This is a genomic window from Nostoc sp. S13, from assembly GCF_029379315.1.
In the GTDB taxonomy this organism is placed as follows: domain Bacteria; phylum Cyanobacteriota; class Cyanobacteriia; order Cyanobacteriales; family Nostocaceae; genus Nostoc.
Genome location: NZ_JAQYWQ010000027.1, coordinates 1 through 57,671, shown reverse-complemented (window position 1 = coordinate 57,671; position 57,671 = coordinate 1). Strand labels below are relative to the sequence as shown.

At 42.5% G+C, this 57,671-nt stretch carries 38 protein-coding genes and 1 pseudogene; 33 read left to right on the top strand and 6 right to left on the bottom strand.

Annotated features, from left to right (window positions below):
* The first annotated feature begins 54 nt into the window (after positions 1-54).
* The 19 genes and pseudogenes from PUQ00_RS11520 (at position 55) to PUQ00_RS11430 (ending at position 35,470) form a co-directional block, all read left to right on the top strand.
* Positions 55-5,715, top strand: coding sequence for a PAS domain S-box protein (locus PUQ00_RS11520; protein WP_300416209.1), 5,661 nt, complete (start codon positions 55-57; stop codon positions 5,713-5,715).
* A 3,141-nt stretch (positions 5,716-8,856) separates the two neighbouring features.
* Positions 8,857-10,713, top strand: a complete 1,857-nt coding sequence (locus PUQ00_RS11515; RefSeq protein WP_300416207.1) for a fatty acyl-AMP ligase — start codon at positions 8,857-8,859, stop codon at positions 10,711-10,713.
* Positions 10,714-11,048: 335 nt separating this feature from the next.
* Positions 11,049-11,354 (top strand): acyl carrier protein, encoded by a 306-nt coding sequence (locus PUQ00_RS11510; protein ID WP_300416205.1) that lies wholly within the window; start codon positions 11,049-11,051, stop codon positions 11,352-11,354.
* A 41-nt stretch (positions 11,355-11,395) separates the two neighbouring features.
* Positions 11,396-12,793 carry a hypothetical protein gene (locus tag PUQ00_RS11505; RefSeq protein WP_300416203.1) on the top strand — a complete coding sequence of 466 codons (1,398 nt, stop codon included), beginning with the start codon at positions 11,396-11,398 and terminating at the stop codon, positions 12,791-12,793.
* A 226-nt stretch (positions 12,794-13,019) separates the two neighbouring features.
* Complete coding sequence (locus tag PUQ00_RS11500; RefSeq protein WP_335029489.1) at positions 13,020-17,762, top strand: type I polyketide synthase; 4,743 nt, start codon at positions 13,020-13,022, stop codon at positions 17,760-17,762.
* A gap of 4 nt (positions 17,763-17,766) precedes the next feature.
* Positions 17,767-20,661 (top strand): beta-ketoacyl synthase N-terminal-like domain-containing protein, encoded by a 2,895-nt coding sequence (locus PUQ00_RS11495; protein WP_300416199.1) that lies wholly within the window; start codon positions 17,767-17,769, stop codon positions 20,659-20,661.
* A gap of 113 nt (positions 20,662-20,774) precedes the next feature.
* Positions 20,775-22,637: a hypothetical protein gene (locus PUQ00_RS11490; protein ID WP_300416215.1), complete on the top strand. Its 1,863-nt coding sequence runs from the start codon at positions 20,775-20,777 to the stop codon at positions 22,635-22,637.
* Between the two features lie 38 nt (positions 22,638-22,675).
* On the top strand, positions 22,676-23,572 hold the full coding sequence (locus PUQ00_RS11485) for an SDR family NAD(P)-dependent oxidoreductase (protein WP_300416197.1): 897 nt from the start codon (positions 22,676-22,678) through the stop codon (positions 23,570-23,572).
* Positions 23,573-23,632: 60 nt separating this feature from the next.
* Complete coding sequence (locus PUQ00_RS11480; RefSeq protein ID WP_300416195.1) at positions 23,633-24,808, top strand: glycosyltransferase; 1,176 nt, start codon at positions 23,633-23,635, stop codon at positions 24,806-24,808.
* A 187-nt stretch (positions 24,809-24,995) separates the two neighbouring features.
* Complete coding sequence (gene glf / locus PUQ00_RS11475) at positions 24,996-26,123, top strand: UDP-galactopyranose mutase (RefSeq protein ID WP_300416193.1); 1,128 nt, start codon at positions 24,996-24,998, stop codon at positions 26,121-26,123.
* Between the two features lie 106 nt (positions 26,124-26,229).
* Positions 26,230-27,156, top strand: coding sequence for a class I SAM-dependent methyltransferase (locus PUQ00_RS11470; protein WP_300416191.1), 927 nt, complete (start codon positions 26,230-26,232; stop codon positions 27,154-27,156).
* 115 nt (positions 27,157-27,271) lie between these two features.
* Positions 27,272-28,486, top strand: a complete 1,215-nt coding sequence (locus PUQ00_RS11465; RefSeq protein WP_300416189.1) for a glycosyltransferase — start codon at positions 27,272-27,274, stop codon at positions 28,484-28,486.
* A gap of 8 nt (positions 28,487-28,494) precedes the next feature.
* Entirely contained in the window at positions 28,495-30,063 is a 1,569-nt protein-coding gene (locus PUQ00_RS11460; protein ID WP_300416187.1) for an MFS transporter, read from the top strand.
* Positions 30,064-30,793: 730 nt separating this feature from the next.
* Complete coding sequence (locus PUQ00_RS11455) at positions 30,794-33,010, top strand: SBBP repeat-containing protein (RefSeq protein ID WP_300416185.1); 2,217 nt, start codon at positions 30,794-30,796, stop codon at positions 33,008-33,010.
* A gap of 702 nt (positions 33,011-33,712) precedes the next feature.
* Entirely contained in the window at positions 33,713-33,988 is a 276-nt protein-coding gene (locus PUQ00_RS11450; RefSeq protein ID WP_300416184.1) for a hypothetical protein, read from the top strand.
* The gene (locus PUQ00_RS11445) at positions 33,978-34,214 is read left to right on the top strand and encodes a hypothetical protein (RefSeq protein WP_300416182.1); all 237 of its coding nucleotides are present in this window, start codon (positions 33,978-33,980) and stop codon (positions 34,212-34,214) included. The genes PUQ00_RS11450 and PUQ00_RS11445 overlap by 11 nt, the downstream gene beginning before the upstream one ends.
* Positions 34,215-34,236: 22 nt before the next feature.
* Positions 34,237-34,590 (top strand): annotated as a pseudogene (locus tag PUQ00_RS11440) (type II toxin-antitoxin system PemK/MazF family toxin).
* Between the two features lie 74 nt (positions 34,591-34,664).
* A complete protein-coding gene (locus tag PUQ00_RS11435; protein ID WP_300416180.1) occupies positions 34,665-34,790 on the top strand; it encodes a hypothetical protein in 126 nt (41 codons plus the stop codon).
* 332 nt (positions 34,791-35,122) lie between these two features.
* Complete coding sequence (locus tag PUQ00_RS11430) at positions 35,123-35,470, top strand: hypothetical protein (RefSeq protein ID WP_300416178.1); 348 nt, start codon at positions 35,123-35,125, stop codon at positions 35,468-35,470.
* A 35-nt stretch (positions 35,471-35,505) separates the two neighbouring features.
* Here the strand turns inward: PUQ00_RS11430 and PUQ00_RS11425 are convergent, their stop codons facing one another.
* The 3 genes from PUQ00_RS11425 to PUQ00_RS11415 are packed head-to-tail and all read right to left on the bottom strand — an operon-like array spanning position 35,506 to position 38,400.
* A complete protein-coding gene (locus tag PUQ00_RS11425) occupies positions 35,506-36,912 on the bottom strand; it encodes an NAD(P)(+) transhydrogenase (Re/Si-specific) subunit beta (protein ID WP_300416175.1) in 1,407 nt (468 codons plus the stop codon).
* Entirely contained in the window at positions 36,909-37,202 is a 294-nt protein-coding gene (locus PUQ00_RS11420; RefSeq protein ID WP_229547018.1) for an NAD(P) transhydrogenase subunit alpha, read from the bottom strand. Before PUQ00_RS11420 ends, PUQ00_RS11425 begins: the two co-directional genes overlap by 4 nt.
* Positions 37,203-37,233: 31 nt before the next feature.
* Positions 37,234-38,400 (bottom strand): Re/Si-specific NAD(P)(+) transhydrogenase subunit alpha, encoded by a 1,167-nt coding sequence (locus PUQ00_RS11415; protein WP_300416173.1) that lies wholly within the window; start codon positions 38,398-38,400, stop codon positions 37,234-37,236.
* Positions 38,401-39,211: 811 nt separating this feature from the next.
* Between PUQ00_RS11415 and PUQ00_RS11410 the strand changes: the two genes are divergently transcribed.
* The 10 genes from PUQ00_RS11410 (at position 39,212) to PUQ00_RS11365 (ending at position 47,001) form a co-directional block, all read left to right on the top strand.
* Positions 39,212-39,724 carry a DUF2808 domain-containing protein gene (locus PUQ00_RS11410; RefSeq protein ID WP_300416171.1) on the top strand — a complete coding sequence of 171 codons (513 nt, stop codon included), beginning with the start codon at positions 39,212-39,214 and terminating at the stop codon, positions 39,722-39,724.
* 432 nt (positions 39,725-40,156) lie between these two features.
* Complete coding sequence (gene rpmH, locus PUQ00_RS11405; protein ID WP_094327629.1) at positions 40,157-40,291, top strand: 50S ribosomal protein L34; 135 nt, start codon at positions 40,157-40,159, stop codon at positions 40,289-40,291.
* Positions 40,292-40,316: 25 nt separating this feature from the next.
* Positions 40,317-40,739 carry a ribonuclease P protein component gene (rnpA, locus tag PUQ00_RS11400; protein WP_300416169.1) on the top strand — a complete coding sequence of 141 codons (423 nt, stop codon included), beginning with the start codon at positions 40,317-40,319 and terminating at the stop codon, positions 40,737-40,739.
* Entirely contained in the window at positions 40,726-41,118 is a 393-nt protein-coding gene (locus PUQ00_RS11395) for a PH domain-containing protein (RefSeq protein ID WP_300416168.1), read from the top strand. Before rnpA ends, PUQ00_RS11395 begins: the two co-directional genes overlap by 14 nt.
* A gap of 250 nt (positions 41,119-41,368) precedes the next feature.
* The gene (gene yidC / locus PUQ00_RS11390) at positions 41,369-42,520 is read left to right on the top strand and encodes a membrane protein insertase YidC (protein ID WP_300416166.1); all 1,152 of its coding nucleotides are present in this window, start codon (positions 41,369-41,371) and stop codon (positions 42,518-42,520) included.
* Positions 42,517-43,044, top strand: coding sequence for a R3H domain-containing nucleic acid-binding protein (locus PUQ00_RS11385; RefSeq protein WP_300416164.1), 528 nt, complete (start codon positions 42,517-42,519; stop codon positions 43,042-43,044). Before yidC ends, PUQ00_RS11385 begins: the two co-directional genes overlap by 4 nt.
* A 202-nt stretch (positions 43,045-43,246) precedes the next feature.
* The gene (locus PUQ00_RS11380) at positions 43,247-43,765 is read left to right on the top strand and encodes a YceD family protein (RefSeq protein WP_300416162.1); all 519 of its coding nucleotides are present in this window, start codon (positions 43,247-43,249) and stop codon (positions 43,763-43,765) included.
* Between the two features lie 427 nt (positions 43,766-44,192).
* Entirely contained in the window at positions 44,193-44,684 is a 492-nt protein-coding gene (locus PUQ00_RS11375; protein ID WP_300416160.1) for a hypothetical protein, read from the top strand.
* A 189-nt stretch (positions 44,685-44,873) separates the two neighbouring features.
* A complete protein-coding gene (locus tag PUQ00_RS11370) occupies positions 44,874-46,385 on the top strand; it encodes an AAA family ATPase (protein ID WP_300416158.1) in 1,512 nt (503 codons plus the stop codon).
* A gap of 112 nt (positions 46,386-46,497) precedes the next feature.
* Positions 46,498-47,001 carry an SH3 domain-containing protein gene (locus tag PUQ00_RS11365; RefSeq protein ID WP_300416156.1) on the top strand — a complete coding sequence of 168 codons (504 nt, stop codon included), beginning with the start codon at positions 46,498-46,500 and terminating at the stop codon, positions 46,999-47,001.
* A gap of 121 nt (positions 47,002-47,122) precedes the next feature.
* Here the strand turns inward: PUQ00_RS11365 and PUQ00_RS11360 are convergent, their stop codons facing one another.
* Both PUQ00_RS11360 and PUQ00_RS11355 read right to left on the bottom strand, forming a co-directional pair.
* A complete protein-coding gene (locus tag PUQ00_RS11360) occupies positions 47,123-48,040 on the bottom strand; it encodes an ATP-binding protein (RefSeq protein ID WP_300416154.1) in 918 nt (305 codons plus the stop codon).
* Positions 48,041-48,043: 3 nt separating this feature from the next.
* Positions 48,044-48,871: an MHYT domain-containing protein gene (locus tag PUQ00_RS11355; RefSeq protein ID WP_300416152.1), complete on the bottom strand. Its 828-nt coding sequence runs from the start codon at positions 48,869-48,871 to the stop codon at positions 48,044-48,046.
* Positions 48,872-49,129: 258 nt separating this feature from the next.
* On the opposite strand from PUQ00_RS11355, the gene PUQ00_RS11350 reads away from it, so the two are divergent.
* Both PUQ00_RS11350 and PUQ00_RS11345 read left to right on the top strand, forming a co-directional pair.
* On the top strand, positions 49,130-50,578 hold the full coding sequence (locus PUQ00_RS11350; RefSeq protein WP_300416150.1) for a peptidoglycan-binding protein: 1,449 nt from the start codon (positions 49,130-49,132) through the stop codon (positions 50,576-50,578).
* A gap of 122 nt (positions 50,579-50,700) precedes the next feature.
* A complete protein-coding gene (locus tag PUQ00_RS11345) occupies positions 50,701-51,609 on the top strand; it encodes a GTPase (RefSeq protein WP_300416148.1) in 909 nt (302 codons plus the stop codon).
* Between the two features lie 24 nt (positions 51,610-51,633).
* Here the strand turns inward: PUQ00_RS11345 and PUQ00_RS11340 are convergent, their stop codons facing one another.
* A complete protein-coding gene (locus PUQ00_RS11340; protein ID WP_300416146.1) occupies positions 51,634-54,660 on the bottom strand; it encodes an SMC family ATPase in 3,027 nt (1,008 codons plus the stop codon).
* Between the two features lie 1,055 nt (positions 54,661-55,715).
* Here PUQ00_RS11340 and PUQ00_RS11335 point away from each other — a divergent pair.
* Together PUQ00_RS11335 and PUQ00_RS11330 are read left to right on the top strand one after the other, a co-directional pair.
* Positions 55,716-56,150, top strand: a complete 435-nt coding sequence (locus PUQ00_RS11335) for a hypothetical protein (RefSeq protein WP_300416144.1) — start codon at positions 55,716-55,718, stop codon at positions 56,148-56,150.
* 38 nt (positions 56,151-56,188) lie between these two features.
* A partial coding sequence (locus PUQ00_RS11330; RefSeq protein ID WP_300416142.1) for an NB-ARC domain-containing protein occupies positions 56,189-57,671 on the top strand: 1,483 nt, incomplete at its 3' end.

Genomic DNA, 57,671 nt, shown 5'->3' with positions numbered 1-57,671 from the left:
TGATTTCATGTTCAGTTTGATTCAATAATTTATTCCTATAACTTAGAAACTGATATGAATGCTCAACAAATAAAAATTTTATTAGTTAATAATCAGCTAGAGAATTTTAATTTTTTATCAGACATCCTTCAACACCAAGGTTATCAGGTGCAAAGTGCCATTTCTGGACAATTAGCTATCAATATGGCGCTGGCTTCTCCCCCTGATTTGATTTTGCTAGACGTTCTCATGTCAAAGATGGATGGTTATGAAGTTTGTCAACATTTGAAAGCTAACCAGAAAACTCAAGAGATTCCGATAATCTTTTTCGGTGTTTTAGATGAATTATCTGAAAAAACAAACGTCTTTGATTTAGGCGATATTGACTATATTACTCAACCATTCCAAACTAAAGAAGTTTTATTACGCATCCAAAATCAACTCACTCTCCAAAGGTTAAAAAAACAGCTAAAAGAACAAAATGCCCAACTGCAAGAGGAGATTAAAGAGCGTCAACGGGTTGCTGTGGAGTTAAATATTTGCAACAAACAATTAGAAGAAATTTTCCCAGAAATTCCTGTTAGCATTGGCAAAGGCTCTTGTAGAGAAGTTTTCCAAAGCAATGGCTGCGCCAAAGCCGCACTGAAAAAAAGTGAAAGTCAATATCGCCAGTTAGTGGAAACATCCCAGGATATGATCTGGTCGGTGGATATTGATGGACTAATTACCTTTGTCAACCCGGCAGTCAAGCAGATTTATGGCTACGAACCCCAGGAAATGATTGGGCGTACCTTGACTGATTTCATCTCGCCGACACAAGTTGCTGAAGATACAGTAGCGTTTGAGCGTGTTTTTCAGGGAAAGCCGATCTTTCAGCATGAAACTACCTGTGTCGCTAAAGATGGTACTTTACTTTATCTAATGTTTAATGCGATCGCCTTACGCAACGAAGAGGCTCTGGTTATAGGTATGACAGGCACTGCTAGTAATATTACACAGCGTTGGGGTGTAGAAAAATTACTCCAAGAAAGCGCGATTAAGCTCCGCAATCATAACCTAGTCTTAACCCAACTGGCACAAAATCAGACGCTTTATCAGGGTGACTTGAAAGCAGCTTTGAGTAAAATCACAGAAACAGCTGTCAAAAATATTGGAGTAGAACGAACTGGTATCTGGCTGTATGACGAAACAAGCATGAAAATCGAGTGTTTTGACTTATTTGAGGCCAGTCGCAATCAACATAGCCAAGGACTTTCCTTATCAGCAGCAGACTATCCAGCTTATTTTGCAGCTTTGCAGCAAGACCAACCAATCGCCGCAGATGATGCCCATACCGATCCCAGAACTAGAGAATTTTCGGCATTTTACTCAAGATTAAACATTACTTCCAGACTCGATACACCTATTAGGCTGGAGGGTAAGACTGTAGGAGTTTTATGTCTGGAGGCAGTGGGAATTACTCATCATTGGACGTTAGAAGACCAAAATTTTGCTCGCTCTCTGGGTAATTTAGTATCCTTGGTGTTGGAGGCAAAAGAACGCCAACGCGCAGAAGCAGCACGACGGGCTTCTGAAGAAAAGTTAGCATCAGCTTTTCGGTCATCTCCTGATCCAATAGCCTTAATTACTGTTCGCAACAAACGCTACATCGAAGTTAACGACAGCTTTTGTCGGTTTTTTGGTTATTCTCGTTCTCAGGTGATTGATCACACCGATCAAGAATTGAATATTTGGGCGAATCTAAAAGAATATAATTTCCTCGCCCACACGCTGCAACAAACTAAAGCCATCCGTAACTATGAGGTTGACGTTTGCACTTCAACAGGAGAAATTAGAACGACACTGTTTAGTGCGGAAATGATCGAGATTGATCAGCAATGGTACGTACTGGGCACAGCAAAAGATATTACTGAACGCAAGCAAGCAGAAAATGAAAGCCGTTTGCTACTGTTGACAACCCAAGCGATCGCTCGCGCTCGTGATGTCAACAGCGCTTTAGCAGTGGTCTTGCGCTTAATTTGTCACACTATTGGTTGGGACTTTGGTGAAGCATGGATACCTAATAAAGATGGTACTATTTTAGAACACTGTCTGGGCTGGTACGGTGAGCAGAGCAGTTTAGCAGAATTCTGCCGCCAAAGCCAAACTATGAAATTTACTCTGGGATTGGGACTACAAGGAAGAGTTTGGCAAAGCCAGGAACCAGAATGGATAGAAGATGTTTCTCAAGTTACACAACCAGTTTTTTTGCGATCGCGACAAGCCACAAAGGTAGGATTAAAAGCTAGTTTTGGTGTTCCCATATTGGCTGGAAACCAAGTATTAGCTGTTTTAGTGTTTTTTAAACGTAGCTCAGGATTGGTAGATAGACGTTTGCTTTTACTAGTCAGTGCTGTTGCTGCTCAGTTAGGTGGATTAATTGAGCGCAAAACCCTAGAACAAGAACTAGCACTCAGAGAAGCTCGCCTCAATGCCTTTTTTAGCAGTGCTCCCGTCGGCATGAATATTGTAGATAACCAGCTGCGCTTTGTGCAAATCAACCAATTGCTGGCGGAGATTAATGGACTACCTCAGCAAGATCATATTGGCCAGACTATCCATGAAGTCTTACCCCACATCGCCCCTCTAGTGGAACCAATCTATCAACAGGTTCTGTTGACTGGTCAACCCATTCTCAATCAAGAATTAAGCGCTGCATCAATTAAACAACCAGATATTATCCGCCACTTCTTAGCTTCTTATTTTCCGATTCCTGGTGAGGACGATCGCCCCTCTGGTATCGGCACTGTTTTAGTAGAAATTAGCGAACTGCAAGCAGCGCTACGCGAACGCAAACGTGTCGAACAAGAACTGCGTTTAGCCAACGAACGCCTACAATATCTGCTCACCTCTAGCCCTGTAGTAATTTATAGCAGCAAAACATCAGAAGATTTTAGCACTACCTTTATCAGTGAAAACATTAAAGCAATGGTGGGCTACGAAGCGCGGGAATTTATCGAGGATTCCAGTTTCTGGCTCCAGCACGTCCATCCCCAAGATATTGAACTGATCTCAGAAAAATTTAACCAGCTTGTTGAGCAGGAGTACATCTCCTATGAATACCGATGGTTACACGCTGACGGAACTTATCACTGGTTCTACGAAAAGATGAGGTTAATCCATGACGAAGCTGATTACCCTATAGAATGCGTTGGTTATTGGGCAGACATTAACGATCGCAAATTGGCAGAATTAGCTTTGCAGTCAGGTCAACAGCGATATCAACTTCTAGCAGAAGCCTCACCAGCTTGTATATTTCACGCAGATATAGATGGCAATGTCTTATATTTTAATCAACGCTGGAGTGAGATTACTGGATGCAGTTTAGAAGAGTCTCTGGGAAAAGGTTGGGTAAATGCCGTACATCCAGACGACCGCGAGCAGCTCTTGTTGGCATGGGATCAAGTAAGTGCCGCTAAAAAAATGTATAAGCACGAACATCGTTTCTTGCGTGATGATAGTACAGTCGTCTGGGTAATTTGTCAGGCTTTGCCCGAAATTGGGGATCATGGAGAAATTCAAGGCTACATCGGTACAATTACAGACATTACCGAGAGAAAATTGGCAGAAGAAGCTTTGCGCGAGAGTGCAGAACGGGAAAGAGCGATCGCCCAAGTGATTCAAAGGATGCGCCAAACACTCGATTTAGAGACGATATTTGCGGCTACAACCCAAGAATTACGGCAAGTACTCAACTGCGATCGGGTTGTTGTCTATCGTTTCAATCCTCACTGGAGTGGCGAATTTCTCTCCGAGTCGGTAGGTGATGGTTGGATTTCTCTGATTGAAGAACACAACAATAACCCTGATCTCACAGAAGGTGTTTTCCAAGACGGCCGTTGCCTAGCAAAAATTTTGGCTGGCGCGGATAATCAGGTGCAAGATCCTGATCTGCAAGTAACCCCAGGTGCAAGTTTCCTCTGTGTCCCAGACATTTACAACGCTGGGTTTCATCCTTGTTATGTCAACCTCTTAGAGCGCTTTCAGGCTAAAGCCTACATTATTGTCCCCATTTTATATGGTAGTCAGCTTTGGGGATTACTAGCGAGTTATCAAAATTCCGCTCCCCGTCAATGGAAAACAGAAGAAGTCAACATCGTAGTTCAAATTGGTAATCAGTTGGGTGTTGCTTTTGGGCAAGCACAATTGCTGGCGCAAACCCAAACGCAGTCACAAGCATTGCAAGAAGCTGTGATCATTGCTGATGCTGCCAACCGCGCCAAAAGCGAATTTCTTGCCAACATGAGCCACGAATTACGTACCCCACTCAACGCCATCCTCGGTTTTACCCAAGTTATGAGCCATGATCATGCTTTATCTACTGAACATCAGCAAAATCTAGCAATCATCAATCGTGCTGGCGAACATCTCCTCAACTTGATTAACGACATTTTAGAAATGTCTAAAATCGAAGCTGGGAGAATAACATTAAATCTCAACAGTTTTGACTTAATTCGCCTCTTGGAAAACCTCGAAGAGATGTTGCGCTTCCGCGCCACCTCCAAAGGATTAGAATTGGTCTTTGAATATAAATCTTACCTCCCCCAATACGTCCAAGCTGACGAAAGTAAACTGCGTCAAGTCTTGCTTAACCTCTTGGGAAATGCAATCAAATTTACCGATACTGGCAGGGTGACGCTGTATGTAGGTATGGGGCATGGCGAAGAAGCAGAAGAGCAAAGGGAGAAACTTCTCCCTCATCTCTTCTTTGAGGTACAAGACACTGGTCGCGGTATTGCCCCACAAGAAATTGATTTGCTGTTTGAAGCTTTTGGGCAAACGGAAACCGGAAGGAAATCGCAACAGGGAACAGGACTAGGTTTAGCAATTAGTCGCAAATACGTGCAACTAATGGGGGGAAATATTAGCGTCTCCAGCACTATTCGCGAGGGAAGTAAATTTAGTTTTGATATTCAAATTGGTCTAGCCGCAGCCAGCGAAATCCAGATCAAACAAACTAGACACCAAGTTATGAGTTTAGCGCCCGCTCAAAGCGAATACCGCATTTTGGTGGTTGATGACTCCACAGACAGCCGTTTAGTGCTAGTCAAAATTCTGACATCTATCGGCTTTGTAGTGCAGGAAGCAACAAATGGCACTGAAGCGATCGCACTTTGGCAGAAATGGCAACCACACCTAATCTTAATGGATATGCGGATGCCGATTATGGACGGCTATGAAGCCACAAAAATTATTAAAGCTAGAGAAGAAACCTCAATTCTAAATCTCAGTTACACTTCCACCGCACCAAAGGTGCTACCCCAAATCCCAAATCGTAAGACCATTATCATCGCCTTAACTGCTAATGCTTTTGAGGAACAGCGAGAGGCAATGATCAAGGCAGGTTGTGATGATTATATTAACAAGCCTTTCCGCGAGGAACTATTACTAGAAAAATTGAGCGAATATTTAGGAGTTCAATATATTTATCAAGAAGAAAGCTATCAGATAGCAGATGCAAGGCAACAGGAAATAGAATCAATGTTGACGCTTACCGATTTAGTGACTCTATTATCTGAAATGTCGCCTGAATGGGTAAAACAGGTGTACACTGCCGCAGCCCAATGTAGTGATGACCTGATTTTAGAATTGATTGAGCAAATCCCTTCTGAAAACACTGTATTGCGAAATTTTATCAAAAATTTCGCTCATGATTTTCAGTTTGAGAAAATTATGGAATTGACTAGCAAGTGTTGAGGGGATAAAAACTCACAGAGTTAGCGTATGTCAAACTTTATTGACATAATGTTTAGCTCAAAACAGGTATTTTACCCCCAATACACATACTTCAGTTTTTGTCAACACATATTAGTGGACTGGCTCTCTAAAACACTTTAAACAACAGGTTTGCTTCAATCCACATAGCGGAGCTTCTGTCAATGCGTAAATCCTACTTAATTAACTTTTTTTTACCAAGTAAGTGGGTAAGAATAAATTAAACTATGTTATATAATGTAAAAATAGTTGGATTGCTTCCTAGCAAGGGCTTCAGGCTTTAAAATCGGGCTAAAGCCCCTGACTACAAACCTTAAATTATTCACGCCCACTTACTTATCCAGAGTTAAAAAAGTCGGAAGTTAAGTTTTGTGTTGGGATTAAATCTCCAACACAAAACTTGCTGCTTGATAGAAGCTCAAGCAACTTACAACCCACCGAATTTGTTAAAAAATAAAAAAATATGTGTTTTAGTGTAAAGAAAGCAGAAAGCAGGTATGCTAAAAATACAAGGATGCAAATAAACGTGTGGACTTGTGACCCACACTAATTGATAGCCCAAATCAAAGATTTTGGTGGGGGCCTAAATTATTCGCTCCTTTTAGTACTCGCAATTCTTGTGTTCCCCTCTTGTGTTCCCCTCTTGTGTTCCCCCATTCCGACGAAGAGATAAATCTCTTCCATCCTCTGCCTTTCTGGCTAGAATAGAAAGCTGAGTTTTTTCAAACTACGTAATTTAACTTAAGAAAATGTTGCATTAATCATCAAATCAGTGTATTGTTTAAGTTGGCTTGTCTAAATACCATTAAAAATACACATGTAAATAGCAAAAAGAGGAAATTGCTGTGATGAATTCATGATGGGTATTAATCTGCCCTTTCCAGAGTTAACCTTTGCAAGTAACTACTTCATAGGTATTTCTGAATTCTGCCGTGCTCGCATTTCTCAAACAGATTTTATGGGTTGGTAATTACCGTCTAACCCTAATTAGACTTGAGAATATTTGCGTTCCGGGATTTCAATTAATTTCATTCACGGATATTATTCTGAAATAGGAAGGCTGTGATGTTTATTTGGAATAGCAGATTTACTTCAAAAATCAACTAAGAGCCATATAAAACTTGGATTTACGTTTTGACATCCAAAATGTTACTAAGTAAAACCTAAGTTATTACTTAAACCGGGAGTTAAACCCCCTAGTCTCCGAAAATGCCAGAGGGCTTATCCCAGTTTTAGTTGTTTATCTGGCTGCTAACAAGTTAACCTTTGTGGGCTAGCTTGCTGTAAATTTTCTGCAAAATCTCGGGCAAGAGAAATTTCAGAATTATCTGCTGCACTTTTGTGCGGCTCTTCACCATAAATAGACAACTTCTGCTAATTATGACACGGACTCTACGTGAAAATCAAGGTGTTATAGCGCAACCTTTTGTCAGCTGTAAGGCTTGTAACACTTATTTTTTAGACAATCCACCGCTACAGGCAAAATTTTGGCTAAATAACCAAAATTTTGGCTAAATAAATTTGTTTCTCTGTTTAGTAGAAAGTTCTCAATTAGTCACAAAATTGGCAGCATAAAATCTTTAAAATCCTACAAATAACCAAATTTGGGATTTGAATACACAAAATCTGCCAATTTAGATTTTTATCTGGCAACATAATTTTGCTAAAGGTGCCAAATTCCGCAACTAGCAAATTTGGTTAGCTAATCTGAGGACTCTACAAATTAATTATTGATCATCTATGTATCTCTATCAAAAGGAATAGACAGATATGGGAATTGATTATTCAGCATTGATTATTTATTTCGAGTCAAAGCAGGATAGTTACATTCAAAGCAACATAGGTGCGTAGAAAACAGAGATCGAAATTTGTAATTCTGTAGCGCGTTCTTGAAGATGAGCAAGTAGGACTGTTTCATTCGATAAGGTGATGATTTTATCAAGAGTACTCGCTGTGAAATTTAGGAAAGTGGGAAAAAGAAAAATTACCACTTCAACGGATAAATTTAACTGCGTACACTAAAAGGGTTGCCCAAGCTACGCGCAGCATATCGCAGACAAGCCTCTCGCAGAGAAGGCATCGCTATTTTCTTGTGCAATCAGATTTTTTAGTCACCTGATTTTTTTGCTTGAAACACTTGTAAATCAGCGCCTTTTAGGGAATGAAACAGCCTTGGGTAAGCAGTTGCTATCTATATTTTCCTAGTATCAATATATTTGCGATCGCTTATTTCGCGCTGAACTTTGGGATTTATTGATGGCTTCTTGTGGTAATTCGCGCCAGCGAATTGTACCAGGCGTTCTTTAATTATCATCTTCATTTCAGCAGCGTGATCCCCAAATGAGTTTTTCATTCTCAGAACTTTACTAAAATAGCCAACACTTTAACATTAGGCAGAATGGACATTGTTCACAAACTTGGATCAAACATCCACTACTATTGTTTACTTGCAAATCTACCATAGGGGACTTGCAACCACTACAATAACTCAGCATTTGTAACTAATTATTAATTAGGTTACAAATATACAAATGGTAATTTACCTATGCTCTAATTTTCATCAAACAATATTTGATTGAGGAAAAATATATTTTGTAAACAGCGAAATAGTTTTTAATTTATTATTTGCAGCATAAATACGCAGGAAAATACTAGGACAGATTCGGAGCGTCTTGATGCCAAATACCAAAAATGAAACAAGCTTGAGTCCTGGGTCTTATGCTTGAACTGTTTAGACTTGATTAAGTTTAAATAAACTAGAAATTACATTTAAACTAAACATAAAAATCTCAATTGGTTATTATGTTGAAATTTTTCTATGCTTTTTTAACTATAGATTAATCAAGTAATTAAAAGCCAATACTATCAAATATATTGATTGATGTTTTTAGAAAACATGTTGACTTATAGGTAAAATTGCTATAGAGTAAGCGTAGTAAAAATAATAAATTTTGTAAATAATACCTAACAAAAAATCAACTGGTGAGGGAATATTTATTATTTATCGAAATAATTAATTTTTTAATAAATATTGAGAAAGATACTAGTGTTTTAATTGTTTGATACCAGTTAAATGTTGTATCTACCTAAAAAAATAACTGTAATTGAATAGAGGCACATTGAATGAGTTTTTATTCCAATAGCTCCATAACTCCCGCTCATTTTTCAACATTAGTTGAATTGCTGAGTTACAGAGCAAAAAATCAGCCTGAACAGAAAGCTTATACTTTTTTACAAAGTATAGAAAAAGAAGCAGAATCATTGACTTATGAAGAATTACATCTGGAAGCACAAGCGATCGCAGCTAGTCTCCAGTCTCTAAATATTGTCGGTGAACGTGCTTTGCTCCTATATCAACCGGGTCTAGATTTTATTGCTGCTTTCTTCGGATGTTTATATGCTGGCGTTATTGCTGTTCCGGCATATCCACCCAGGCGAAATCAAAAGTTGTCCAGGTTGCAGGCAATGACAGCAGATGCCCAAGCCAAGATTGTACTTACTTCTAAATCTCTTTTGGATAACCTCCAGACTAGCTTCAATCAAGAGGATTTGGAAATTTCTGGATTGCATTGGCTAGCTACCGATGAGTTGAGTAACGATCTCGCCCAAGCATGGCAACCGCAGGAACTGGACGGTAATACCTTAGCTTTCCTTCAATACACATCTGGCTCTACAGGGACACCTAAGGGCGTGATGATTACTCATGGAAATCTGCTGCATAACGAGCAGATGATCGAGAAAGCCTTCGGACATACAAACAAAACTATTGTTGTTGGTTGGTTGCCTGTTTTCCATGACATGGGACTGATTGGAAATGTCTTGCAGCCCTTATATTTAGGGGTTCCTTGCATTCTGATGTCTCCAGTAGAGTTTCTCCAAAAACCAATTCGCTGGTTGCAGGCAATATCCCACTACAAAGCTACAACTAGTGGCGGCCCAAATTTTGCTTATGATCTTTGCATTCGCAAGGTGACACCCGAACAGCTAACGACTCTTGATCTCAGCAGTTGGGAGGTTGCTTTTACTGGTGCTGAACCTATCCGTGCTGAGACTTTGGAGCAGTTTGCTTCTACTTTTGCGCCTTGTGGCTTCCGCAAAGAAGCATTTTATCCCTGCTACGGGATGGCAGAAACCACTCTAATAGTAAGCGGGGGTGAGAAAACAGCCTTACCAATCACTTGCAACGTAGAAAAAGCAGCATTAGAGCAAAACCGAATTGTGAAGCAGCACAAGAGTCACGGAGATACCCTGACGATAGTAGGTTGTGGGCAAAGTCCTGCTGATCAGAAGGTGGTCATTGTCGATCCCCAATCCTTAACGATGTGTGCTTCTGAGCAAGTGGGGGAAATCTGGGTAGCAGGACCGAGTGTTGCTCAAGGTTATTGGAATCAACCTGAGGAGACAGAGAAAACTTTTCATGCATATTTAGCAGATACAGGTGTTGACGATAGTGCAACCTCAGTCTCATTTTTCCGCACTGGAGACTTAGGATTTTTGCAAGACGGGGAGTTGTTTATCACAGGGAGACTCAAAGATGTAATTATCATCAGAGGGCAAAATCATTATCCACAAGATATTGAACTGACTGTTGAGAAGAGTCATCCCGCCCTGAGACCTGGTTCAGGAGCAGTATTTTCCGTTGATTTCAAGAATTCTGAACGACTAGTTATTGTTCAGGAGGTAGAGCGGAGTTACTTACGGAAGTTAAACGTTCAAGAAATTGTCGGAAATGTCAGACAAGCAGTGATTGCACAGCATGGACTGGATATATTCGCTACGGTACTCATCAAGACTGGAAGTATTCCTAAAACCTCTAGTGGCAAAATTCGCCGTCAAGCTTGTCGAAGTGCATTTCTTGCCGGCAGCTTAGATGTCATGGAGGATTGGAGTGAGAATCCTCAGGACAAAGCTAAGTTTAAGGATCTAGAAGCAGAGGTTGATTCTGTTCTAAAGCAGTTAACACCTACTAACCCGCTATGAACAGCAATCGGATTCTCCAAGAAAGATTCATACCGATCCGACTAGATAGCAGATATCCAAAAGAAGTTTTTGATTAAATCACATTAGAGGCAGAAGAGAGCGATCCTAAATGAATACCTGCAAACTCTCTATAGGCAATTAGACTGACAACTATCATGCTTTTCCAACAGCTGAGTTGCAGTGGTGGCAGATAGCTCCAGATACGGGGATCATTTATCTTCTAGAGTTTTTGGGCTGGCATGGGAATGTAAATATTCCGAAGACAGGTATAGTTGCAGTGCAAAAATTAAACGCATTTGATTGTTGAAATATCTACATCGAGAAGGACTTAAACCATGACAACGCAAAATATTGAGTTGAATCCCACATCTACAGTTGCACCCAAGCAGATCCCAACAGCAGCAGAGATTCAAACATGGATAATCTCTTATTTAGCTGACTTGTTGGAAGTGGATTCAGAGGAAATCGAAGTCACAATCCCTTTTGACCGCTATGGTTTAGATTCTTCAGCAGCAGTTGGTTTGACTGGTGACTTAGAAGAGTGGTTGGGGTGTGAACTCGATCCAACCCTACTCTACGATTATCCGACTGTCGAGGCTCTAGTTCAGCATTTGAACTCAGAGTTAAAAGCTAAAAACTAATCTCAATTCTCTTCATATTTAGTGCCATTCAGGAGAAAATCATGGTAACTGTAAACAAGACTCTCGAACCGTTAGGAGTGCAGGAGTCAACCCACTTCCACCGCATTGAAAAAACTTACCAAAATAATCAAGACTCAGATTATACTGAGAAACTAAAAGAACTGGGTAACGAATTCAATTATGCCAAAAACAGCAATTATTATTGGAGTAAACCTGACCTTTCGCTTCTCTATGGGACTCCTCTTTACAATGCTGCTTCTGACACCCAAAAACTAGCGCTTAATCATCTTTATTGGGTTGGAAATTATAACCATACTGCTGTTAGCGAAGCCAGTACAAGTATTTACAACATGGTCACGTCTGGTGTTTTTCGGGCCGTTGGTGGTTACGAAACACTTTGTGATGAACTGGACTTTGAAACCGATCAGGAAAGCTACCACATTCGCGCCTTTCAAAAGATTGGTTACAAAACCAAAATGGGTATTGTCGGTAAAACTATATTGGGTAATTCCCTCTATAGCAAAACAGAAAAAGACAATAATAGTTGGCTTAATCTTTTGATTCCTCAATCTGTGCGGGGATATTTCACCTCTAATCAAGGAAGTTCTCCCTTTTCGATACAGCGAGACAATACCTTAAGCGCGATCGCTAAGACAATGTTGAGCGATAAAAAACAGTATTATTCCCCGTATTTGACAGATTTAGAAGAAAAAGGTCAGCCGATTCCCGCACCAGCAGATGGACTAGCAGGGCGAATCGCACCCCGCTACTGGTTACGCTTTTTTACTGTTCACTGGGGCATGTCGCCGTTTATGGCGTGTCAGTACTATTCCTTGCGCTACACGGCTAATGCGATTCTCAAGAATCAAGAATATCCCTATGTCAGGTATTACCGAGAGTTAGAGCAAAAAGGCGAGTATATTCCGACCCCAACAGCTGTATCTTATTACCACTTATTAGACGAGGCTTTCCATACCACGATCTCTCAAACCATTGCCAGAGATATGTATAAGGATTTCCCGAAGCCAACTGCTTACGAGAAGTTTATATCTGGTTTGATAGTCTATCAAATCCAACGCAACCTTTTGAGCGGACTTTCTGGAGTCTTACCTGGTCGTTGTGTTTACGATGACCAGATGTTAATGCTCTTTTACTACAAGCTCTTAAAGTCTCCTTTATTTAAGATGGAAACCAAAGAAGCACTCGATTGGATGGAAAAATGTTTCTGTCAAGAACACGAAGGTTTCCAAACCGCGCTTAAATATCATCACAGTCTTTTGGAATTGATGCGGAGATTATTTAGTCGCTTAGACTATCAATGGTCTGTCAATCGGGAGATGGGGATCATGGCTGCTGGAGCCTCAATCGACAAAGCAATTCAAAAGAATATTCCGGTCTTTAAAGAGTTCTCCAAATCGATTCTGGCTCAAGAGAGTTAAAGCAATTCCGAAGGGACTTCCAAATAAAAAAATATCCCAAAAACTCTCTGTTCCTTATTCCTGTGTGTTCTCTGTGTTCTCGGCGTTTCTGTGCTAGCCTGCGGTAAACTGCTCCGTGTCTACGTTTATTTGGGTAATTTATTTCTTGGAAATCCCTAATTCGCAATTCGTAATTGAATTCTTAACTACGAATTAGTAATTAGTTAAAAAGAGGCATAATATTTTGATGGAAGCCATAGCAATTGTTGGCATTGGTTGCCGTTTTCCCAAAGCGAAAAATCCTGAATCCTTTTGGCATCTATTGCGTGATGGAGTCGATGCGATCGCCCAAGTACCACCAGAACGATGGGATATAGACGCCTTTTATGAGTCTAAGCCAGCGACACCAGGAAAAATGAACTCCCGATGGGCCGGTTTTTTGGATCAGGTAGATATGTTTGATCCCAGCTTTTTTGGAATTTCTGCCCGCGAGGCAGAACACATAGACCCCCAGCAAAGATTAGTGTTGGAGGTAGCTTGGGAAGCTTTAGAAAATACTGGACTTTTGCCAAAAACTCTCGCAGGTAGCCAAACGGGTGTCTTCATTGGGATCACCAACGCTGACTACCACAAAATGATCTACAAAGACTCATCCCAAATCGGTGCATACAGTGCTACGGGTACCACTCCTTGTATTGCCGCCAATCGTCTATCTTACTTGCTGAATCTGCGCGGCCCCAGTATGGCCATAGATACAGCTTGTTCTTCGTCATTAGTGGCAATTCATTTAGCTTGCCAGAGTTTGCGGAACGGAGAGTCCAATCTCTGCCTAGCTGGAGGAGTTAACTTGATGTTGGCTCCAGAGCCGGCAATCTCTTGCTCCCAAGCTCAGATGATGGCTCCTGACGGTCGCTGTAAGACCTTTGACGCTAGTGCTGATGGTTATACCAGAGGAGAAGGTTGCGGGATCATCGTACTTAAGCGTCTAGAAGATGCCCTCCGTGATGGAGACAACATTTTGGCGCTGATCAGAGGCTCGGCAGTCAATCAAGATGGTACGAGTAATGGACTGACAGCCCCTAATGGGCCTTCCCAGCAAGCAGTAATTCGCCAAGCCCTAGAACAGGCTGGAGTGGCTCCAGCGCAAATTAGCTATGTGGAAGCTCACGGTACTGGCACTTCTTTGGGAGACCCAATTGAGGTCAAATCCCTCAAAGCCGTACTGATGGAAGGTCGTTCCTCAGACCAACCCTGTTGGATTGGCTCAGTCAAGACCAACATTGGTCATTTGGAAGGTGCTGCTGGCATGAGTGGCCTAATCAAGGTGGTCTTACAACTGCAACAACGGGAAATTGCCCCCCATTTGCACCTCAAGCAGCTCAATCCTTATATTTCTCTGGAAGGGACACCCCTTGCCATCCCTGTTGAGCGTCAGCCTTGGTCTTACCCTGGAAGTCGCTTGGCGGGGGTCAGTGCTTTTAGTTTTGGTGGCACCAATTGCCACATAATTTTAGAAGAAGCTCCGCTCCCAACCCCAGTCACGAGTGAACCCGAACGCCCCAAGCAGATTCTAACCCTATCGGCAAAAACGGCTCCGGCTCTAACGGAACTAGCACAACAGTATCAAGATTTTTTCGCGGCTCATCCAGAAGTATCTTTGGCGGATGTCTGCTTCAGTGCCAATACGGGGCGATCGCATTTTGAGCATCGCCTCGCTGTTGTTAGTGAATCTGCTGTACAGATGTGTCAACAATTGAGTGCTTTTGGCGCTGGAGAAGACACTTCCGGTCTCAGAAGTGGGCAAGTAACGAAAAAGAAGTTACCGAAGCTAGCATTTTTATTCACCGGTCAGGGATCACAGTATGTCGGTATGGGTCGCCAACTCTACGATACTCAACCGATTTTTCGGCAAGCTATTGACCAATGCGCGGCAATTCTGCATCCTTATCTTAACCAGCCTTTACTTGAGATTCTCTATCCCGAAGCAGGCAAATCTTCGCCTTTAGATGAAACTGCCTACACTCAACCAGCCTTGTTTGCTGTGGAATATGCTCTGTTTCGGTTATGGGAATCCTGGGGGATCAAGCCAGACGCAGTTATGGGGCATAGCGTAGGTGAATATACGGCTGCTTGCGTCGCGGGGATATTTAGTTTAGAAGATGGTCTGAAGCTGATTGCCGAACGCGCTCGTCTGATGCAGGCTTTGCCCCAAGATGGTGAGATGGTGGCAGTAATTGCGTCGGAAGCTTTAGTAACCTCAATTATTCAACCTTATGACCAAGTGACCATTGCTGCTATTAATGGCCCTAAGAATATAGTAATTTCTGGCGATCGCCACATTATAGAAATAGTCACCAACATTTTCCGGGCACAAGGAATCACGACGAAAAAGTTACAAGTTTCTCATGCTTTCCACTCTCCCTTAATGGAACCAATGCTAGCTGAGTTTGAGCAAGTAGCCAAAAATGTTACCTACTCTTCACCTAAAATTAGCCTAATTTCCAATCTCAGTGGTCAACCAATTACAGATGAAATCGCTACCCCTGAATATTGGTGTCATCATGTGCGGCAGCCAGTCCGATTTGCAGCCAGTATGGAGGCGCTGTATCAGAGGGGCTACAAGATATTTGTAGAGATTGGCCCCAAGCCAATATTAATGGGAATGGGTCGTTATTGCTTACCAGAGGGAGAGGGAGTTTGGCTGCCTAGTTTGCGTCCTGGGCGTGAAGATTGGCAACAACTTCTTGAGAGCTTGGCGGCATTATATATCAGTGGCGCGATAGTAGACTGGAATGGCTTTGATCGAGACTATGCCCGTCGTCGAGTGGTGTTACCGAATTATCCATTTCAACGCCAGCGCTATTGGTTTGAAGTAGTTAATAATGGGCATTCAAAAATAGAGTCTTTATCCCCAGATCATATCCCGACTCAAATCTTCAATCTCTTGCATCAAGGAGAGACTGAACAACTAGCCCAATACTTACAAACTACGGCAGAATTCTCCCAAGAAGAAGTTAAAGTACTGCCTAAACTGTTAGAAGTATTAGTCAAGCAACATCAACAACAAATAACAGCAGCATCCTTCAAAGATTGGCTCTACAAAGTCAGCTGGCAGCCTCAGCCGCGTCAGTTGACACAAATCAGCGCTCAAGAACCTGGTAGCTGGCTGATTTTGGCTGACAACTGGGGTCTTGGACAAGCCCTAGCCGATCTTTTAGAAAAGCGGGGTCAAACTTGTTTTCTAGTCTATGCTGGGGACAGCTATGAAGTTAAACAGCCTGGAACTTGGAGTGTTAATCCATCAAATCCAGGCGATTTTGAGCGGCTTTTCCAAGAGGTAGTCGGAACTAACAACTTACCGTTAAGGGGAGTTGTTCACCTCTGGAGTTTAGAACCAGGATTGACTTCAGAATTAACCATCCCTTTGCTAGAAAAGATTCAGGTTCTTGGTTGTGCCAGTACCCTGCATCTAATACAAGCTCTGGCCTCGCGCCTCGACTCATCTCGTTTGTGGTTAGTAACCAGGGGAGCGGTACCAGCAGTATCCTCATTACTAGCACCAGCCCAGGCTTCTTTGTGGGGATTGGGTAAAGTTATTGCTTTGGAGCATCCCAAGTTGTGGGGAGGACTACTAGATTTGGCTGCCGATGCTTCCACAGATGAAGCAGTAAATCTTTTGGCAGAGATTTGGGATTCTCAAGGGGAAGACCAAATTGCCTTCCGAGAAGGACAGCGTTATGTGGCTCGCCTCATCCGTAGCGAAGTTCCAGAAGCTCGTTCAGTGCGGCTACAATCGGATAGCACATATCTAATTACTGGCGGATTGGGGGCGTTAGGTCTAAAAGTAGCGCAGTGGATGGTAGAGAAAGGGGCGCGGCACTTAATGCTGACTGGACGCAAACAGGCATCAGCTGAAGTACTCCAAGCGATCGCTCAGATGGAAAATCTGGGAGCTAAGGTAGCGATCGCCACTGCTGATGTCGCTGAATGGAGCGATATGGTGAGAGTATTTGAGGATATTCAAACTTCGATGCCGCCTTTAGGAGGAATTTTACACGCTGCTGGTATGCTCCACGATGGCATCCTCCGACAGCAAAACTGGAAGTCCTTCGAGCAAGTTATGGCAGCAAAGGTGAAAGGAACTTGGATTCTGCACACATTGAGTCAGCAGTTACAACTAGATTTCTTTGTCACATTTTCCTCGGCTGCGGCATTATTAGGTTCGCCAGGTCAAGGAAATTATGCCGCCGCGAATGCTTTCATGGATGCCTTAACTGATTATCGCCGAGCATCGGGACTGCCAGGATTGAGCATCAACTGGGGACTTTGGAAAGATGCTGGCATGGCTACAAATCTGGGAAACCGCGACCAAGCCAGATTAGCTGCCCAAGGGATGGAGTCAATACCATTAGAGCAGGGATTGCAGATATTAGGAAATTTGCTAGGACAGGATACAACCCAGGTAGGAGTATTGCCAGTTAACTGGTCTAAGTTCTGCCAACAATTTCCTGAAGGTTTGGTTTCACCATTTCTGGAATCTTTCATTGATAAAAAACCATCGTTGCAGCGAACAAAATTTTTACAGCAGTTAGAAGCAACTTCTCTAAACGAGCGGCAAACTCTTTTAATTGCTCACATCCAAACTGAAGTTGTTAAACTTTTAGGGATTGATTTATCCGAATTAGAGCCGCAACAAGGTTTTCTTGATCTCGGTATGGATTCTCTGATGGCGGTGGAGTTGAAGAACCGTTTGGAAAGCACTCTGAGTTGTTCTTTACCTGTAACTTTAGTTTTTGACTATCCCACAATCGAAGCGCTTGTTGATTATCTACTTAAAGAAGCGATCGCGGCATTTGCTGATGAATCTGCTGTGGAGTCACAAGAAACTAACCATCAGGAACAGGTTGTCGCTGAGTCATATTTAGACGATTTATCAGACAGCGAAGCCGAAGCACTGCTGCTTGGTAAATTAAATAGCATGAGGTACTGAACAGATGAATTCAGAACAAGAAAATACTGTATCACCCATCAAGCGGGCCCTTCGAGCTATTGAAGACCTGCAAGCCAAAGTTGACGAACTGGAGTATACCAAACGAGAACCAATTGCCATCATTGGCATGGGTTGCCGATTTCCCGGTGCTGAGAATCCAGAGGCATTCTGGCAACTGTTACGCAACGGAGTTGATGCCATCACTGAGGTTCCTGCTGATCGCTGGGATCTTGAAAAATTCTATGATCCAGATCCTGATGCTCCTGGTAAGGTGTGTACCCGCAAAGGCGGTTTTCTAGCTCAGGTAGATGGCTTTAACCCGGAATTTTTTGGGATTTCCGCTAGGGAAGCAGCAAGTATAGATCCCCAACAACGGCTCTTACTAGAGGTTGGTTGGGAGGCTTTAGAAAATGCCAGTCAAGCAGCAGAGCATTTGTATAACAGTTCTACAGGAGTGTTTATCGGCATTTACCTCAATGATTACAGCAAGGTAATGTCGTCAGTAGGAGACTCAACCCAAATCGACGCTTTTAGTGCGATCGGCAACTCCTTGAGCGTAGCGGCTGGGCGCTTATCGTATATTTTAGGGCTGAAAGGCCCGAGTATGGCGATCGATACTTCTTGTTCTTCCTCATTGGTGTCAGTACATTTGGCTTGTCAAAGTTTGCGTTTGCGAGAGTGCAATCTAGCCCTCGCTGGCGGAGTTGGGTTGAATCTTGTACCAGACACCAGCATTGCTCTTTCCAAGTCGCACATGCTAAATCCTAACGGTCGCTGCCAAACCTTCGATGCTGCTGCTAATGGCTTCGTCAAAGGAGAAGGGTGTGGTGTCGTCGTCCTCAAGCGTCTCAAAGATGCTTTGGCTGACGAGGACAACATCTTAGCTTTGATTCGGGGTTCTGCGGTAAACCACAATGGTCGTAGTAGTAGCTTGATTGCTCCGAATGGCATGTCTCAGCAAGCTACGATTCGCCAAGCTTTAGAAAATAGTGGTGTAGACTCAGCCCAGATTGACTATGTAGAAGTTCAGGGTACAGGGACATCAGTTGGAGAACCGATTGAGGTGGCAGCTTTAGGGGCAGTGTTTGGTAAGAATCGTCCTCAAGACAAACCTTTGGTTATTGGTTCGGTAAAAACCAACATTGGTCACTTAGAACCCGCTTCTGGGATCGCCAGTTTAATTAAGGTGGTGCTGGCTCTGCAACATGGAGAAATTCCACCCCACCTGCACTTTCAGCAGCCGAATCCTTACATTAAATGGGATGAATTCAGCCTAAAAGTTCCGACTGAGCGGATGCCTTGGTCTATAGGAGCAAAGCGCCGGCTAGCGGGAGTGAATACCTTTGGCTTTAGCGGTACTAACGCTCACCTGATTCTGGAAGAGGCTCCGGTTTTAGAAGTAGCGCCAAGGTCAACAGAGCGCCCTCTGCACCTACTAGCATTATCAGCTAAGACAGAGGAAGCTCTGATTGAGTTAGCCGAACGGTATGAGAAACACTTGGCTGCAAATCCAGACTTAGCTTTAGGAGATATCTGCTTTAGTGCCAATAGCGGCCGATCGCACTTTCAGCATCGGTTAAGTGTGGTAGCATCTTCATCTAATGAACTTTATGAAAAGCTAGCCGCCTTCGGTGCTGGCCAAGAAGTAGCAGGGTTATTTAAAGGAAAGGCAGCATCCCCTAAGATCGCTTTCGTTTTCACTGCTCTTAACTCCCAGTTTCTAGAAATGGGGCGTAAACTCTACAAAACCCAACCAACCTTCCGTGCTGCCCTCGACCATTGCGGTCAAATCCTGCGTCCTTACTTAGAGCAACCATTACTAGAGATACTTTTCTCTCAATCTCCCCCTGCTCCCCCTGCCCTCTTCTCCCTACAGTATGCCCTTTTCCAGTTATGGAAATCCTGGGGTATAGAACCTAGCGCAGTTATGGGTAACGATATCGGGGAATACGTTGCTGCCTGTGTAGCTGGAGTTTTCAGCTTGGAAGATGGCTTGAAATTGGTTGCTAACTCCCAAGTGGACAATTTTGAGCAAATCGCTAAGGAAGTAACCTACTCCCAACCACGAATTCCCGTAGTTTCTCATCTAACTGCTGAAATAACTACTCCTCAGTATTGGTGTCAGCAAGTACGACAACCCGTGAATGCAGCCAGCGTCAATATTCTAGCTCAACAGGGGTACGAAATATTTCTGGGAATAGGTAGCGATCGCTTCTCTGAAACTGAAAAGGTTTGGCTTCCTAGTCTGCATCCAGAAAAAGAAGATTGGCAACAGCTACTAGAAAGTTTGGGGACTTTATATGTACGTGGGGCAAAAGTAGACTGGTTAGCTTTTGATTTAGATTACTCGCGTCAACGTCTGCAATTACCAACCTATCCCTGGCAGCGAAAGCGTCACTGGTTTGGGGGTAATCGTAATGGGCACGAGAAAGTTGAGAGTTTCTCCCCGAATAAATCTCTCAATCAAGCAGATTTAAAACAACTACTCAAGCAGTTAGAAATCACCGTAGAACTCTCACAAGCAGAGTTGAATTTGCTACCTAGACTCTTTGAGCTATTAGAGAAGCAACACCAACAGACCGAAACTGAGAAGGAAACTAACATCACATTGCAGCAGCTCAATCTTAAATCTCTGACAGCAGAAGATATTCAAGCTTGGTTAGTTAACCAAATTGCCCAAGAACTGGGAGTCAAACCCGATGAAATCAATGTCTGGCTACCTTTTGACAGTTACGGTTTAGATTCCGTGCTAGCGATCGCTATTGCTAGTGCTGCAAAGCAATTCCTCGGACTTGATGTGTCTCCACTTTTGTTAATGCATTATCCCACTATCGGGTCACTTTCACTGCATTTAGCGAAAGAATTAGAAGCTTCTGAATCAGAAATATTTGAAATTTAACACCAAAGCTGTTTAAGAAAAATTACTTGAAGAAGAATGCACAATTCCGAATTCAGAATCAAGACGATATTCATTCTGAATTCTATTTAAATAACAACAAAGATGGTGAATCTATGAACGTATCAGAGCTTTTGGAAAATCTTAATCATCAAGGCGTTCAGTTGTGGGCTGATAATGATAAACTCAAGATTAATTCTCCCAAAGGATTACTGACGCCAGAAATCCGCACAGAACTAGCTGAACGCAAAACGGAAATTATCGCCTTTCTCCAAAAAAGTAACGATGCCGTTAGTGATACTACAACTAAAACTCAAGACGTGAGTTTGCAAACAATTGGCCGTTTGATTGGTGGTTATTGCCGTAAAATTACAGGCTTTATCCCTCCTATCATTGATCCAAAGTTGATGGCAAATCGGCTAAAAGTTACCTTTAGACCTTTGCCTAATGATTATAAAGAAGAAATAGTTCTACAGTTTAGAGAAGAGTTAGAAAATAAACTGCGAGAAAATGGAGTTCAGCTTCTATCTTGGGAAGAAGCAACTAAAGAGTTTAACTACGAAATTACTATTCCTTTGATTAATTGGAAAAGGAATATCACCACACGGGTGATTAAATCAGGTGTTAATGCTGTCGTAGATGTTGAAAAGTATCCTTCTTTGTTTGGGAAAGTAAAGATATTTTTAGCAGAATTGCTATATCGATTATATTCTCGTTTTGTTTTTAACAATAGCCCGATATCTGCTGCTAAGATTATGCAATTTATCAGTTGGGCTGAAGAGAGCGTCCAACCACTTGAAGATCCGACAAATACCCAAGCGATCGTTTTAACAAAACTGAATCCAAAGCTAGTCGATCCAAAAATTCCTTATCAACAAAGAATTCCTCTTGGTGTCAAGACTCTGATTAAGAACTTTTCGGAAATTGTAATTGGGGTTGACAACACCAATATTTCTATCTTAAATATGAACCTTTCCGACTCGGTATTTCCTACAGAGTCCCTTGATGAGTTTGTTTCTAAATCTTTAATTCCCAAAATTTTTGTACCAATTCAACCATTACCTTTAAGTCGATTTGAAATTGGTGAATATGACGTTCAAGCATCTGTCTATGCAAGTCAATTAGTCAAATTTGGTAAAGAGTTAGCATCAACAGAGTTACTACCTTCCGGTTTTAAAATTAACGATGTGATGAAAAGAAAGTCCCATCGAGATATTGTGGACTGGATGATAAATGGTAGAACAGGAGTTTCTTACGGTTTTGTTGCTTACGCCGAACCGCCACAATATATAGGTGCTGTAGAAATATCTGAGAGAGAGTGGGAAACCTTATCAATAATCCCAGGATTCAGTCGTGATGAACTGCGTCAGAATGAAATCGGTAGAAGGTATATTAAAACCAAGATTGGGGAAAAATACGTATTTAAGCAGATACCAGACATCTGGGTTGCTAGTTCTCGTTCCGGCTCAAATAAAACAAACCTGAATTTAGAAACAGACGTTTTTCGGATTGGATTACAAGACAGGTTATTACTTCAGTTGCCAAAAGGTCTTGATTCTGTAGTCGGGGATATCAAACCATCTTATGACCTTTATGTCATGGTGGCGATCGCTCTGGCTGCTGCTTTATACGCACCAGAGTTAATTGAAAATGGGATGCCAATGGTTCATTTCCACGGATATCCATCAAAAGAATGGTTGCAACCGCATGAATATTGCACTGGTGTCCAAAATCCTTCGGTTCCTTGTGGAACTTATGAATCAGGAGTTTTTAATTTCTTAGGTATATACAATCTAGTGAATAAATATGGCAGCAATATTGCCTTAGCCAGTCTGATAGAACCAGATCATGGCACAAATATCATTGCCTCTGACTGGGAATATTTACTTGCCAGAATCAAAACTGGAGTTGCACAGGAACAAATTGAACTGGGTGGTAAGCATTTCCCTTCTCTAAAAGAGAGCGTTGTTACTTCCTGAACTAGGTTGGTACTGATCAAAGAGGATGTTAAGCAATCATGACAATTATTGCAGGTCAAACAGTAGTTTTGACAGGAGCCTCACGCGGCATCGGAGTCTTTATTGCTCGTGCTTTGGCAAAAGAAAAAGCAACTATAGTTGGTGTTTCGCGATCGGCAGAGGGACTAGATCAAGTATCTGCCGAAGTCAAAGCTTTAGGAGGTCGCTGGTTAGGCATTAAACACGACCTCAGTCAGCTAGAGGATCTGCCAAACCTCGTTCAGCAAATTAATCAGTTTGCAGGCCCAATCGACATTTTAATCAACAACGCAGGTATAGAGATATACAGAAAATTTCAAGATTATTCGACTGCGGAGTTGCAGTCGATATTAACAATTAACTTGCTTTCGGGAATGGAATTAAGTCGTTTGCTACTGCCAAAAATGTTAGACCAGAGGAGGGGTCACATTGTTAATATTGCTTCTCTGGCTGGTAAAAAGGGAAATCCTTACAACAGTGTTTATTCTGCTAGCAAAGCCGGTTTACTGATGTGGACTGATGCACTCAGGCAAGAGTTAGCTGATACTGGCGTGGGAATTTCTGCAATCTGTCCGGGATATGTTTCTGGTCAGGGAATGATTGCCGATACTGGCGTACCCATACCAAAGTTAGCAGGCGCATCTCAAGCAGATGATGTCGCAAAAGCAGTCATCCGCGCTATTAAGCAGAATCAGGCAGAAGTGATTGTCAATCAAGATCCGATAACAGCAAGTATATCAAAGCTGTTAATGGCGGTGTGGCAAGTTTTTCCCGAATTTGGAGATACAGTTTACCACTGGATGGGAGTAGGTAAGCTCAATCAACTTCGCATCGAGAATCAAAAGCGCGTTGCCTTAAAATTTAGTGAAAGCAAATCAATGGTAACAGCAACAACGCCTAAAACTAATGAAAGATGACGTTGTTTAACTTAGATATGAAATTTAAAAAAGATTGTCCATAACCCGAATTGAAAAAACATGAAAAAAGTATATTTGATGATTTATGATTTAGGCGCAGGTCATCGCAGCACAGCCAATGCTTTGCAAAAAGTGATCGAGAAGCGGCAATTACCTTGGGAAATTCATATAGTCGATGCTTTCAAAGAAATCATCGGCACCACTGCTCCACACTACGTTTACAATCAGCTGATACTCAAAAAAAACTGGGCAAAGATTATTAATGACCCTTTCTTAGTTCCTTCATTCAAATTACAAATACGCCTTTCTCATTTTGCTTGGTTAGGACGTTTTAAAAGATATTGGCAGCAGCATCAACCTGATATGGTGGTTTCATTACTGCCCTATATCAACGGGCTGATTAATCAAAGCTTGCAGGCAGTATCGCCCACAGTGCCTTTTACAACCGTAATCACCGATCACGCCGATTGCCCACCTCACTTCTGGATTGATCCACAAGCACAATTCTTAATTTGTCCTACTCAAAGAGCAGTTGAACAAGCAAAAAACTTGGGTTATAGGCAAGAGCGAATCTTTAGCACTTCAGGAGTGGTAATTCATCCTCGATTCTCTGAACCCGTGAATAGCGATCGCAAAATTGAAAGAGAACGCTTAGGTTTAGATCCAGATTTACCTACAGGTTTAGTTACTTTTGGTAGTCAAGGGTCAAAGGCAATATTAGAAATTGCCGATTCTCTAGAGAAATCGTCACTAAATCTACAACTGATTTTTATCTGCGGACGCAATGAAGAAATAGCAAACACTTTGCGCCGTCAACAGAGTCGCTTACCAAGGTTCATTGAAACTTTTACTAGTGAAATTCCCTACTATATGCATCTATCAGATTTCTTGATTGGTAAATCCGGCTCTGTAGGTGTTAGTGAGGCTGTGGCAATGAACTTGCCAGTAATTACAGATTCCAATGCCTTAAGTATGTTTCAAGAACGACCCTCGGCTGAATGGATTGCAGAAAATGAGATTGGGATTGTAGTCCGCGATTTTCGGGATATTAACCAAGCTGTAGCCAAGCTAATCCAACCGGAAACTCTAGCTCGTTATCGTGCTAATGCTGCTGGGATCAATAATCAAGCTGTGTTTGAAGTTGTTGATATTTTGGAACAAATACTTGAAAGTTCCTTCTCAGTTGCGCCTTCTGCAAGCATTGACACACATAAAAAGTTATCTTCGACAGTTTAATTCATGTATAAAGACTCCTGTATTTAAAGATTGTGGAGAGTTGATGTGAAAACAATAACAGGTAAAACAGCAGTTTTCATTGGTGCGCCCAGTGGCATTGATTGGAATATTTAATGTCCTTAATATTGCCGAATTTAACACTAGAAAGATATCTGCGCTGTCCAAAAAGTAACCGGAGTGAAATAACATGCTATTTGATTGGATGATCGTAGGGGCGGGATACTCAGCCTGTGTAATGGCGGAACGGCTAGCAACTCAGCTTGGACAGAGAGTGCTGATTGTAGAGCAGCGAGACCACATTGGGGGTAATGCCTACGATTACTACAACGAGCATGGCATCTTAGTTCATAAATATGGGCCTCACATCTTTCACACTAAGTCTAAGAAAGTATGGGATTATCTCTCTCAATTTACAGAATGGAGGCATTACTATCATCATGTACTGGGAGTCTTGGAGGGTAAGAAAGTCCCTATCCCTTTTAATCTCAATTCTCTCTATGCACTTTTTCCTGAGAAATATGCAGAGAAGCTGGAGAATTTGCTTCTAGAAAACTTTGGTTTTGGAGTGAAAGTACCCATTTTAAAATTGCGGGAGAGTGCTAGTGGGGATCTAAGCTTTTTAGCTGATTACATTTATGAAAATGTTTTTTTGCATTACACAATCAAGCAGTGGGGGATGAAACCAGAGGATCTCGATCGGGGGGTAACGGGACGTGTTCCAGTTTATATCAGCCGCGATGACCGTTACTTTCAAGACCCCTATCAGGCTATGCCTAAGCTAGGCTATACAGAAATGTTCCGGCGAATGCTAGCTCATCCCAACATTAAGGTACTGCTAAATGCAGATTACCGCGAGATTATCAAAGATGTTAAGTTTCATCGGTTACTTTGCACTGCACCGATTGACACATTTTTTGATTATATGTATGGTGAACTGCCCTATCGTAGTCTGCGCTTTCAATTTGAGACATTGGATCAAGAACAGTATCAAGAGGTGGGTACAGTTAACTACCCCAATGATTATGACATCACTCGCATCACTGAACAGAAGTATTTGTCAGGACAAACTTCTCCTAAAACTACCTTGGTGATGGAATATCCCCAGGCTTATGTACCAGGCAAAAATGACCCTTATTATCCTATTCTCAATGAAGAGAGCCGCGATCGCTTGAGTCTATACCTCAAAGAAGTAGAGAAACTCAACGGTACTGTACTATTTGCAGGACGACTTGGAGATTACAAGTACTATGACATGGATCATGCAGTGATTCGAGCGCTGGGTTTGTTTGAGAAAGAAATAGCGAATTCTATGTAGAAAGTGCCAAAAAGATGCCATCGCACTTGTGATGGATAAAAAAATATAGAACTCTTTCCCTAAAGTTCTGACTAAAAAATTGTTAATATTTTCCCACAGAAAGATTATGGTGCAACAAAAACTCGTTAGTACAACCAAGCAACGCCTTGAATGTTTGATTTGCAATTATCGCCTCGATCCGAATGATGAATCTGCATTTTCTACATTCCCATGCAACGTCAGAGCCTTTATGGATGAAACATTTAAGGTTTGGAGATGTCCTGATTGCAAGACAATTCATTGTCTAGATGTCGTGGATCTGGATCATTACTACGCAAAATACCCGATTGCCCAGGCAACATTGACATGGCCATTTCGCGTCTTCTACAGAAAATTACGCAAACAACTCACCAAGCATGGGTTTTCCAAGACTCACTCGCTGCTTGATTATGGCTGTGGTGCAAACGGTCTATTTGTACACTACCTGCGACAACAGGGCTTTACCAATTCTCACGGATATGACCCTTACGGTTCCAAGGACGGCTTCGGCGACCCGGCAACGCTTCAACAAGGGCCATTCGATTACATTTTACTTCAGGATGTCATCGAACATGTTGAAGATCCTAATGCCCTGTTAGATAGGTTAAACAACTTGCTCGCCCCTGGTGGTTATATTCTAATCAGCACACCAAACGCGTCTAACCTTAACTTAAATCGACCTGACATAAACGATATTTGTAACGCGGTACATGTCCCCTACCACCTTCATATTTACACTCGTGAATCCATCGAATTATTGGGGCGTCGTCAAGGGTGGAAATTTGTAGATTCATTACGGCCCAATCATGATACACTATGGCCTACCTTGAATGCTCGCGTTTCCAATGAGTACCAGCGCATCCTTGACGGTCCAGTAGATGTCTTTTTTGAACCGATCAACTCAAGGAAAGTGTTCACTTCGAGCAGATTTATATTCTTTGCATTTTACGCAATATTTGGCTATTGGCTCAATTCTTATTCTGGGATGAGCATCATGTTCCGCAAAAGCATTTAATCTAACGATCGCCTTCCTTATGGAGTTGTTGGAAAAATCAGTTGAATTATAAATTCGCACAACAGCATAACAAAAAAGTTTTGTTTTTAAGAGATATTTTCTATTGATGGAAACAATGCAATCACCTTCATATCCAAAAAAAAAGTTTTTGATCAATGTTGTCACCGGAAATAGTGGTGGAGGGCATATCGCTACTTCTAATGCGATATCTTCAATCATTGAGCAACAACTCCCCTGTCAAACTAGTGTTACCGATGTGGACGTATTAGCGCAGCGTTTAGCAGAAGGAAAAAAAACACTAGATATTTACAGGCTATTCGGAACTAGTGGAGATCAAGTTCTCAACCAGATTATGCAAAGCGGTTGGACATGGATTCACCATCTGACGATGCCCTTTAATAAACTACTTATCAAACTAAATTACGACGCTGGTGTGAGGATATTTGAGGAACACTGGCGCGAACAACCGCCTGATATGGTGGTTTCTGTGGTGCCATTGTTTAACAAAATGATATGGGAAAGTTTACAGAGAGTAAAACCAAGCACACCTTTGGTGACAATTCTGACAGATTTTGCTGATTTTCCGTCTGCTTATTGGATAGAACCGGAAACAGGAAGTTATATACTCTCTGGGAGTGAAAAAGGAGTGGAGCAAGCTCGTTCTTTGGGAGTAAAAGAGGAGCTGATCATCAAAACTTCGGGACTGGTGATTAACCCTCGCTTTTATAAACCGATTGTGAGCGATCGCGCCCAGGAAAGGCAACGGTTGGGTTTAGATCCAGACTGTCTGACTGGACTTGTGTTATTCGGAGGTAATGGCTCCAAAGTCATGCTGGAAATTGCCAAGCGTCTGGAGCGTTTTCAACAAAAGCTACAACTTATCTTTATCTGTGGACACAATGAAGAACTAGCTTTAACTTTACGTGAGAGCCAAGGTCTTCAAAAGAGGTTTGTCACTACGTTTACAAAAGACATTCCTTTCTATATGCATCTTTGTGATTTTATGATTGGTAAACCAGGTAATGTCAGTATCAGCGAGGCGCTGGTTATGAAGCTACCAGTAATTGTGGAACGCAGTGTTGCCACAATGCCACAGGAACTATACACCACTGACTGGATTCAACAGCAGCAGGTGGGTTTGGTTATCCGCAGTTTTCGAGATATTGATCGATCAGTTGAGCAGTTTCTTCAGCCAGAAAATTTTGCCCGCTACCGTGCAAATGTCGCTGCGTTGAATAACAGAGCTGTGTTTGAAATTCCTGATATTTTGCAGAAGATTCTCGCTAGTAATTATAAAACAACAGTGGCAGAACCACTCCAGCAGAGGTAGTAACAGCGATGAATCGAGATCGTGTTAAAGCAGTTACGCTGGCGGCAATGTGTTTCGCCCTCTTCATGGCCAATCTCGATGACACTGTGATGAATGTGGCGCTTCCGCAGATTCAGATAAGTCTAAACTCTGGCGTGTCGGGATTACAGTGGATTCTCAACGCTTACACTTTGTCTGCGGCTAGTATAATGCTGCCAAGCGGAACATTAGGAGACATTTATGGACGGAAGCGAGTCTTCCTCACAGGGCTAGTCATCTTCACGATCGCTTCTTTAATTTGCGGTCTGGCTCCAAGTTTGAGTATCTTGATTGCTGGGCGAACTCTTCAAGGAATTGGTGCTGCTGCCCTAGTGACAGGTTCTCTGTCGATCATTTCTGATACGTTTCCTGAATCCAAGGAAAAAGCTAAAGCTCTTGGTATTTGGGCTGCGGTGTCAGGACTCGCCCTCGTTGCTGGCCCTGTAATAGGCGGACTGCTAGTGGATACTCTGGGATGGCAGAGCGTGTTCTTTCTCAACTTACCACTGGGGGCGATCGCTTTTTGGGTGACTTCGCATGTTGTTAAGGAAAGTAAAGATTCCAACAAACAACGTCTTGATGTGACTGGTTTACTGCTCAGTGTAATCTTTCTGGCTTCACTTACCTATGCACTTACCCAGGGGAATGCTGGGCTGTGGCGATCGCCGTTGATTGTCTTGCTGCTGATAGTTGCTGGACTTAGCTTTCTGGCATTTTTATTTGTTGAGTCCCGCAGTAGCCACCCAATGCTGCCATTAACCTTGTTTCACAATTCAACGTTTGCTGTAGTCAATGTCGTTGAAATTTTAGTATTCTTCACTGTTGTCAGCTTGCTTTTTATCTTCAGCCTGTTCTTCCAGCAAGTACAAGGATACTCGGCGGGGGCGACGGGCTTGCGCTTCCTGCCGATGAATGGAGCTTTTGTAATCGCATCTATATTTTCTGGGTGGTTTGCTGCTCGCTTAGGGTGGCGCTTTACAATTGCGACAGGACTGATCATAGCAAGCATAGCTATATTTTCATTGATCCGAATCAATGCCGATACAGAGTATGGAGCTATTTTGTGGAGCCTGATTCTTTCAGGGTTTGGTAGCGGCTTGACACTCGCGCCCTTAGCAGCAGTAGGTCTGAGTTCTGTACCCTCCACAAAAGTGGGAATTGCCTCAGCAGTAATCAACACTAGTAATCGTCTTGGGAATATCTTAGGAGTTGCTATACAAGGAACAATTCTCACGCAACAGCTAGCCTCAGATTTGGCGCGATCGCTCTTTGCTTGGAGTCTACCCTCAAACCTCCAAGATCGCCTGATCGTTGATGTTTTGCGTGGTGGATTTCAAGTCCCCAGTCACCTGCCAGCCAACATTTCTACCCAAGCTATGCATCAGGCAATTAGCAATGCATTTATGTCGGGTCTACATGCAACTGTGCTTCTAGCTAGTATTACCCTCCTAAGTGGAGCATTTTTGATTCTGGTGTTTGTTCAGCCAACTTTTAACGAAGTCACTAAGAATGCTCCTCTTTCTATTAAACAGAAGAAGAGAAGGCGAATGAATTTTTGACACTGTTAAGGAGCTAGGACTTACGCATTGACAAAAAACATTATCTATGTGTTATAGATAATGCCATTACTGTTAAGGTTCGCGAAAATATGTTCACGTACAACTAAAGTGAACATATTCCTTTGTACTTCATACTAATCGTCAATATCGCTGTAATACAGAGTGATTAAATTTAAGCTAATGATAGTTTTTAGGATTTATGCATTGACAACAAATACCAAATATGCGTAAGTTTAAAAACCACATTTTTCGTAAGGACATAGCAATGCTGTGTCCGTAGGGCATGGTCTATTTACTATCAAAGGATAACTAATAAAAGCCTAAAACAGCCTATTTCCGTTAGTTAATGTACATCACGATTAATTTGTACAGTACATAAGTCCTATGATTGTCCGATACTTATTAGTAAACGACCCATATTTTTCTCAATTCACTATTTTGCTATTCTGTCAATACCTAAGTACTATGAGCTAGCAAAAAATAAATATTTACTATTCGGTCTAACTATTGATATTATTCTTTGCAGATACCTAAATAGAATCACCAAGTAATTATTCACTCCCCCCGGCAAAATTGTCGAAACCCTTGATTTCTTATTGAGGGGTAAGAGGGAGTGTTAACGATTACACCACCAGAGCATCTGACAACAGCTAACGGAAATTAGGCACAAGTCTGAAAACTGAGTCTCGAAAAAATCTAACTTGTTTCTGAACTAAGGGATTTAAACAAAATGGCCAATCAAAAAATAGCAATCTCATTATTGACACCTGCCAGCGATATAGTTATCGGAGGGGGTACAAATGATTCTGAAGCCCTTTTCGGTCGTGCCGGAAACGATACCATTTATCCTGACAATCCGATTGCAAGCGCCACTCAAGCAACAAATGTAGATTATTTGTTCGGCGATCTATTCGACAACTCTCCTGAAGAATATGAGATTATTCTGAATATTCAGAATGCTCAACAAGGTGGGAACCCATTTCTCATCCTAAACAGAAATATCCCATCTGTAGGGGCAGATAGATTTGTTCTTGGTGATACAACTCAGCCCTACTATACTGCCTCTAACCCAAATACCCTACTAACTACAGACTTCCTTGGTTTGAACGAGTATGCTGTCATTTATGATTTCGGTCCAGATAATGATGTCATTCAGCTAAATGGTAAACCGAAAGACTATCGAATCGTAAATATTAATGGATTGCAGATTCCAGGAGTCGTACAACCTCTTTCTGGAGAAGCTATCTTTTCACTGCAACAGGGAGCACCTGACCTCATCGCTTTTTTGGTTGAAAAGCCTGATGTCCAATTAGATTTGAAGTCAAATAATTTCCGGTTTGTCGGTGACAAACCACCAAAAAAACCAACAGAAAACAAGAAGATTCAGCAATTAGGGACTACCGGGAACGATCTCAGTCTTGCTACGGGTACGGATTCTGCTGGCAATGTTTATATATCAGGAACTACCACCGGGTCATTGTTTGGAACCAATCAAGGTTTTGGAGATGCTTGGGTAGCTAAATATGACACCAATGGCAACCAGGTCTGGGGTAAGCAGTTTGGCTCCTCTGGTGATGAGTCTAACTTTGCGATGGTTACAGACAAGGATGGTAACACCTACATGGCAGGTGGCACGTCGGGTAACTTGTTTGGAACTAAACAAACAGATTCTGATGTTTGGGTGGCTAAATATGACACCAATGGCAACCAGGTCTGGGGTAAGCAGTTTAGTGCTGGTGGTTTTACTAGTGGAGCCTTTAGCATTGATCTAGATCCAGCAGGTAATGTCTATTTATCAGGAATAGAAATTAACAACAATCAAAGAACAGACATTTTCAATTTTGCCGTTGAGGATAATTCCTGGGTGTCTAAGTTTGACAACAATGGCAACCAGCAGTGGCTTACCCTGATCAAGGATCCTTCAGCGACCTTCCCTTTTAACCTAACTCCCTTTTTTGACGAATCTTACGACCTTGCTGTTGATAAAGCTGGCAACAGCTACGCTGTCGGCTGGACTCAGGGCTTAGTCAGAGAGTCAGACCCATCGCGACAACTTTTGAAGTACGATGCCTGGGTGTCAAAGGTGAACTCAGCAGGGCAGGTACAGTGGGTTCAACAGCTTGGAAGTACAAATCAGGGACTTGATTTTGCCTGGGGTGTTGATACTGACAGCAAAGGCAATATTTACGTTACAGGATGGACTACAGGGGATATTGGCACAAAGGTGGGAACAAAGGGAATCGGGGGTCGCGATATTTGGATTAGCAAATTTACCCCAGATGGATCTCAAGTGTGGGCTAAACAGTTTGGTTCTCCAGACGATGATGGCATGTTCCTATCGGACATGCAGATCGATGACCAAGACAACATCTTTATCATCGGAGAATCTAACGGTAAGTTAGGAAAAGGCCAAAAAGACCAATCTTATAATGCCTTTGTGGCGAGGTTCGACACTGATGGCAACAACAAGTGGATTCAACAATTTGGAAGCAAAAATAATCTTGACTACCCTACAGGTGTTACGACTGACGGTCAAGGTAATCTTTATGTTACTGGAACTACTGATGGCTTATTAGGGAACACTGGTGGCGTTAATACCTCAGCTTTGGACGGTTGGTTGGCTGAACTGGACATCAACAAAGGAAAACTGCAAAAATTTATCGGCGGTTCAAATGATGTCATCAGTATTGCCGATCCTGGTCCAATTCCCACCATTGATATCAGTAATGATTTAGTGACTAACCAAAGACTGCCTCAAGGCGATAACCTGATTAACCCTGCTCAGGGAATCACTATTAACTCTGCTCCGGGAACCACTACTAGCAGCAGTGCATTCAACTATGGACAGTTCGTTTCTGGTCTGAGCAGCATCTTTGACCCTCAATCTCAAGGTTCTTTTCCTACAGCTTTGGCTCAGGCAGTTAATAATGGCAGTATAGTGATTTGAAATGATTTAAACTAGCGCCCTCCCATTACCCTGGTCAAATAAAAATCTCAGCCAAGTTTTAAACAAGAGATAGAAACTGGGTTTTAAGCCTTATTTTCTAACATTATGGCTACCAGTCTGTCAATTTAAAATTTCTTGTATCTTTACAAGTCGGTTCGACAATTTGACCAGTGGCAACATCGAATAAAGAACAATTAAGCTTTGTGTGCCGTGACGAATATACTCAAATTCCCTTCTTTCAACTTTGCCTGGTTGCATTGGCAAGTGTTTTTCTAAGCGCTCAGTAGCTTGAATCTCTGTTATTTATCAATGGACGGCAGTGCGTTTTTCCTGAAGATGACGCTCAGTCGCATTGATGCATGGCTATCCCTTCTTTACGAGACGTACTCGCGGACGGCGGGCTTCTCGTAGAGGGGCTATGCCAACGCCTATGGATGGTGCATACATATTTTGAACTTGATAACCCGCAACTTGAGTTAATACACAAATTTTATATATATTATATAGCGGTTCCCGACCTGGTGAGGTATGTTTTTAAAGCTACTAACCTTGGTAAACAAGATTTGCGTGTACCTCAGTTGCTTAGGAAACGCTATAAGAGAAATGAACTAATAAGTTGTTTATTATTTATATTTCATCGAATGATAATTAGAAAATTAACAAAGCATGATGCAGAAGATTAACGTTTTTCTGCAATTGTAGTTGTTGATCCGCGCAGTATTACACCGCAGTCTTAATTATATTGCAGAGCGATGCCTGCGGCGGGCTTTCCTGCGGAACGCTAGGCGAACGCCTACGCACGGTGAATATTTTGCAGGCGATCGCTTTTTTATCTCACGCAGAGGCGCAAAGCAAGAAGGAGCGATGCCTTTGGCGGGCTTTGCCTATGCACTGTGGAGATTTTTGCAGGCGATCGCTTATCATAATTTCACTACCATTAGTAATATAAGTTGCTCTATGAATTTATATGGAAACTAAAGAAATTCTCCAAGCACTCCCAAACCTGAGCATAAGCGATCGCCTAAAGATAGCTGAATCAGCCCTGCAATTGGTTCTTCAAGAAAAACACTCACTTACCAAAGATGAGCAAAAATGCCAATTAACATTAGCCGCAATGACAGCTATTGCAGATTATGCACCTGGTAGTGAATTAAATATATTCTCTGACTTAGAGGAAGAAGACTTTTGCGACTATCCAGATTAAGACTTTCACAACTCAGGAAATTATGTACAGAGGTGAAGTCTGGTTAGTTAATTTAGATCCAACAGTAGGGATAGAAATTAGCAAAAAACGTCCTTGTATCATAGTCAATGATGATGCTATTGGAATATTGCCTTTGAAGGTTATTGTCCCAGTTACAGATTGGAAAGAAAGATATGCTGTTAGACCTTGAATGGTGCGGCTGGAACCAAGCACAGAGAACAGTTTAGCCAAAGCTTCTGGTGTAGATACTTTTCAAATACGTTCAGTTTCAGAAACAAGATTAGTCAGAAAACTAGGTCAACTCTCCGACTCAAAAATGCAACTTGTTTCTCAAGCATTAGCTGTTGTCTTAAATATTGCTCACACAATATCTTAGCGATCGCTCTTTTTAACGAACCACTCCAGGCGTAGAGAACACAGAGTCAGAAGAGAGCGATCGCACGTTGGTGCATGAGTGGCGATCGCTTTTTTCTCTCACGCAAAGGTGCAAAGGAGGAAGAGGGCGATGCCTTTGGCGGGCTTCGCCTACGCACTGTGCAGATTTTGCAAGGCGATCGCTTTTTGTTTTCGGATTAGAATCAGGCGATTAGGTTTCTATTTGTCTATTGTCCTACTTGACAGATTACTTTTTCGTGTATACATTTATGGTACAAAAATACTAACAAGGTGATTTAAATAAAGATGAAAGCAAATCAAAATGATATTCCTGACTGGATTTCAGAAGGACAAAGGATAAATGCAACTCACTTAATAGTGGTCTATAGCGCTAGCAGTGGGCAAGATTTTCCAGTTTACGTTATGTCGGGAGAAAACTTTCAACAGAAGTTACAATCATGCAATGCGGGTAGTTGCACTTACGTGAGAGACTTTAGTCTGTAGTAAAATTGAAAATCACTATATTTGGGAAAATGAGTAGTGTTAGCTTGTACTCTTGGATTGAAACTTACCTCCAAATTTTATCGAAAAATATAATTTATTTATTTCATAATTTTGAATTTAGAGACTATATAAGCGGTTTAATTTTAGCATTTGCTCTCTGGAACTATTGGAATAAAAAGAAAAAGTTTGCTGCATTAAATTATCCCGTATTAAAAGCAAAATTAGAATTACCAACATTTAGAGACCATTACAAACTATTTCCTATTTACCCTAATTATAAAGTTATTAATATAAGTGATAAAAAAGCTGTTGATACCTGCCTATTTACCAACAAAAAAAACTTGCTTCAGGAACATCAAGCCCCCAAGGCAAGCTAACTCTCTAAATTATTTCTTGGCGGCTTGGCGGTTCGTTAAAGTTGCTTCACTTCCGAAACCAACTTCGACACCATATCCTTAGCACCACCAAAAAGCATCGTAGTTTTATCTTTGTAGAACAACTCATTATCTACCCCGGCAAAACCCGTACTCATCCCGCGCTTAATCACAATAGTCTGCTTTGCCCGATCTACTTCCAAAATCGGCATACCATAAATCGGGCTATTTGTATCACTCCGCGCCGCCGGATTTACCACATCATTTGCCCCAATTACTAAAGCCACATCCGCTTGCTCAAACTGGGGATTAATATCTTCCATGTCGTACAACTGCGTATAAGGCACATTTGCCTCTGCCAGTAACACATTCATATGCCCCGGCATTCTCCCAGCAACAGGGTGAATGGCGTACTTGACATCAACGCCCATCCGTTCTAGCTGATCTGACAATTCCCGGACGCTATGTTGCGCTTGAGCAACTGCCATACCATAACCAGGCACAATTACCACAGAACGGGCATAACCCAACATCATCGCCCCTTCTTCGGGATCGATGCTGCGGACGGTTTGATCAGTTGCACCACCACTAGCAGCAGCACCACCAGAACTAGAACCTGTACCAAAAGCGCTGAACAGCACACTAAATAAGGAGCGGTTCATCGCCTTACACATAATCTCGGTGAGGATTAACCCAGATGCTCCCACCAAAGCCCCAGCGATGATTAACATATTGTTCATCACCACGAACCCAGCAGCCGCCGCCGCCACACCTGACAACGAGTTTAACAGCGAGATTACCACTGGCATATCGCCGCCACCAATCGGGATGACGAACATCACGCCCAGCACCAATGAAACGCCAACCACTCCCAAGAATATGGGTAAGCTATTTGGTGTGATAATTAAATAGGCACTGCCTACTATATAAGCACCCAGAAGCAAGAGGTTAAATGGTTGCTGGAAAGGAAATGTAATCGGGGAACCACTGATTAAACCTTGCAATTTCGCAAAGGCTAAAAAACTACCTGTGAAGGTAATACCACCGATTAACACGTCCAATAGTATGGAAATGTTGACATCTAACGGTATCGCCTGAGAACTATCTAACAACCGCCAGAATTCCGCAACAGCTACTAATGCCGAAGCTGCACCGCCCAAACCGTTGAGTAAACCCACCATTTGGGGCATTTCGGTCATTTGGACTTTGTAGGCAACGATCGCACCAATTCCCGATCCAATCGCCAAGCCCAACAATATCATCTCGTAGTTCAACACATGCTGATCCAGCATTGTCGCTGCGATCGCCAGCAGCATCCCCACAGCCGCGACAAGATTACCGTTCCTTGCTGTAGCAGGTGATCCCAGCTTTTTCAAGCCCAAAATAAATAACGATGCAGCGACTAAATACGTCAGCTGAATGCCAGTTGGTAAAAAGTCGCTCACGCCTTAATCTCCTTCTTTTTGAACATTTGCAACATTCTGTCTGTCACTAAAAAACCACCCACAACGTTGACTGTTGCGAGTACCACAGCAATCAAACCAAGAATTACTGATACATTCGTCTCTCTCGCACCAGCAGCAACTATTGCTCCAAGTACCGCAATCCCAGAAATCGCGTTTGAGCCTGACATTAAAGGCGTGTGTAGAGTCGGTGGTATTTTGTTGATGACTTCAAAGCCGATAAAAGATGCCAAAACAAATACAAACAAAGCAGCAAGTAATGCCTCTGTCATGAAATCAAAACTCCTTATGGTAATTTGGCTACTAACTTGCTCCAACGCCGCTCAATGCTTGTAGGGCATCCCGCACTCGTTGATTGCGAATTTCACCAGCGTGGGTAACGCAAGCTGCATCAACGATGTCGTCGCTAAAATCAACCTGCAAAGCTTTGTCTTTAATCAGCAGTTGAATCAACGATGTTACGTTCTTGGCATACAATTGGCTGGCATGAATTGGCATCGATGATGGGAGATTGATTGGGCCGATAATTGTTACACCGTTCCACACAATATCTTTGCCGGGTTCGGTGCAGGCGCAGTTACCACCCTGGTCAGCAGCTAAATCCACAATCACTGAACCTGGTTTCATTTGTGCCACCATTTCTTCTGTAACAAGCCGTGGTGCTTGTCTGCCAGGAACTTGGGCGGTGGTAATAACAATATCAGAATTTTTGACGTGTTCGGCGACAACTTCTTGGGTACGTTGTTTGCTAGCCTCAGAAATTTCCTTGGCGTAACCACCTGCGGCGACGGTTTCTTCGTCTAATTTGACTTCAACGAATTTTGCCCCTAAGCTTTGCACTTCTTCTTTAACGGCGGGACGAATATCAAAGGCTTCTACTACTGCTCCCAAGCGTCTGGCGGTGGCGATCGCTTGCAATCCGGCTACACCAGCACCCATAATAAATACTTTGGCTGGAGCGATCGTGCCTGCGGCTGTGGTTAACATCGGGAAATATTTCGGTAATGCAGCTGCGGCAATTAATACTGCCTTGTAACCTGCTAATGAAGCTTGCGAGGACAAAGCATCCATACTTTGCGCCCTGGTAGTACGGGGAATCATTTCCATACTCAAGGCTGTGATTTTCCGATTTGCTAGTTGCTGTGCCACAACAGGATTTCCCAAGGGATTGAGAAAGCTGACTAAAACAGCCCCTTCCCGGAGTAATTCAATTTCTGAGCGTCCATCTTCTCGTTCTTGCGGTGGGCTAACTTTCAGCAGAATATCTGTTTCGCCCCATAATTTGGTAGTATCGCTGATTATTGTAGCCCCTGCTGCTTCATAGGCAGAATCGTTGAAAAAAGCTCGCTCTCCTGCACCTGTTTCTACCCAGACTTCCAAACCTTGTTTTACCAATCGGGCAACAGTGTCAGGAATTAATGCCACACGACGTTCACAAACTTCAATCTCTTTAGCAACTGCTATTCTCATGAAATCTCCTGAAGATAAATACTTAAATCTCTGCCAAGTAAGCGATTGTCCAAATCAGGGGTGTCCCGCAGTCATAGTATTTAGGCAGGAACATCAGCCATGAATTTTACTGGTAGATTGAACCTTGAATCTTTCCTCTCCCAATCTTAGCTCTCCAGGCAAAGCCTGACTTTCTTGTAAAGTTCTGAGCGGAGGTTGCCTCCGCTCAGAATTTCCGCTTTGCCGCTCGCAGAGGTCATATTTTCAGATAGTTGCAAACAGGGTCACGTATTGCACATCCTAAATTGATCATTCCCAAATTTTGCATTTTTATCTTCAGCTTGTTTTAGGGACTGAGAAATTTTGCTATTCCTTCCTTATAGAGTAATATTGATCAAATTTTGAAAGCTTTATAATTTCCCAATCAAATTTTAAGGATTACGACTTTGATTCAAACTTATTTTAATCAATTTAGCGCAAGTTAAGTGGCGATCGCTGATGATGCGGCTCAATTTTTATAACAAAATTCTCAAATTTAGATACACTTATACATATTTGGAAACACAATCTAATCCTAACTGTGTTTCTATCTAGTTCAAATTTGACCAAGTTAGTAATCAAATCAGGACTCTACAAGGGTAATGAAGTAATTTGATTATATGTTAACTTTACTACTAAGTAATTTTACTGTCGCCCAACTTCACAGAAGATGGCACTTTTTATTGCAATTTAACGTCCATTGTCAAGAAGTCAGTAGTAAAGTTTAGTAAAGAATACTAACACACAGTTATTTTAGATAACAGATTTACATTTTGGTAGAGGAAGCCCAATTATGCGACGTTTACTTTCTGCTTTAGCCGCGACTAGTTTTTTGCTTACTGGATTCCCAGCCCTGACTTGGGCGCAAAGCTTACCTGGATTGACGCTGTTTAGCGGTGTCAAAGGCGAAAATCAGTTGCCCTTTCGGTTAGATTTTGGTGGACAAGCTAATGGTTGGGATCGATACATATTGAGGATTCCAGCCAAAAGAATGAAATTAGCAGTTGGTCAATTTGCCATTACCTACCCTGATTATTACAAAGGAACTTTTGACCCGAAAAATATTGAAGTTCGAGTCAAAGGCAAAGCAGTTCCGCTTTCTGAGGTGAAGTGGGACAAAGAAGGTAAGCTGATTAATATTTTTCCCCAAGAGCCGGTGCCAGCAGGTAGCCCAGTTGAGCTAGTCTTATCTAACGTGAAAAACCCAGCCTTCGGCGGAGTTTATTATTTCAACTGTCAAGTACTCTCTCCTGGCGATGTACCACTACTGCGTTACGAGGGAACATGGATTATCAGCATCGATTAAGAGTGGGGAGTAAGAATTTTAGATTTTAGATTTTAGATTTTGGATTAAAGAATTGAAATTTAATTCAAAAAACGCTCGATAGCAAAGCGTTAGCGAGTCCCCTTCCCTTGCACGTCTGGTAGAGAGCGTCTGACTCGCTCTCCGTGGCGCTATCGTCAATCTCCTTCTCCCACTCAAGGGGAGACGCGCAAGGGACGGGTGACGCTCCTACGTCGCTACCGCTACGCTAACAGTAGTCGCTCATGGGGGAAACCACGCCAAATGCTTCTCCCAAGGGGAGACGCGCAAGGGACAAGTCGGCAAACCCGCCCAAGGCGCCTGGCTCACCGCGCTGCTTCACCAAAATTGAATTGCCCAATTCACAATTACCTAATAAAGTGATAAAATAGGAGATTGTGAGTTTTTATAAAAATCACCTAAGAGGAGAAATGTATGAAAAGAACACTGGGCGGGACTAGCCGTAAGAGAAAAAGAACCTCTGGTTTTCGCGCCAGAATGCGGACACCAGACGGCAGAAATGTGATTAGCGCTAGGAGAAGAAAGGGGCGTCACCGTCTGAGCGTTTAGGGCATACCAAGCTAAAAGAGCATCTGTGGCTTTGCCCAAAGCAAATCGGCTAAAATCCCGCAAGGATTTCCAGGCAGTTTTCCGGGAGGGAATTCGGCGTCATGGCTCTTATTTAACATTGAGAGCCTTAAAACCGTTATATTCAACAAAACCTTCTGTAGACACTGCCACCCAAACTACGCAAGCAACTGACTTAGCACATCTTGCCAGCACGCGCATTGGTATTTCCATAAGCACAAAAGTCAGCAAAAGGGCAGTGGTTCGCAACCGAATCAAACGGCAAATTACTGCTGCTTTACATAATTTGCTGCCAAAATTATCACCAGGATGGCGGCTAGTGGTCATTGTCAAACCCATAGCAGCAGAATCTAAGTGCGTAAGCCCACAATTTCTGCAAGAATTAGAGCAGTTGTTGGCACAAGCTGAGGTGTTCGATGGGAATTCGTGAAGACGTATATTATGAAGGTGGCCCCCATCGTGGGGATTTAATTATCAACCTGCTGATTGGGCTAACCATTGTCGGGATACCATTAACAGTCGGGGCAATCGTCAGGGCATTGTGGCTGCGTTTCCGGATCACCGATCGCCGAATTACTGTGATCGGAGGTTGGCAGGGGCGCGATCGCACTGACGTAATTTACTCAGAAATTGTCAAAATCGTCAAAGTTCCCCGTGGCATTGGCTTTTGGGGAGATATGGTGCTAACCCTAAAAAACGGCAGTCGCCTCGAATTGCGTGCAATTCCCAAATTTCGGGAAGTCTATGACTACATCAACGAAAGAATTGCTGCGAAAAATCCCGAATATAGCGCCGCCGCGAACAAGTGATCAGAGTAGGGAGTAGGGAGTAGGGAATAGGGAATAGGGAGTAGTGAATACAAAATTTACTCAGATAAAATCCCAAATCCAAATTAAAAACTTTTCACTTACCAAAAACTACATACCACTCCCCACTCCCAACTCCCCACTCCCCATTTTTGGAAATGTGCGGCTATCCGTAGCGAAAGATAGTCGCCGACAAATGATGATTTAGATAAATTAGATTCAGTTTACAGTACCTCAGGTTGAATTCAGAATAATGGATTTTGGTATCGGCTTTCTCTCGAACAACGTGATGCTGCCAATCATAGATTTTTTCTATGGTATAGTGCCTAGCTACGGATTAGCGATCGTTGCTTTGACACTGATAGTCCGCTTTGCGCTCTATCCCCTGAGTGCTGGCTCAATTCGCAATATGCGGAAAATGCGAATTGTACAACCTCTAATGCAAAAGCGGATGGCAGCTATCAAAGAGCGCTATAAGGATGATCCGCAAAAGCAGCAGGAGGAAATGGTCAATGTTCAAAAAGAATTTGGCAACCCTTTGGCAGGTTGTTTTCCATTACTAGTACAAATGCCAGTCTTGTTAGCGCTATTTGCTACTTTGCGGGGTTCGCCTTTTGCAGGTGCGAACTACAGCGTTAACCTGGAAATTTTTCCCGCAGAACAAATCGAACAAATTCAACCACAAGCCTTTGCCACAGCTCCTCAAAATATTTACGTTGCCGATGGCGAACACGTTAAAGTAGCTGCAATCCTTCCCAGTGGTAACAAACTAGCGGTAGGAGAACATACTAAGATACAATATCAGACCGTTGAGGGCAAACCATTTCAGGTACTCTTAGCAGAACACCCAGAAAATAAGCTGATTCCTGATTGGAAAGTCACCAAAGGGGAAGATCGGATCAAAATTGATGCCCAGGGCAATGTCCAAGCCTTGCAGCCCGGAGAAGTTAACATTCAAGGAACAATTCCTGGACTAGCAGCAGACAAAGGCTTTTTATTCATTGATGCCTTAGGCAGGGTTGGGGCAAATGATCCAGATGGCACAATCCACTGGGATATTGTCGCCATGATTGTCTTTTTTGGAATCAGCCTTTATGTTAGCCAAATGCTTTCTGGGCAAAATTCCAGTGGTGGCAATCCGCAGCAGGATACAGTTAACAAAATCACCCCAGTCATCTTTTCTGGGATGTTTTTGTTCTTCCCCTTACCAGCTGGGGTGCTGATGTATATGGTGATTGGTAATATTTTCCAAACCGCACAAACTTATCTTCTCTCACGCGAACCTCTATCAGAAGAACTGCAAAAAATCGTAGAAACCCAGGAGAAAGAAGCAGCAGTCACAGAACAAAAAGCATTGCCCTTTGAACCGAAAAGTTCTAAGAAAAAGGCAACAGGGGGATCATGAGTAACATTCCGATGCAGCGAGGTCAGCAGTGGTTAAAAACACTGCTGGAACTCACTGGGATACCTGCTGAGATTCAGGGTCATTTAGAAACTGCCCAATCTCAAGACGGCGATTCCCCAGAACCAGATAACTACTGGTTAACAATTGACCAAACCAACTTGACCTCAGAACATATCCAAGTATTAATTGGTGCCGATGGTTCTGTGCTAGATGCGATTCAGTATCTAGCAAATTCAGTTCTAAACCTTAGCCAACCCCCCGAAGAACAAGCCTCTTACACTATTGAGTTGAATGGCTACCGAGTCAAAAGAGAAGCCGAAATTCGCGCATTAGCAGAAGCAGCAGCCGATGAAGTGCGCTTTTCTGGTAGAGAAGTAGAAATCAAATCCCTCAGTTCTGCTGAACGGCGTCAAATCCATACCTTCTTGAAGGAATTTGGAGATTTGGAAACCTTTAGTCGCGGTAAAGAGCCGCATCGTCATCTGGTTGTCCGTCCGGCTTCGTTAGAAGGAGTTGGGAGTTAGAAGCCATTCAATTTTGGATTTTAGATTTTTTATTCAATCCAAAATTCAAAATCTAAAATTGGCAGAGTTAGGAGTTAATTGAAAACTCATAACCATATAGTTTCAAAATTTCTCTTGTTCGTAAGAGCTAAAATAAAGAGGTAGTATCAGTATAATTGCTGATAATCAAGGTAAATTTTAGTGAGAATGTCTCACGAATCCTATGGACGCAATTTATATTCCGCAGCTAACCCAAGCCCCGGAGCGGACAGAGGAAGTTCAGGTTAAGGAATTTCTGCCTGGTCTGGAAACGTTGACACCGATTCGCGGTCATGTGCGCGTGCAGCATCATGGCAATTACTTGGAAGTGTCTAGTCAGGCAGAAACAATTATTACTTGTACCTGTAACCGATGTTTGCAGCAATACAATCGACGTTTAGGGCTTGATACCAAGGAAATCATCTGGTTGGACGAAACTGCAAATCAGCTAAATGACTTGCCTTTAGAAAGGGAAGTGGTTCTGGAAGAATTGCTTGAAACTCTACCGCCCGATGGTTATTTTTATCCTAACGAATGGCTGTATGAGCAGATGTGCTTGGCAGTACCCCAGCGTCAACTGTGCGATCGCAATTGTCCAGGTATTCCTGTAAGTAGTACTGTTGATAGTTCTGATAGTTCTGAAACTCCAATTGATCACCGTTGGGCTTCTCTGGAAGCACTGAAAAAGCAACTTCCAGGGTAGTAATTTGGTAATTCCGTCAAACTTAAGTCTGCGCCTACACGAACTAAGCCTGTCTACACAGGCTTATTGTTTTATATTTTATTAAATACTTATATAGCAATCCTATTTGATTTGTGAGAATTGCAACCCGCAGATCCCCGACTTCGTAAAAGTGTCGGGGATCTTGTTTCTCACGAATGATTCAAGATTGCTATAGTACAAGCCAATAGTAATTAAATAGTTTTTAGATTGTTCAAAGGATGCTGACTGAGTTCTGTTGTAGGGAAAGTTTTTCTTAGGGTACATTTTGGTTGGGTTACGACTCATACGCCTATTCTTTCTGCAAACCTGCTATTCAAACCGCGATTCTTGATTTCCGGTAATTTGCTGAGGACGGCGCTTTTAAGCAGAGGTTAGGTTGAGTCAGAGCAATAGTTGGTATCGAAGTATGACTGAGCGCTTATTGATTGGAGTTTTGGGTCACACAAATGCTGGCAAGAGCGAGAGTTGGAACACACTGTTTGGAAGGACTGTCAAGACCGGCACACGCCAACGTCAATTGCTGTTGTCTGATACAGAGTCGGTGAATGTCTTCCTTATTAGTGGGTCGCCTGAAGAGCGGGAAACTTATGTCGGCAAGATTATCAACTCCGAAAGTCCACGTATTGTTCTTTGTTCAATGCAGTACAGAAGCGATGTTACACAAACAATTAACTACTTCGCAGAGCGAGAATATCATTTATTTATTCATTGGCTAAATCCAGGCTTTAGTGATGATGTCAAAAGCGAAGATTATCTCAACCTCATTCCACACTTCCACCAACTCGGTTATATCCTAAAAATTAAGGACGGCAAGGCAAATCCTACATCGCGTGTAAATGAAATCCGAGATTTTATACATGGGTGGGCTGGCGTAAGAGGTTTATTGAACGTACCCTAACCAATTTGCCCACTCTAGACTCAAAAAATTTCCTGAACGCAAAACTAGCGATCGCACACCTTTAAAAAATATCTCACATAGAGCGATCGCATTAGCAACCCCTATGAACTGGTAGATGTTGGTTTTTTAGTTGTTAGAGGCGATACAAAGAAAGAACAATGAGAGAATAACTAATAACCACAGCTATATATGAACTTTCGTGAAGAGTTTAAACTGCTGCTACGTGCCCGCTACCCCTTGATTTATATTCCCACCTATGAGGAGGAGCGGGTAGAAGCAGCGATCCGGGAAGAAGCAACCAACCAGGGTAATCGCCCAGTGTATACTTGGGATTTTGTCGATGGCTACCAGGGAAACCCCAATGATGCTGGGTTTGGGCGGCGTAATCCGTTGCAAGCTTTAGAATTTATCGAAAAATTACCGGCTTCCGCACCAGCAGTTTTGATTCTACGAGACTATCATCGCTTTTTAGATGATGTAGCGATCGCCCGCAAACTTCGCAATCTGTCCAGGCTTCTGAAGTCGCAACCAAAAAATATTGTCCTATTGTCGCCGCGTATCGCCATCCCTGACGACTTAAGCGAAGTGCTGACAGTTGTCGAGTTTCCCTTACCCGCCGCCCCAGAAATTAAAACTGAGGTAGAACGCTTACTGCAAAGCACTAGTAACTCCCTTTCTGGCAAAGTTTTAGATGACTTGGTGCGCTCTTGTCAAGGACTTTCGATGGAACGGATTCGCCGGGTTTTGGCAAAAGCGATCGCTACCCACGGTGAATTGCAACCAGAAGACGTGGATCTCGTTTTGGAAGAAAAGCGCCAAACTATCCGCCAAACCCAAATCCTGGACTTCTACCCCGCCACTGAGCAAATTTCTGATATTGGCGGACTCGATAACCTCAAAGACTGGCTGATTCGCCGGGGAGGCTCCTTTACTGATAAAGCGCGACAGTACGGATTACCGCACCCCCGTGGTTTAATGTTGGTGGGTATTCAGGGAACTGGTAAATCGTTAACGGCAAAAGCGATCGCTCATCACTGGCATTTACCCTTGCTACGTCTGGATGTGGGAAGGTTATTTGGTGGTTTGGTGGGTGAATCAGAATCTCGGACTCGCCAAATGATCCAAGTAGCTGAAGCTCTCGCTCCCTGTATTTTATGGATTGATGAAATAGATAAAGCCTTTGCTGGACTTGGTAGCAAAGGTGATGCCGGAACAGCCAGCCGTGTGTTTGGCACTTTTATTAACTGGCTAGCCGAAAAAAGCTCACCCGTGTTTGTCGTCGCCACCGCCAACGACATCCAAGCCTTACCGCCGGAAATGCTTCGCAAGGGGCGATTTGATGAAATTTTCTTTGTGGGTTTGCCCACCCAAGAAGAGAGAAAAGCAATTTATGATGTTCATTTATCCCGATTGCGCCTCCATAACTTGAAAAGTTATGACATCGACAGGCTAGCATACGAAACGCCCGATTTTTCTGGGGCAGAGATTGAGCAAACTTTAATTGAAGCGATGCATATTGGATTTAGCCAAAACCGCGACTTTGCTACCGACGATATTTTAGAAGCAGCCAGTCAGATCATCCCCTTGGCGCGAACTGCCGTAGAGCAAATTCAGCAACTTCAAGAATGGGCTGCTGCGGGGAGAGCGCGTTTAGCATCGAAACACAATCCTTTGAGTGATCGCCTCCGGCGGACTCCGTAAACGCATTCAGTGGCAGCTACAATAATGAGTTAGTCAATAATTACTAGTTAATAGTCAACAGTTAATCATGAATTACTATTGACTATTGACCACTAATGATCAAATTTTAACTATGTTGTCTGGCTTCACAAAGTTTATACTTGGGTTTTTCTTAGCGATCGCTGTGTTAATCGGTGGCGGTGTTGCGGTTGCACTCTATTTCATGAATCGTACTGGCATAGCCCCTGCCAAACCCATTTTTTCCAACGACAGTCCCTCGGTGAAAGCCCAAGCTCCAAAAACAACTCAGCCTGGAGGAGGTAAATCCGCTCTTAAACCTGGGACTCAAACTCAATCGTCTCCAACCTCCACTCCCACAGAATCACCAAAGGCTACCCCATCACCAAAACCATTACCATCGGGAGCTTACCGAGGGCGTGTTAGTTGGGCTCAAGGCTTGAGTTTGCGATCGCAACCAAATCAAGAAGCTGAACGTATTGGTGGGGTTGCTTTTAATCAAAAAATTATTGTTTTGTCAGAAAGCGACGATAAATCTTGGCAGAAAATCCGTTTGGAAGATAGCCAACAAGAAGGTTGGGTAAAAGCAGGTAATACTGAAAAAGTTGATAAACAATAGCCGAAAAAATCAGAGCAAATAGAAGAACCACAATATTTATCACAAACAGGAAGGCAAGACTAAAAATCAGATGTGTCTACTCAATCACTTCATCTGGATCTACTTGACATTGCTTTACCAGTTAACAGGAAGTATGTATCAATGTATCAATTGGAAGCTCAATTTGAAAAGTAGTTCCTTGCCCCTTGGCAGAAATACAGTTGAGCCTACCACCATGTGTTTGAACGACAATCTGATAGCTAATTGATAACCCTAATCCAGTTCCTTGTCCAACTGGTTTAGTTGTGAAAAAGGGATCATAGATTTTATTTTGCACCTCTTCCCTAATACCAGAACCATTATCGAAAATCTGAATGCTCACCCAACCGATTTGATGAACAGTTGTTCTAATCCGAATTAAAGGTGTAAAACTGGACTTTAATTTTAAGTCAATCAGCTTTTCTTCCAACACATCAATAGCATTTGCCAATATGTTGAAAAAAACTTGGTTTAACTGTCCGGGATAGCAATTGACTAGAGGTAAATTACCATATTCTTTAATTACACTAATTTCTGGTCGATTATTCTGTGCATAACTAATACGGTTCTGAAGAATAAGCAGTGTCGAATTAAGCCCTTCGTGGATGTCTACAGCCTTCAATTGTGCCTCGTCTAAACGAGAGAAGTTACGCAGGGATTCCACAATATTTTTAATACGTTTGGCTCCGGTTTGCATTGAGTCGAGTAGTTTAGGTAAATCTTCTCGCAAAAATACTAGCTCAATAGACTCTACTTTTGCTTGAACCGCAAGCACTGGTTTAGGATAATGTTGCTGATAGATGTTGATTAATTCTAAGAGTTGCCGCAGATAAGTTTCCGTATGAAACAGGTTTCCATAAATGAAGTTAGCAGGATTGTTAATCTCATGAGCAATTCCCGCTACCATTTGTCCCAAAGAGGACATTTTTTCTGCTTGAATAAATTGCAATTGAGTTTTCTGAAGTGCCAACATAGCTGTCTCTAATTCTTCAGATCGAGACTGAGCTAGAGCAGCTAGCACTTCTTAATTTTGTAAAGCTTGTTTAAGACATTCTTCCTTTTCTTTAAGATCAGCTGTTTTGACTAGTTGAACACTCAATTGCTCGTTGAAAAAAGATGTGAGCAGCGTCCATCCTAGAAGCAGTAATGTGAATAAGCCAATAATCGCAGCTATCCAATAAGTTGTGGCGGTATCAACTGCCGAAAACTCGACCGATTCGACAACTGAAAAATGAGTAGCCATCATGCCTGTGTAGTGCATTGAGGGAATGGCAGCACCCATGAGAATTGCACTGCCAATCCTCAAAAAGTGGCCTTTTACTGTACTATTAGCTCTGAGGTTAAACGCCAGCCAAAGCGCAATCAGTGAGATGAGAATAGCGATCGCAATGGAGAGTGCAACTACATTTAAGTCATAAGACATTTTGGCTGGTAAACGAATAGCAGCCATACCGATGTAGTGCATTGCACTAATCCCTGCGCCCATCAGCAGGCTACCACTCAACAACCGCAGAATACCAAATTCTGGCTGGCTAACTAGGTACAGGGCTAATCCAGAGGCGAAAATTGCAGGTAGCACCGAAATCAAAACTGTTAACCAGTCATAGTCAATCGGAATCGGCAGACTAAACGCCAGCATAGCAATAAAATGCATTGCCCAAATACCGATTCCCATAGCGTAGGCGTAGCCCGTCGTAGACATCGCTCCCCCTAGCAGCCACCTTTGCTGTGATTGATCGTTTGTGACTCTTCTAGCTAGATCAAGTGTGGTGTAAGCCGTAAGCATGGCGATCGCAACGGAAAATAAGACTAAGCGAATATCGTAGATACCGTGGAGCATGAGCTTGACCATTATCCGCGATTCAATGGAAGACTAGACCGACTATTTATCTGCATTGCTCATGCTATGAAACCCAGATGGGTGTAGCAAAAATTTTGTCAGGCAAATAGAAAACAAGCTTCCAAAGCTTTACATTGCTTATTATTCCCCCGACAAAAGCTTGTCTTTCATATCAGCTTCGGGAATTTTTTGTCAAGAATCATACTAGAAACAAATATAATACAGAGCAAATGGTATGATTTTGCATAGTCAATAACTTGAAAAAAGCAAGTGAAAACAGGGGTAGATAGCTATTTAACCAAGCTTGCCTCAGTCTACGAGGCATCCGAAAGCGTCAAGGTTGTTCCTACCGTAGCTAATTTCAAATTTTTGAATTGGAAAAAGTTATCTAGCGGTGTGGCAATGCCTCTTTTGTCTGTCGCAGTGACTATGGGGCTTGTAAGTATAACTGGCCAAGCTTTAGGACTTCAGAAAATAGGAAGTAATGGATCTGAAGTTACCAGTAGCCAGAGGTGTTTAAAAAAGTTAGGCTACTTTAACGGCCCGGTGAGTGGCAAGTTTGCCACCTTGACTCAAAATGCTGTGATCAAATTCCAGCAAGCCAATAGAATACCTGCTGATGGCGTTGTGGGTGCTAGTACTCAACGAGCCTTGCAAGGAGCATGTCAGAGTAGAACTTTTAGTAGGAATACCAGTGGCGCATTGCCTAGGCGCAGCCTGCCGCAAGCATCGCCAAGTGCTCAATATCCTGTTCTCTCTCAAGGTAAAACTGGTGCAAGCGTGACCAGGTTGCAACAACGTCTACGACAGTTAGGCTACTTTAATACTACTCCCACTGGAAATTTTGGACAAGTTACAAAAGATGCTGTAATTGCATTCCAGCGAAATTATCGCATACCTGCTAACGGCATTGTGAATCGACAAACTTGGAACAAACTACTGGGTTTCTCTCCGACTCCAGCCAGAACAAGTCTGTCTACTCAACAAGTGAGAGAATTACAAGTGCGTTTGCGGCAGCTAGGTTATTTTAAGACTAATCCCACTGGGAAGATTGGCCCAATAACCAGAGAAGCTGTGATCCAATTTCAGCGAAATTATCGCTTACCTGTTAATGGCATCGCCAATGCCCAAGCCTTGGAGTCAGTGCGTAGAGCCTCCACGGTTGGATATACTACTCAACAACCAGGCAGAAATTATCTGACTGTAGGCGATCAGGGAGAAAATGTCAGATTAGTTCAAGAGCGTTTGTCGCAGATGGGCTTCTCTAATACCAATCCTGATGGCTTTTTCAACGATTACACCAGACAATCTGTGATTGCATTCCAGCAATCTTCTCGACTTAATTCTACTGGAAATGTAGATTGGCAAACTTGGCAAGCATTAGGGTTGAATAGCTCGAATCTAGCCAATTCTGCTGAGACTAATGATTATGTATTAACTGAGACTAGTCGCGATGTATTACCTCCGACTAATGACTATGTAATGCCTGTTACCAATGGCAACACATTAGTTGCTAATAATCCCTACAGAGTAATAGTACCAATTTCCAATAATGATACTTTGAGTAAAGTGCAACAGTATCTACCTAATGCTGTCACGGAGCAATCTAATCTAGGGGATTATGTGAATGCTGGGGCATTTAGCGATCGCGCCCAAGCAGAAACGCTATCGAAAAAGCTTCGCTCATTAGGTCTTGATGCACGGGTAAAATACAATTGAAGAAAAATACGACTTCATAATTCAGAACAAGAAGCTGCCTATATTATGCTAGAGGTAATTAAAATGAGATAGATTTCGGGAACACTATAATCTAACGCTTCTTTAGAATAGTGTACTTAGTTATGAATATTCAGGCAGACATATTAGAACGCTTAAGTCAGTTTAGCCAACTACCGCAAGAAAAGGCAGAACAACTTAGACACTGGCTTTCTCAAACACTCAGTTATGAGCCAAAAGTTGGTATTCTCGGCAAGACAGGTGTAGGAAAGTCAAGCCTCTGTAACGCTCTTTTTGGAAAAGATGTTGCGCCTGTCAGTGATATTGAGAGTTGTACACGAGAGCTTCAGGAAATTTCTGTAAGAGTAGGTTCAGGGAATATCAAACTAGTTGATTTGCCTGGTATCGGTGAAAGTCGAGAAAGGGATCGAGAATACAAAGACTTATACTCTAAACATTTACCAGAATTTGATTTAGTTCTATGGGTTCTCAAAGCAGACGATAAAGCCTTTAGCTCTGATGAAGAATTTTATCACAACATCGTTAAGCCTCATTTGGAACAAGGTAAGCCTTTTATCATTGTGCTGAATCAGGTTGATAAAGTTGAACCCTTTAGAGAGTGGGACATAGCCAATCATGTTCCTGGGCATCAGCAGCAAAAAAACATTGATGCTAAAAGTAAGAGCGTTGCTAAAAAGTTCGGTATTGATAGTACAGCCGTTATTCCTGTATGTGCTAATGAAAACTATAACTTGATAACGCTTGTGGAAACAATTACCTATGCACTTCCAAAGGATAAAAAGGTAACTTTTGTGAATGCTCTGAAAGAGGAAAATCGTTCAGAGGAGGCTAAGAATGAAGCGAGGCGGGGTTTTTTCGAGGCACTCGGAGAAAAAATTGGAGGTACTATACTAGGAGAATTAGGAAAAGAGATTGGAAAAACTTTAGGTCAAGAAACTGATAAAACTAGTGTTGGTAAAGTAGTCAATTACATTGCCGATAACATTGTTAAAAGATTTTTTAGTTGGTGGTAATCCTGACTCCTGAATTCTGTTTTGTTAAATTGATAAACTCAACTGCGAACCTTCCTGAGTTTTATTGACCTCAATCCTGGCTTGGAAAGCTTCTTTGAGGTGGGGCATATGGGTAACGGTGAGAATGCAGGCAAAATCGGAGGAGATCGCATTAATCGCGGCAATTAAGCGATCGCATCCTTCCGCATCCTGTGTACCAAAACCCTCATCCACAATTAATAATTGCAACGCCGCCCCCGCCCGTTGCGCTAATAATTTTGCCAAAGCCAAACGGATGGCAAAGTTAATTCTAAAAGCTTCTCCACCAGAGTAAGTTTCATAAGCTCGTGTTCCTCTAGAATCGGCGATTAAAATATCTAGGGTGTCTATCAGCTTGGCATTTTTCTTGGTTGATTTAGCACTACGTCCAGCTTTTTGAGTAATAAATTGTACATGAAACTGATTCCCACTCAGCCGCGAAAGTAGCTGATTTGTCTCGGCTTCCAGTTGGGGTAACACATTCTCAATCATCAGTGCTTGGATACCATTTTTACCAAAAGCTTGCGCTAATTCCTGATATACACGATATTCTTGCTTGCAAGATTGTAGTTGCTGCTGCTGTTGTTCATACTGAATTTGCAGCGTTTCCAGTTGATGCGCCAGCTGTTCTAAACGTCCCAACTTGGTTATTTGCTCATCGAGTTGCCGTCTGCGTATTGCTAACTGCTGCTCTAGAACTTGAATTTGGACAGATGGGTTAGCTGTTGCTTGTAATTGCTGGATAATGCTTTCGATTTGTCCACCGAGTTTTTGCCGCTCAGTTAATCTGGCGCTTCTGGAGTCCTGTAACTCTTGCAATCTCGTCTGGAGTTGCGGATACTGCTGCTGGGCTGATAGCAGTTGTTGATACCGCAAATGCCAAGATTGAGCTTGGCGGACAGCCATACGCAGATTGTTGTGTTGCTCAGAACTGTAGCCAATTTCGGCAATGTGACGCTCAAGAGCCGCAATTTGTTTAGCACATTCCGAATCAGTCTGATCCTGCTGGATTCTGGCTTGTAATTGAGCAATTTGGGACTGAAGTTCTGGTTTTCGGGCTAATAGTTGCGCTTGTCGCTTAGTCGCATCTTTAATTTGTCCCTGTTTAATTTCTGCCCATCGCCACCGCTCAACTTCGCTCCGGGCGAGGGCGTGGTCTTGTTCATTATAATTAACTTGTTGCAGATATTGGTCTAGTTGCCGGAGTTCGGCTTGTTTATCGGGAGCGTAATCACCACCTTGAAGCGATCGCTCTAAATGCTGTTTTTCGGCAGCAATTTGTTGTAACTGTTCTTGGACATCAGTTGTAGCTTCTAACTGTGCTGCCAACTGTCCCCGTTGTTCGCGTAAACCATCATAACTCGCCAACTGTTGGGAAATTTCCCGATATTCCTGCCTAAGTACCTGAATTTCTCTATCTGACACAGCCATTTGTTCCCGGACTACCCAAAACTGCCCTTGAGTATCTTCTAACTCAGCCTGGGTTTTTTCCACCACCCGACTCCAGTGATGTTCATCCAGTGGACGCTCACATAATGGACAAAGAGCATTAGGATTTTGGAGCATTTGCAATTTTTGCTCTAATTCTCCCAGCAGTTTTTCATAATCCCGTTGGTGAGCTTGCAGACGTTCAATAAAGTGCCGCCTTTCTTGCCCTTTTTCTTGGACTCGTTGTAGATAAACCCGCTTTTTCTCCAGTTCCTCAATCTGGATTGCTACATCCATCACCGCTTGTTGCAGTTGCGGTTGTCGTCGCTGCTGGCGTTGCAATTGGTTCTCAGTACTTTGGAGTTGTTCGAGTCGCGCTACTAAACCAGCATGAGTGCGATCGAGTTGGCTTTGTAAAGTTGCTCGTTGTTGCAACAAGGGAGTAACTTGCATTTGCAGTTGATCTAAGCGAGCAACATGGTGACGTGCTGCGCCCAGTTGTGACAAAGCCGCTTCGACTTCACCTGATTTAGTCAGAGTTTGCTGAATGTCTCGCTCTTGTTGCTGCAAAGCTTCAATTTGGGCTTGGGCTTGTTGCAGTTGCCGTTCGATTTCGTGAATTTGTTTGGTAAGCTGTTGTTGCTTTTGTTGGCGAGTCTGCCCAGCGCGGGTATATTCTTCAAATTTGGCAGCAAAGGCTTCTTCTTGAGATTGTAGATTTTGATATTGGGCGTATCCAGCTTTAATCTCAGCTTCTTGGTATAATATTTTTTCTAAATCCGATCGCTGAGAGCCAATAGCTGATTGTTCTTGTTGCAGGCGATCGCAATCTTGGGTAAGATTTTGGTATTGCTGCTTCACAAAGCTGAGTTGTTGTTCCCAATTTTGGCGCTGGTGCTGGACAACTTGCAAACTTTGTAATTGTATATTATCAAAAGCTTGCACCTGTTGCAGTTGGTTGAGTTGGGCTTCTAACTCGACTCTTTGCGCTTCGGTTGTCTGGCGTTGTTGCAGCTGAATTTTTATCGACTCTAAAGAACGCTCTAACTCTAGCGCCTGTGCTTTGAATTGACGAGAAGATTCCTTGGCTCGTTCTTCCAAATCATCATACTGATTGAGTTTCAACAACTCCGCTAAAATTTCTTTGCGTTCCGTGGGGCGTTTGAGCATGAACTCATCGGCACGACCTTGACGTAAGTAGGCAGAATTAATAAATGTATCATAATCCAGCTTGATATGTTCTAGAATTAAATCCTGGGTTACTCTTACCCCTTTGCCAGTGAGTGAGCGAAACCCAGATGGTATTTCTATTTGAAATTCCAGGACGCTAGTACCTCCCCGAATTCGAGTACGAATCACCCGATATTTTTGCTGATTACTTTGGAAAGTAAAATCAACCCGAACTTCTTTGGCACCAGAATAGATCACATCATCTTCAACAGTGGCGCGGCTTTCACCCCAAATTGCCCAAGTGATTGCTTCCAGAAGTGAAGATTTACCCGCACCATTGGAACCGCAAATACAAGCCGTATGCAAACCGCGAAAATCTAAAGTTGCATCACGGTAACTAAGAAAGTTTTTGAGAACAAGTTGTACTGGGATCATTAAGACTATAGCGCCACATCTACTTTTAATAATTAAGAGTACAGATGCACTGTTTGTTAGTTTAGCTATCTAAATATCAGGTTTCTAGTTTTGAAGACATCAAATTTACAAAAATTAACAATAGAATGAGTAAATTTCTCTTGTTGCGTGAAGAAGTTTTGCTGTGTTTGGAGAAAAATTAAACTTCTGTGGAGGTTTCTTGTTATTTCTGCCTGTTATCTGAGAGAAAAACATTCATAGAAGAGTGGCAATACTGCGTAGGTTTTGCCTAAAGAATCACTCTGGTGTAGGTTGGGTTGAGGAAAGCAAGGGGGCAGTTCGGGAAGAGAAGCAGGGAGGGAGAAAAAAGCTTAACTGAACTGGCAAGCAGGGGAAGCTGGCGTTGCAGGGGAAGCAGGGGAGCAAGAAAAATGATTTGTATCAATAATTTCGTTCGTGAAACGGTATTACCAAGGGGGAACTACAGGGGGGTTAAAACGATCTCAAATTCTCACGAATGATTTAGGACTGCTATAGCAATCCTATCTGATTTGTGAAAATTCGCAGTGTCCAGATCCCCGACTTCTTTAAGAAGTCGGGGATCTAACTTTTCAGGAATGATTTAGGACTGCTATATAAGCAACAGATACCTCGAAGTCGTGTTGAGGTACTTAAAAATCGTGTTGAGGTACTCCAAAATCATGTTGAAGTACTTAAAAATCGTGTTGAGGTACTCCAAAATCATGTTGAAGTACTCCAAAATCGTGTTGAAGTACTCCGAAATCGTGTTGAGGTACTCCAAAATCGTGTTGAAGTACTCCGAAGTCGTGTTGAGGTACTCCAAAATCGTGTTGGAGTACTTCAAACTTTGTCCCACCGTGATCAAGTACACAGATGCGTAGGCGTAGCCTACACTTGCTTTTAAAACAGTCGCGACAAATCTTCTTAACTGAGCAGTATTGAGATGATTGGGCTAAATTTCGCGTCAAGGTAAAAGAATCAAGGTGATAGGGGAAAAAGCGTTAATATACTTAGTAAAAATGTATGTACATTTCTGATATAGATATCATAAACCAATGGATATAGCTCTACTCGTTAAATTTCTTGCTCCCTATCTGCCATTTCTGTTAAATGTGGGTAACAAAGCCGTAGAAGGGGCATCTAAAAAAGTAGGTGAAGATGTTTGGATTAAAGCCAAAGCTATTTGGGATAAGTTACATCCCAAAGTAGAGGCGAAAGAAGCAGCGAAAGAAGCAGCAACGGATGTGGCGCAAAAGCCAGAGGATGAAGATTTACAAGCAAGTTTGCGAGTGCAACTCAAGAAGATTTTAGAAGCGGATACAGCACTTGCAGAGGAAATAGCTAAGATTTGGGAAGAAACAACTACAAGTTCAAATAATAGCGCTTCTAATGTCAATGCTCAGTCTTATGATGACAGTACACAAATAAATACAGCAGGTAACGTTAATAACCCAACCTATGACTTTAGGAGATACGATAACCCAAAGTAACCAATATTGCTGTTTTTGGTGCTGAACAGCAAGAAATATTGGAGTGGCTAGAACGCAGTACGAAAGTAGAATCGCCAGGGGTTCTCAAAGCAGGGAACCCTAACAAAAGTTTGGCTTACTGGCAGGGACGGAAAACAGAAATTGCCCAGATACAGCAATGGTTAACTGATAAAAATACTTTTCTAATTGGCATAGAAGGCATCGGTGGCACAGGTAAATCGATGCTGGCTACGAAAATTTATGATGAAATTGCCGGTTTCCCCAAGCGATTTTGGGCAGATGTTAGTTATGGGGCAGGTTTTAGCGATTTAGCCCGCCAAGTCCTCAGTGAGTTTGGCTTTCCCGTTCCAGAACAAGAAGCGCAGTTAGTAGAGGCGCTAGTTGGGTGTTTACGTTCTGGGCAATTTTTACTCATCATTGACAACCTGGAGAGTTTATTACAACCTGATAGACAATGGGGAAGTCTATTTTACGGCGACTTTTTCCAAGCATGGGTGGAACATGGCGGTAATAGTAAGGTAATAGTCACCACCAGGGAAAGACCAGAATTAAAAGGCTTTGAGTGGCTAACCCTGAAAGGTTTGCAAGTAGATGAAGGGGTAGCACTGTTAACTGCATTAGGCATTCGGGGAGATTTAACGCAGTTTGTGGAATCAGTAGATGGGCATCCTCTACTGTTGAGATTGGTAGCAGACTTATTAAAGGAAGAATATTCACAAGATCCGGATTTAAGCAGATTAGCAGATTTAGGTTTAGGGAATTTGCGGCAGTTGTTGACAGATCCCCAAGTGGTAGGTGTGCATCGCCGGGAAAATGTGGGGATGGTGTTGGTGTTGGATGCCAGTTTTAATCGGTTGAATGAGTTACAAAAGGCGTTATTGCTGAATATTAGTGTTTATCGTGGTGCGGTTGACAGTGCAGCAGCAGTGGCTATGTTGCCGGGAAGTTCAGCACCAGAGATTGAGGAAGAATTGAGGAATCTGGTTAAGCGTTCTTTGTTGGTAGACAAACTCAATAGTAAGCGGCGATTTGATTTTCAGCCCGTGATTTTGGAGTATGTGCGGTATCAGGCTGGCGATCAGAGTGAGGCGCATCAAAAAGCCATAGATTATTATCGCTCAATTGCTAAACAACCGCCTTGGAAAACAAAAGATGATGTTAAAGAATACTTGGAAATCTTTGATCACTTTTATCAGTTGCAAGATTATAACTCTGCCTTTGATAGTATTTGGATTTGCAATGATTTTTTAACCTTGCGAGGTTATTATGCAGACGAAGTAGAATTATATGGGCAATTGGTAAGTAAATGGGAAGAAATTGGCGCTAGAGAAAACTGGAATTATCAGGCTGCTCTCATTTCATTAGGCAATGCTTACAAGTCCCTGGGACAGTGCCAACGGGCGATTGAGTTCTTGCAGCAGTCTTTGGAAATATCTAGGCAGATAGGCGATTCTCCAGAGGAGAGACTTCGCCAACGCAATGGCGAAGGTGCTTCCTTAATCGGTTTGGGCAATGCTTACA

Bases quoted from the DNA above. Each gene is read 5' to 3' on its own strand.
- PUQ00_RS11500 (WP_335029489.1), top strand. From the start codon at position 13,020: ATGGAAGCCATAGCAATTGTTGGCATTGGTTGCCGTTTTCCCAAAGCG.
- PUQ00_RS11455 (WP_300416185.1), top strand. From the start codon at position 30,794: ATGGCCAATCAAAAAATAGCAATCTCATTATTGACACCTGCCAGCGAT.
- PUQ00_RS11495 (WP_300416199.1), top strand. From the start codon at position 17,767: ATGAATTCAGAACAAGAAAATACTGTATCACCCATCAAGCGGGCCCTT.
- PUQ00_RS11355 (WP_300416152.1), bottom strand. From the start codon at position 48,871: ATGGTCAAGCTCATGCTCCACGGTATCTACGATATTCGCTTAGTCTTA.
- PUQ00_RS11445 (WP_300416182.1), top strand. From the start codon at position 33,978: ATGGAAACTAAAGAAATTCTCCAAGCACTCCCAAACCTGAGCATAAGC.
- PUQ00_RS11420 (WP_229547018.1), bottom strand. From the start codon at position 37,202: ATGACAGAGGCATTACTTGCTGCTTTGTTTGTATTTGTTTTGGCATCT.
- PUQ00_RS11465 (WP_300416189.1), top strand. From the start codon at position 27,272: ATGCAATCACCTTCATATCCAAAAAAAAAGTTTTTGATCAATGTTGTC.
- PUQ00_RS11515 (WP_300416207.1), top strand. From the start codon at position 8,857: ATGAGTTTTTATTCCAATAGCTCCATAACTCCCGCTCATTTTTCAACA.
- PUQ00_RS11505 (WP_300416203.1), top strand. From the start codon at position 11,396: ATGGTAACTGTAAACAAGACTCTCGAACCGTTAGGAGTGCAGGAGTCA.
- PUQ00_RS11470 (WP_300416191.1), top strand. From the start codon at position 26,230: ATGGTGCAACAAAAACTCGTTAGTACAACCAAGCAACGCCTTGAATGT.
- PUQ00_RS11410 (WP_300416171.1), top strand. From the start codon at position 39,212: ATGCGACGTTTACTTTCTGCTTTAGCCGCGACTAGTTTTTTGCTTACT.
- PUQ00_RS11510 (WP_300416205.1), top strand. From the start codon at position 11,049: ATGACAACGCAAAATATTGAGTTGAATCCCACATCTACAGTTGCACCC.
- PUQ00_RS11345 (WP_300416148.1), top strand. From the start codon at position 50,701: ATGAATATTCAGGCAGACATATTAGAACGCTTAAGTCAGTTTAGCCAA.
- PUQ00_RS11430 (WP_300416178.1), top strand. From the start codon at position 35,123: ATGAGTAGTGTTAGCTTGTACTCTTGGATTGAAACTTACCTCCAAATT.
- PUQ00_RS11365 (WP_300416156.1), top strand. From the start codon at position 46,498: ATGTTGTCTGGCTTCACAAAGTTTATACTTGGGTTTTTCTTAGCGATC.
- PUQ00_RS11385 (WP_300416164.1), top strand. From the start codon at position 42,517: ATGAGTAACATTCCGATGCAGCGAGGTCAGCAGTGGTTAAAAACACTG.
- PUQ00_RS11370 (WP_300416158.1), top strand. From the start codon at position 44,874: ATGAACTTTCGTGAAGAGTTTAAACTGCTGCTACGTGCCCGCTACCCC.
- yidC (WP_300416166.1), top strand. From the start codon at position 41,369: ATGGATTTTGGTATCGGCTTTCTCTCGAACAACGTGATGCTGCCAATC.
- PUQ00_RS11460 (WP_300416187.1), top strand. From the start codon at position 28,495: ATGAATCGAGATCGTGTTAAAGCAGTTACGCTGGCGGCAATGTGTTTC.
- glf (WP_300416193.1), top strand. From the start codon at position 24,996: ATGCTATTTGATTGGATGATCGTAGGGGCGGGATACTCAGCCTGTGTA.
- PUQ00_RS11435 (WP_300416180.1), top strand. From the start codon at position 34,665: ATGAGTGGCGATCGCTTTTTTCTCTCACGCAAAGGTGCAAAGGAGGAA.
- PUQ00_RS11395 (WP_300416168.1), top strand. From the start codon at position 40,726: ATGGGAATTCGTGAAGACGTATATTATGAAGGTGGCCCCCATCGTGGG.
- PUQ00_RS11485 (WP_300416197.1), top strand. From the start codon at position 22,676: ATGACAATTATTGCAGGTCAAACAGTAGTTTTGACAGGAGCCTCACGC.
- PUQ00_RS11380 (WP_300416162.1), top strand. From the start codon at position 43,247: ATGGACGCAATTTATATTCCGCAGCTAACCCAAGCCCCGGAGCGGACA.
- rpmH (WP_094327629.1), top strand. From the start codon at position 40,157: ATGAAAAGAACACTGGGCGGGACTAGCCGTAAGAGAAAAAGAACCTCT.
- PUQ00_RS11415 (WP_300416173.1), bottom strand. From the start codon at position 38,400: ATGAGAATAGCAGTTGCTAAAGAGATTGAAGTTTGTGAACGTCGTGTG.
- PUQ00_RS11490 (WP_300416215.1), top strand. From the start codon at position 20,775: ATGAACGTATCAGAGCTTTTGGAAAATCTTAATCATCAAGGCGTTCAG.
- PUQ00_RS11375 (WP_300416160.1), top strand. From the start codon at position 44,193: ATGACTGAGCGCTTATTGATTGGAGTTTTGGGTCACACAAATGCTGGC.
- PUQ00_RS11340 (WP_300416146.1), bottom strand. From the start codon at position 54,660: ATGATCCCAGTACAACTTGTTCTCAAAAACTTTCTTAGTTACCGTGAT.
- PUQ00_RS11520 (WP_300416209.1), top strand. From the start codon at position 55: ATGAATGCTCAACAAATAAAAATTTTATTAGTTAATAATCAGCTAGAG.
- PUQ00_RS11480 (WP_300416195.1), top strand. From the start codon at position 23,633: ATGAAAAAAGTATATTTGATGATTTATGATTTAGGCGCAGGTCATCGC.
- PUQ00_RS11335 (WP_300416144.1), top strand. From the start codon at position 55,716: ATGGATATAGCTCTACTCGTTAAATTTCTTGCTCCCTATCTGCCATTT.